This is a genomic window from Acidipropionibacterium jensenii (assembly GCF_005890135.1).
Taxonomy (GTDB): Bacteria; Actinomycetota; Actinomycetes; order Propionibacteriales; family Propionibacteriaceae; genus Acidipropionibacterium; species Acidipropionibacterium jensenii.
On record NZ_CP040635.1, the window covers coordinates 1266881 to 1323767 of the forward strand.

The 56887-nt window shown below is 68.8% G+C and carries 48 protein-coding genes and 2 pseudogenes (2 of these 50 cut by a window edge); 20 read left to right on the forward strand and 30 right to left on the reverse strand.

Annotated features, from left to right (window positions below; all coding sequences use genetic code 11):
* The 9 genes from FEZ32_RS05515 to FEZ32_RS05555 all read right to left on the reverse strand — a co-directional run.
* Positions 1-344: the 5' portion of a glutathione S-transferase family protein gene (locus FEZ32_RS05515; protein ID WP_138680149.1), read on the reverse strand. The gene continues 757 nt to the left of window position 1, outside the view; only the first 344 of its 1101 coding nucleotides appear in the window; the start codon lies at positions 342-344; the stop codon falls past the left edge of the window.
* Between the two features lie 68 nt (positions 345-412).
* Positions 413-1435 (reverse strand): glutathione S-transferase family protein, encoded by a 1023-nt coding sequence (locus FEZ32_RS05520; protein WP_138680150.1) that lies wholly within the window; start codon positions 1433-1435, stop codon positions 413-415.
* Positions 1432-2481 (reverse strand): PLP-dependent cysteine synthase family protein, encoded by a 1050-nt coding sequence (locus FEZ32_RS05525; RefSeq protein WP_175415734.1) that lies wholly within the window; start codon positions 2479-2481, stop codon positions 1432-1434. The genes FEZ32_RS05520 and FEZ32_RS05525 overlap by 4 nt, the downstream gene beginning before the upstream one ends.
* A 504-nt stretch (positions 2482-2985) precedes the next feature.
* Positions 2986-4242 carry a cobalamin-independent methionine synthase II family protein gene (locus tag FEZ32_RS05530; protein WP_138680152.1) on the reverse strand — a complete coding sequence of 419 codons (1257 nt, stop codon included), beginning with the start codon at positions 4240-4242 and terminating at the stop codon, positions 2986-2988.
* Positions 4239-5954, reverse strand: coding sequence for an ABC transporter substrate-binding protein (locus FEZ32_RS05535; protein ID WP_175415735.1), 1716 nt, complete (start codon positions 5952-5954; stop codon positions 4239-4241). Before FEZ32_RS05535 ends, FEZ32_RS05530 begins: the two co-directional genes overlap by 4 nt.
* Before the next feature lie 64 nt (positions 5955-6018).
* Positions 6019-7716 (reverse strand): dipeptide ABC transporter ATP-binding protein, encoded by a 1698-nt coding sequence (locus FEZ32_RS05540; protein WP_244937922.1) that lies wholly within the window; start codon positions 7714-7716, stop codon positions 6019-6021.
* A 122-nt stretch (positions 7717-7838) separates the two neighbouring features.
* Positions 7839-8699 (reverse strand): ABC transporter permease, encoded by an 861-nt coding sequence (locus tag FEZ32_RS05545; RefSeq protein WP_138680155.1) that lies wholly within the window; start codon positions 8697-8699, stop codon positions 7839-7841.
* 2 nt (positions 8700-8701) lie between these two features.
* Positions 8702-9709: an ABC transporter permease gene (locus tag FEZ32_RS05550; RefSeq protein ID WP_175415736.1), complete on the reverse strand. Its 1008-nt coding sequence runs from the start codon at positions 9707-9709 to the stop codon at positions 8702-8704.
* 564 nt (positions 9710-10273) lie between these two features.
* On the reverse strand, positions 10274-10951 hold the full coding sequence (locus tag FEZ32_RS05555; RefSeq protein WP_028702047.1) for an HAD family hydrolase: 678 nt from the start codon (positions 10949-10951) through the stop codon (positions 10274-10276).
* Between the two features lie 254 nt (positions 10952-11205).
* Between FEZ32_RS05555 and FEZ32_RS05560 the strand changes: the two genes are divergently transcribed.
* On the forward strand, positions 11206-11598 hold the full coding sequence (locus FEZ32_RS05560) for a thiol-disulfide oxidoreductase DCC family protein (RefSeq protein WP_028702048.1): 393 nt from the start codon (positions 11206-11208) through the stop codon (positions 11596-11598).
* Between the two features lies 1 nt (position 11599).
* Here FEZ32_RS05560 and FEZ32_RS05565 read toward each other — a convergent pair whose 3' ends face one another.
* Both FEZ32_RS05565 and FEZ32_RS05570 read right to left on the reverse strand, forming a co-directional pair.
* Positions 11600-11872, reverse strand: coding sequence for a YciI family protein (locus tag FEZ32_RS05565; RefSeq protein ID WP_028702049.1), 273 nt, complete (start codon positions 11870-11872; stop codon positions 11600-11602).
* 44 nt (positions 11873-11916) lie between these two features.
* Positions 11917-13122, reverse strand: a complete 1206-nt coding sequence (locus tag FEZ32_RS05570; RefSeq protein ID WP_138680157.1) for a MarP family serine protease — start codon at positions 13120-13122, stop codon at positions 11917-11919.
* 158 nt (positions 13123-13280) lie between these two features.
* Here FEZ32_RS05570 and idi point away from each other — a divergent pair, with 158 nt between their 5' ends.
* On the forward strand, positions 13281-13895 hold the full coding sequence (gene idi, locus FEZ32_RS05575; protein ID WP_028702051.1) for an isopentenyl-diphosphate Delta-isomerase: 615 nt from the start codon (positions 13281-13283) through the stop codon (positions 13893-13895).
* An 8-nt stretch (positions 13896-13903) separates the two neighbouring features.
* Here the strand turns inward: idi and FEZ32_RS05580 are convergent, their stop codons facing one another.
* Genes FEZ32_RS05580 through FEZ32_RS05600 form a run of 5 tightly spaced genes read right to left on the reverse strand, consistent with a single transcriptional unit; the run spans position 13904 to position 18782 of the window.
* Positions 13904-15262, reverse strand: a complete 1359-nt coding sequence (locus tag FEZ32_RS05580) for a YibE/F family protein (protein WP_138680158.1) — start codon at positions 15260-15262, stop codon at positions 13904-13906.
* Positions 15259-16641: a sensor histidine kinase gene (locus FEZ32_RS05585; RefSeq protein ID WP_028702052.1), complete on the reverse strand. Its 1383-nt coding sequence runs from the start codon at positions 16639-16641 to the stop codon at positions 15259-15261. Before FEZ32_RS05585 ends, FEZ32_RS05580 begins: the two co-directional genes overlap by 4 nt.
* 50 nt (positions 16642-16691) lie before the next feature.
* Positions 16692-17396 carry a response regulator transcription factor gene (locus FEZ32_RS05590; protein WP_197720470.1) on the reverse strand — a complete coding sequence of 235 codons (705 nt, stop codon included), beginning with the start codon at positions 17394-17396 and terminating at the stop codon, positions 16692-16694.
* A gap of 19 nt (positions 17397-17415) precedes the next feature.
* On the reverse strand, positions 17416-18300 hold the full coding sequence (locus tag FEZ32_RS05595) for a type 1 glutamine amidotransferase family protein (RefSeq protein WP_138680159.1): 885 nt from the start codon (positions 18298-18300) through the stop codon (positions 17416-17418).
* Positions 18297-18782, reverse strand: coding sequence for a low molecular weight protein-tyrosine-phosphatase (locus FEZ32_RS05600; protein WP_084149171.1), 486 nt, complete (start codon positions 18780-18782; stop codon positions 18297-18299). Before FEZ32_RS05600 ends, FEZ32_RS05595 begins: the two co-directional genes overlap by 4 nt.
* Before the next feature lie 138 nt (positions 18783-18920).
* On the opposite strand from FEZ32_RS05600, the gene FEZ32_RS05605 reads away from it, so the two are divergent.
* A complete protein-coding gene (locus FEZ32_RS05605; protein WP_138680160.1) occupies positions 18921-20828 on the forward strand; it encodes an ABC transporter ATP-binding protein in 1908 nt (635 codons plus the stop codon).
* Positions 20825-22720 (forward strand): ABC transporter ATP-binding protein, encoded by a 1896-nt coding sequence (locus tag FEZ32_RS05610; protein ID WP_217496628.1) that lies wholly within the window; start codon positions 20825-20827, stop codon positions 22718-22720. Before FEZ32_RS05605 ends, FEZ32_RS05610 begins: the two co-directional genes overlap by 4 nt.
* Positions 22721-22798: 78 nt before the next feature.
* On the opposite strand, the gene FEZ32_RS05615 is transcribed toward FEZ32_RS05610, so the two are convergent.
* Positions 22799-24073: an ROK family protein gene (locus FEZ32_RS05615; protein ID WP_175415737.1), complete on the reverse strand. Its 1275-nt coding sequence runs from the start codon at positions 24071-24073 to the stop codon at positions 22799-22801.
* Positions 24074-24311: 238 nt separating this feature from the next.
* Between FEZ32_RS05615 and FEZ32_RS05620 the strand changes: the two genes are divergently transcribed.
* From FEZ32_RS05620 to FEZ32_RS05635, 4 genes are all read left to right on the forward strand, one after another.
* Positions 24312-25547 (forward strand): ABC transporter substrate-binding protein, encoded by a 1236-nt coding sequence (locus FEZ32_RS05620; RefSeq protein WP_244937923.1) that lies wholly within the window; start codon positions 24312-24314, stop codon positions 25545-25547.
* 24 nt (positions 25548-25571) lie between these two features.
* Positions 25572-26498 carry a carbohydrate ABC transporter permease gene (locus FEZ32_RS05625; RefSeq protein WP_097798144.1) on the forward strand — a complete coding sequence of 309 codons (927 nt, stop codon included), beginning with the start codon at positions 25572-25574 and terminating at the stop codon, positions 26496-26498.
* Positions 26498-27379 carry a carbohydrate ABC transporter permease gene (locus FEZ32_RS05630; protein WP_175415738.1) on the forward strand — a complete coding sequence of 294 codons (882 nt, stop codon included), beginning with the start codon at positions 26498-26500 and terminating at the stop codon, positions 27377-27379. The genes FEZ32_RS05625 and FEZ32_RS05630 overlap by 1 nt, the downstream gene beginning before the upstream one ends.
* Before the next feature lie 135 nt (positions 27380-27514).
* Entirely contained in the window at positions 27515-29230 is a 1716-nt protein-coding gene (locus FEZ32_RS05635; protein ID WP_244937924.1) for a glycoside hydrolase family 13 protein, read from the forward strand.
* A 4-nt stretch (positions 29231-29234) separates the two neighbouring features.
* Here the strand turns inward: FEZ32_RS05635 and FEZ32_RS05640 are convergent, their stop codons facing one another.
* Entirely contained in the window at positions 29235-29537 is a 303-nt protein-coding gene (locus FEZ32_RS05640) for a DivIVA domain-containing protein (protein ID WP_138680163.1), read from the reverse strand.
* Between FEZ32_RS05640 and FEZ32_RS05645 the strand changes: the two genes are divergently transcribed.
* Positions 29536-30258 carry an MgtC/SapB family protein gene (locus tag FEZ32_RS05645; protein ID WP_138680164.1) on the forward strand — a complete coding sequence of 241 codons (723 nt, stop codon included), beginning with the start codon at positions 29536-29538 and terminating at the stop codon, positions 30256-30258. The two genes, FEZ32_RS05640 and FEZ32_RS05645, sit on opposite strands and share 2 nt — an antisense overlap.
* An 87-nt stretch (positions 30259-30345) precedes the next feature.
* On the forward strand, positions 30346-32799 hold the full coding sequence (locus FEZ32_RS05650; RefSeq protein WP_138680165.1) for a glycoside hydrolase family 31 protein: 2454 nt from the start codon (positions 30346-30348) through the stop codon (positions 32797-32799).
* 20 nt (positions 32800-32819) lie between these two features.
* Here the strand turns inward: FEZ32_RS05650 and FEZ32_RS05655 are convergent, their stop codons facing one another.
* Genes FEZ32_RS05655 through FEZ32_RS05665 form a run of 3 tightly spaced genes read right to left on the reverse strand, consistent with a single transcriptional unit; the run spans position 32820 to position 35264 of the window.
* Positions 32820-33671, reverse strand: a complete 852-nt coding sequence (locus FEZ32_RS05655) for a MurR/RpiR family transcriptional regulator (RefSeq protein ID WP_138680166.1) — start codon at positions 33669-33671, stop codon at positions 32820-32822.
* Entirely contained in the window at positions 33668-34534 is an 867-nt protein-coding gene (locus FEZ32_RS05660; protein ID WP_138680167.1) for a metallophosphoesterase, read from the reverse strand. The genes FEZ32_RS05655 and FEZ32_RS05660 overlap by 4 nt, the downstream gene beginning before the upstream one ends.
* A gap of 1 nt (position 34535) precedes the next feature.
* Positions 34536-35264 carry an HAD family hydrolase gene (locus FEZ32_RS05665; protein WP_051238022.1) on the reverse strand — a complete coding sequence of 243 codons (729 nt, stop codon included), beginning with the start codon at positions 35262-35264 and terminating at the stop codon, positions 34536-34538.
* A 334-nt stretch (positions 35265-35598) separates the two neighbouring features.
* Here FEZ32_RS05665 and FEZ32_RS14185 point away from each other — a divergent pair.
* Together FEZ32_RS14185 and FEZ32_RS05675 are read left to right on the forward strand one after the other, a co-directional pair.
* A pseudogene (locus FEZ32_RS14185) lies at positions 35599-36192 on the forward strand (MFS transporter); the annotation flags it as partial.
* A gap of 89 nt (positions 36193-36281) precedes the next feature.
* Complete coding sequence (locus FEZ32_RS05675; protein WP_138680168.1) at positions 36282-36500, forward strand: hypothetical protein; 219 nt, start codon at positions 36282-36284, stop codon at positions 36498-36500.
* 25 nt (positions 36501-36525) lie between these two features.
* On the opposite strand, the gene FEZ32_RS05680 is transcribed toward FEZ32_RS05675, so the two are convergent.
* Positions 36526-37077 (reverse strand): DinB family protein, encoded by a 552-nt coding sequence (locus FEZ32_RS05680; RefSeq protein WP_028702060.1) that lies wholly within the window; start codon positions 37075-37077, stop codon positions 36526-36528.
* A gap of 183 nt (positions 37078-37260) precedes the next feature.
* On the opposite strand from FEZ32_RS05680, the gene FEZ32_RS05685 reads away from it, so the two are divergent.
* Complete coding sequence (locus tag FEZ32_RS05685) at positions 37261-38757, forward strand: amino acid permease (RefSeq protein ID WP_051238023.1); 1497 nt, start codon at positions 37261-37263, stop codon at positions 38755-38757.
* Between the two features lie 25 nt (positions 38758-38782).
* On the opposite strand, the gene FEZ32_RS05690 is transcribed toward FEZ32_RS05685, so the two are convergent.
* From FEZ32_RS05690 to FEZ32_RS05700, 3 genes are all read right to left on the reverse strand, one after another.
* A complete protein-coding gene (locus FEZ32_RS05690; protein ID WP_138680169.1) occupies positions 38783-40318 on the reverse strand; it encodes a glycoside hydrolase family 32 protein in 1536 nt (511 codons plus the stop codon).
* Between the two features lie 123 nt (positions 40319-40441).
* Complete coding sequence (locus FEZ32_RS05695; protein WP_138680170.1) at positions 40442-41815, reverse strand: DUF222 domain-containing protein; 1374 nt, start codon at positions 41813-41815, stop codon at positions 40442-40444.
* Between the two features lie 151 nt (positions 41816-41966).
* Positions 41967-44597, reverse strand: coding sequence for a glycoside hydrolase family 65 protein (locus tag FEZ32_RS05700; RefSeq protein ID WP_138680171.1), 2631 nt, complete (start codon positions 44595-44597; stop codon positions 41967-41969).
* Between the two features lie 53 nt (positions 44598-44650).
* Between FEZ32_RS05700 and FEZ32_RS05705 the strand changes: the two genes are divergently transcribed.
* Positions 44651-45625 carry a calcium/sodium antiporter gene (locus FEZ32_RS05705; RefSeq protein WP_138680172.1) on the forward strand — a complete coding sequence of 325 codons (975 nt, stop codon included), beginning with the start codon at positions 44651-44653 and terminating at the stop codon, positions 45623-45625.
* Positions 45626-45681: 56 nt separating this feature from the next.
* The gene (locus FEZ32_RS05710) at positions 45682-47160 is read left to right on the forward strand and encodes a glutamate-cysteine ligase family protein (protein WP_138680173.1); all 1479 of its coding nucleotides are present in this window, start codon (positions 45682-45684) and stop codon (positions 47158-47160) included.
* Between the two features lie 37 nt (positions 47161-47197).
* On the opposite strand, the gene FEZ32_RS05715 is transcribed toward FEZ32_RS05710, so the two are convergent.
* Positions 47198-48448: a TIGR04053 family radical SAM/SPASM domain-containing protein gene (locus FEZ32_RS05715; protein ID WP_138680174.1), complete on the reverse strand. Its 1251-nt coding sequence runs from the start codon at positions 48446-48448 to the stop codon at positions 47198-47200.
* A gap of 321 nt (positions 48449-48769) precedes the next feature.
* On the opposite strand from FEZ32_RS05715, the gene FEZ32_RS05720 reads away from it, so the two are divergent.
* From FEZ32_RS05720 to FEZ32_RS05730, 3 genes are read left to right on the forward strand one after another with little or no spacing between them, the layout of a single operon-like run.
* Positions 48770-49894 carry a thiamine pyrophosphate-dependent enzyme gene (locus FEZ32_RS05720; protein ID WP_138680869.1) on the forward strand — a complete coding sequence of 375 codons (1125 nt, stop codon included), beginning with the start codon at positions 48770-48772 and terminating at the stop codon, positions 49892-49894.
* Entirely contained in the window at positions 49891-50862 is a 972-nt protein-coding gene (locus FEZ32_RS05725) for an alpha-ketoacid dehydrogenase subunit beta (protein ID WP_138680175.1), read from the forward strand. Before FEZ32_RS05720 ends, FEZ32_RS05725 begins: the two co-directional genes overlap by 4 nt.
* A 28-nt stretch (positions 50863-50890) precedes the next feature.
* The gene (locus tag FEZ32_RS05730; RefSeq protein WP_175415811.1) at positions 50891-52285 is read left to right on the forward strand and encodes a dihydrolipoamide acetyltransferase family protein; all 1395 of its coding nucleotides are present in this window, start codon (positions 50891-50893) and stop codon (positions 52283-52285) included.
* 28 nt (positions 52286-52313) lie between these two features.
* Here the strand turns inward: FEZ32_RS05730 and FEZ32_RS05735 are convergent, their stop codons facing one another.
* The 3 genes from FEZ32_RS05735 to FEZ32_RS05745 all read right to left on the reverse strand — a co-directional run bounded on the left by FEZ32_RS05735 (position 52314) and on the right by FEZ32_RS05745 (position 55130).
* Positions 52314-53192, reverse strand: coding sequence for a DUF4282 domain-containing protein (locus tag FEZ32_RS05735; RefSeq protein ID WP_138680177.1), 879 nt, complete (start codon positions 53190-53192; stop codon positions 52314-52316).
* Between the two features lie 70 nt (positions 53193-53262).
* Positions 53263-54405, reverse strand: coding sequence for an alanine racemase (gene alr, locus FEZ32_RS05740; RefSeq protein ID WP_138680178.1), 1143 nt, complete (start codon positions 54403-54405; stop codon positions 53263-53265).
* A gap of 44 nt (positions 54406-54449) precedes the next feature.
* Positions 54450-55130, reverse strand: coding sequence for an EcsC family protein (locus tag FEZ32_RS05745; protein WP_028702070.1), 681 nt, complete (start codon positions 55128-55130; stop codon positions 54450-54452).
* Positions 55131-55252: 122 nt separating this feature from the next.
* Here FEZ32_RS05745 and aat point away from each other — a divergent pair.
* Positions 55253-55966, forward strand: a pseudogene (gene aat, locus FEZ32_RS05750) (leucyl/phenylalanyl-tRNA--protein transferase); the annotation flags it as partial.
* Here the strand turns inward: aat and FEZ32_RS14190 are convergent.
* The gene (locus FEZ32_RS14190; protein ID WP_420809255.1) at positions 55876-56649 is read right to left on the reverse strand and encodes a hypothetical protein; all 774 of its coding nucleotides are present in this window, start codon (positions 56647-56649) and stop codon (positions 55876-55878) included. The pseudogene aat and the gene FEZ32_RS14190 sit on opposite strands and share 91 nt — an antisense overlap.
* 140 nt (positions 56650-56789) lie before the next feature.
* On the opposite strand from FEZ32_RS14190, the gene pheA reads away from it, so the two are divergent.
* On the forward strand, positions 56790-56887 hold the start of the coding sequence (gene pheA, locus FEZ32_RS05755) for a prephenate dehydratase (protein WP_028702071.1). The gene runs 856 nt beyond the window's last position; 98 of the gene's 954 nt are visible here — the first part of the coding sequence; its start codon is at positions 56790-56792; its stop codon lies beyond the right edge, outside the window.

The window sequence follows — 56887 nt, forward strand, 5'->3', positions numbered from 1 at the left end:
TCCACCACGTCGCCCTGGGAGGCGCTGATCCGCCAGCCCTGGCTGTCGCGGCCGTACAGCGGGACGAAGGGGAGTGCGTCCTGGAGACCGAGGAGCCTGATCGCGATGAGCTGGCGCCTGGCCCACCCGCAGCTCACCGCTCCCAGCAGTCGGTAGCGGCCGGGTTCGGCCTTCGGCTGGTCCGGGCCCTCACCGAAGCGCACCGGGAAGAGGTTGCGCTGACGTCGGAAGGCGCCGTCGGGGGTCTGCTCGGTGTTGGTCTCTGGGAAGGCCTTGACCGGCTCCTTGGGCTCGGGGTGCCTGGTGTTGAGCTCGGTCTCGAACTCGGTGACGACAGATGACATGTCTGCTCCTGACAGGGGAAGTGGGGGTGGATGTCGGGTCGGGCCGGTCAGATCGACCGGTCTGTGCTTCAGATCGACCAGTCGATGGCCGGTGCCGGCGGCACGATCCCGGTGGGATTGATGTGGCGCTGGGTGCCGTAGTAGTGCCGCCGGATCTGGTCCAGATCGAGGGTTCCGCCGAAGGCCGGGATAGCGTGGAGCCGTCTGGTGTAGGCCCACAGCCGGGTGAAATCGGTGAGCCGGTTGCGGTTGAGCTTGAAGTGTCCGTGGTAGACGCTGTCGAACCGGGCCAAGGTGGGCCACAGCCGCACATCGGCCTCGGTGATCTGGTCGCCGACCAGGTAGCTCCGGCCGTCGGCCAACCTGTCCTCCAGGAGATCGAGGGTCTCGAAGACCTCCCGGTACCCGGCGTGGTAGTCCTCCTGGCCGGTGGCGAAGCCGGCGTGGTAGACCCCCTCATTGAGATGCGGGCCGATCTGGGAGTTGAGGGAGTCGATCTCGTCGCGCCGGTGGACCGGATAGAGGTCCAGCTCGGGGTGAGTGGCCCACTGGTTGAACTGGCTGCCGAGGTCCAGGGTGATCTCCGGGTAGTAGTTGGAGACCACCTGGTGGCTGCGGGTGTCCCACAGCACCGGTACCGAGACCCGTCCGGTGTAGACGCCGCTCGGGCTCGACTTCGCATAGGCCTCGCAGAGCAGGGTGAAGCCGTCTCCGGCCCGGTCCAGGGTGTGCCCGGGCCCCGAACGGAAGGCCCAGCCCCGGCCGTCGCGGACAGGGTCGACGATCGAGACGCCGACCGCCTCCGCCAGACCCTTGAGGGCCCGCACGATGAGGGTGTGCTGGGCGAATGGGCAGGCCAGTGAGACGTAGAGGTGGTAGCGGTGGACCTCCGGGGGGAACTCCCCGTCGGGGTCGATCCGGTTGCGGAAGGGGTAGACCGTGCTGTCAGCACCGGGACCGAAGGGGGCCTTGAGGGCGTCTCCCCTCGGCTGGTAGATGGTGCCGTAGGAGTCATAGTCCACCGGGGAGGCCTCGTCGAGGGCTCCCGAGGGGGTCTGGAGTCCGGTGGACTCTTCAATGACCGTGCTCATGCCGTGGCCACCCTGGAGCTGGACTCGGCGGGCTGGTACTTGTCGGCGATCTCCGCCAAGCCGTTGGCGCGCAGCCAGTGGGCGTTGTACTCATGGCTGAGGTAGTCGCGGCCGTGGTCTGCGGCAAAGGAGACGATCACCTCACCGGGCTCGGCGGTGGCGGCCAGATCTCGGGCCACCAGCAGGCTGAGGGCCGAGGTGAATCCGACGACGACCCCCTCGGTGCGGGCCAGCCACCAGCCGAGATCGATGGCCTCGGCCTTGTTCCTGAAGATGAGCTGGTCGATGAGTTCGGTGTCGATGTTGTGGGGCCATTCCGGATCGGCCGGGGCGGCTGCACGCCCCTCGATGACGTCGACGATCGGCTTGCCGAAGTTGGGGCCCTGGACGAAGTCGGTGGCGATGACCCTGACCTCTGGATTCCGCGCTCGCAGGTAGCGGCCGGTTCCCGAGACCGTGCCGCCGGTGGCGATGGCAGCGATGAATGCGGAGACGCGGCCCTGGGTCTGGGCCCAGATCTCCGGGCCGGTGCCCAGGTAGTGGGCCCGTGGGTTCGCGGCCGAGGCCGACTGGTGGGACCACCACGTGGACGGGTCCTCATCGGCATGGCGGGCGGCGATCGCCTCCCAGTTCTCCGGATCGGAGAAGGGCCGGTCCGCCCGTCCCCAGATGATCTCGGCTCCGAGCAGCCTCAGCAGGTCGGCCTTGCCCTCGGCCAGCGAGGGGTTGGCGACCAGAGTGACCGGGTGGCCACCGGCGATCCCGGCCAGCACGAACCCGATCGCGGTGTTGCCGGCGCCATTGTCGATGATCCGGTCGCCGGGTTTGAGCTGCCCGGAGGCCTCGGCGTCGCGGATGATCTCGGCGGCGATCCGGTCCTTTGCCGAACCGCCGATATTGAAGTGGTCCAGCTTGACGTAGATCTCGCCGGGCAGCCCGGCGTCCAGTCGGGCCAGCCTCAGCAGGGGGGTGTTGCCGATGAGTTCGTCCAGGGTATGGGCGGCCAGTGGTGCGGCGGTGGAGGTGGGAAAGTCGAGAGTCGTCATGTCGGATGTCCTTCGCGCAGGTCGTGGCTCGGGGTGGCCGGCGCAGGGCGCGGCCGTGAAGCAGGGTGGAGGCACAGCGATGGTCCGACGCCGGTGCGGCGGAGTGGCTGGTGTGCTGTGAATCCGGGAGTTCGTGGCCCTGGCACACGGGGACATGGATGTCCCGGTGCGGGGCTCGGAGAGGCCGAGTTCTGGGGCTCAGTCAGAGGGTTGGGCGCGGGTCCGCTGAATCAGCGGCAACACATGCAAAGGCGCTGCATGCACATACACATCGGGCGGCGGGCGGAGATGGCCGGGCCTCCAACGATGTGCACGATCGCGTTCACGTTCACTCCTCGAGTGGGCTGCGGAAATGCAGCGTTGATTAGGCATGATGCCCAATCTGGACCGGCTTTGCCGGGGTTGGACAGGACATTAGGCGAGGTCCCGGTGTGTGGCAAGAACGTCTCTCATAGTGATACCGGGTCTCACGATGAAAGACACTTGGTCCGGCCTGGGCGGCGATCAGTTGGGACTCGCTTCGGAACTGTCGCTGCGGCCCCAGACTTCCTCGGCGACCCTCGCGATGAGATCGAGCTTGCGGAACTCGTCGTCGATGGTGATGAGGTTTCCGGGTGACGTCGAGGCGAACCCGCACTGCGGGCTGAGGGCCAGGGCCTCAATCGGGTGATGGGCTGCGGCCTCCTCGATGCGTTGCAGCAGCTGGTCGCGGGACTCCAGCTCCGCGAACTTGGAGGTGACCAGCCCGAGCACCACCACAGTGTCCTTCGGCACCTCGTCCAGGGGTTCGAATCCGCCGGCCCGCGAGGTGTCGTACTCAAGCAGCAGGCGGTCGGCGTGAAGCTCTGCCAACGCTCGGCGAGCGACCTCGTAGGTGCCCGCCTTCGCGTTCCACGCGCTGCGGCTGTTGCCGCGGCACATGTGCACCGAGGTGATCGCACCGTGGCTGCGGGCAGCATCCAGGATGGAGTTGTCGGCGGCCAGCAGCGCGGTGATCGCCTCCTCGCGGTCGGCACCGAGGATGGACAGGAACCGCTGGGTCTCCCCCTCATCGCCGAACCTCAGGATGTAGGAGAGCGAGTCGAGCTGGAGGTAGGGCACGCCGAGGTCCGCCAGGTGAGTCAGCTCATGGCGAAGGATCTGGGCTATGTCGGACAGCAGGTCGACGCCGCGCGGGTACTCCGGCGCGGCGCCGGGTACGAACCAGCTCTCGGTGTAGGCGGCCGGAGCCATTGTCGTCACCTTGAACAGCTCGTCGTCGGTGTGTGCCAGCAGGAAGTCGGCCTCGTGGCCGTTCACCGATCTCGATGCGCTCACCCGGCCGGTGGCCGTGAGGCTGCCGTTGCCCTCCCTGACGATGGTGTGCTGGACCTTCTCGGCCGTTTCGCTCACCGCATTCCCCGGTCCCACCCACTTCCGGCCGGTAGAACGGGCGGGCCTCGTCACGAGTCCCCTGACTGCCCGGAACAGGTTCTCACCGAACCAGCTGCGTCGGAACTCGCCATCGGTGAGCACACCGATGCCGAGGCTGCGCTGAGCGTCGAGCACATCGGCGATCGCCCGGTCCTCGGCCGCGTGGAGCCCTGCAGCGCTGAGCCTGCCCTCGTCATGGCGCCTCCGCGCAGCCAGCAGAGCGGGCGGCCGCAGCAGCGATCCGACGTGCTCGGAGTGCACGGCGTGGGAACGTTCCTCGGGGGTCCTCCTGCGGGCTGCATCGGCCGTGGTCGCGGGCCGATTCCCTGCTGAGATCTCGGTGGTCACCTCGCGCTCACCCACACGGTGTAGGCACCGAAGGCCTGGCCGCTGGCCGAGTCAATGGTGAGGTTGTGCACCTTGCTGGTGTTGTAGGCGAAGGTGTCCTGGGTGTTGGTGAGCGGGATGACGTAGTACTTGTCCCGGGTGACGTACCGCTGAAGGTCGGTGTACGCCTTCTTGCGGGCGGCGAGGTCGGTGGTGAACCGGCCGGTGTCGATCCAGCTCTCCAGCTTCTTGTCGTTGTAGCGGCCACGGGCGATGTATCCGCGTCTGGGGTCGGAGGAGTAGTAGAGCAGGTCCAGGGACACCACCGGGTCAGACATCCCGTAGGAGTTGTCGAAGACCTCATACTTGTTGGCTGCAGCCCGGGCGGTGTCAGTGCCCATATCCACCGGCTGGTACTTGTAGTCGATTCCGACGTTCTGCTTGAGAGCCGCTCCAAGGGCCACGTTCAGCTGATCGCGCGACTCGCGGACGAAGTCCTTGGCGGTGGCAGCCTCCACGGTCAGCGTCCTGCCGCCCTTGGTGCGGATGCCGGAGCTGTTGCGCCCCGTCCAACCGGCCTGGTCGAGGAGCTTGTTGGCTGCGTCCTTGTCGAACTTCAGCCAGTTCTTGAGTGAGGTGTCGGCGAACGGGCCGACCTGGGTGATGGGTGCCCAGGCTCGGTCGTAGGTGCCTTGGTAGATGCTCTGCACGATCGCCGTGATGTCCGCTCCCTGTCCGAAGGCCTGGCGCACCCTGAGATCGTCGAAGGGCGACTTGGAGACGTTGAGATACAGCGAGTAGGGGGTGCCCGAGACGAAGCTGCGCAGGTACTTGAACCGCGGGTTGGAGGTGAAGGTCTCGACGTCCAGCGGTTGGATGTCGGAGGCGATGTCGACCTGGCCGCGCTGGAGGGCTCCGGTTCGGGTTGCCCCCTCGGACAGCGTGCGATAGGTCACCTGGTCGAGATGGGCGGCCTTCTGGCCCTTGGCGATTGAGGCCGGGGCCCAGGCGTAGTCCTTGCGCTTGGTGAAGACGATCTCGGTGTTGAGGGTGTACTTACTGATGGTGAACGGCCCGATGCCTGCGATCTTGGTGCCGCCGGCCTGCAGTTCGTCCAACGAGAGCGCGAGGCTCTTCGGCGACAACGGTGCTGCATTGACGGTCGACAGCCAGGTGAGGAAGTAGTTGTCGGGCCTGGCGAGGGTGAACTGCACGGTGTCGGCGCCGGCGGCACTGTACTTGGTGACGAAGCGCAGCGGCGACTGTGCGGAGGTGACGTACTTGCTGTCGGTGAGCTTGTCGAAGTTCTTGACGACGGCCTTCGCATCGAACTTCTCGCCGTCGGAGAAGGTGATTCCCTCGCGCAGCTTCAAGGTCACGGTCTTGCCGTCATTGGAGAGCTTGAGGGTGGTGAGCCAGGGCTCGTAGGACCCGTCCTCGGCCCGGTAGATGTACGAGTCGAAGGCGTTCCGAAGAACTGGCCGGCTCTTGTCCTGGCCGTTGACATGCGGGTTGGCTGACGAGAGTGCAGTTTCGATCGCCCACACCAGACTGCCGCCGTCGACCGGCTTGGTAGTGGTGTCGGTGGTACCGGCGGTAGCGGTGTCCGAACCTCCGCAGGCGCTCATCACCGAGGCGAGGGCAGCCAGCGCGCCACCGGCCATCAGCAGGGAGCGGCGGGGGATCGGGCGGTTCAGCCCGGACTGGTTGAGCGGGCTGTGGGGGTTGGGCATGTCGTGTCCTTGGTTGCGTTGAGTGGATGGGACTTGGTTCTGAACGGATTCGGAGTCGAACGGATCAGCGTGCCGGTTCCGCCTCCAGGCGAGGCACCGAGGCCACCAGCTGTTGGGTGTAGGAGTGCAGGGGATCGGTGAAGGCGTCGTCGACATCGCCAGACTCGATCACCTGGCCGTAGCGCATCACGAGGACCTGGTCCACCAGGTGGTGAATTACGCCCAGGTCGTGGGAGATGAACAGCAGGGCGGTGCCGGTCTGTTCTGCCAGGTCGGAGAACAGGTCGAGGACCTGTGCCTGAATCGAGACGTCGAGGGCGGATACCGGCTCGTCGCAGACCAGGGCGCGGGGCTCCAGGGCGAGTGCCCGGGCGATCGCCACGCGCTGCCGCTGACCTCCCGACAGTCGCTTGGGCGAGGCGTTGACGAAGGACTCATCCAGGTCGACCAGGTCGAGCAGCGATGCGATCCTCTCGCGGGTCTGTGGACGGGACGGCCGGGAGTCGAGTGGCTCGGCGATGATCTCGCCGATGGTGTAGCGGGGGTCGAAGGAGCCGAGCGGGTCCTGGGAGATGAACTGCACCTGACGGCGCAGTGCGGGGCTCAGCGAGCGTGCGGAGCGGCGCCTTGCCCACGTGGTGGGTGGTCGTGAGTCCTGTCCGGATGGACCGCTGATCTGCACTCCGCCGATCTCGATCGAACCTTCGTCGGGGCGGGTGAGGTCCAGCAGAAGCCTGGCCAGGGTGCTCTTCCCCGATCCCGATTCGCCGACGATGCCGAGCTTCTGGCCGGCTTTCAGGGTCAGGCTGACATGATCGACGGCGGTGCGGGTGCCGCCGTCCGGCAGCGGGAAGGACTTCGAGAGGTTGTGGGCGGCAAGCACTGGAGTGCCGGTGTCGACCTGACCCTCGGTCTCCTGGCGGAGGCGTAGAGGGGCCTCAGCCCGGGCACGCAGCCGGATTCCGGGGGACGCCGACAGTCGGGTTCCGCGGGTTGAGGCCGACGGGACCGCCGCCAGCAGAGCCTTTGTGTACTCGTGCTCCGGGGCGGTGAGAACCTTCTCGGTGGGGCCCTGCTCGACGACCACTCCGTCATGCATCACCAGCACTCGGTCGGCGACCCGGGAAACCACTGCCAGGTCATGGGAGACCAGAAGCAGGGCGGTTCCCTCGGCTCGCCGGGACTCCAGCAGGTCGAGGATCTGGGCCTGCACGGTGACATCCAGGGCAGTGGTGGGCTCGTCGGCGATCAACAGGTCGGGGGCGCCGGCCAGTGCCGAGGCGATCAGGGCTCTCTGCCGCAGCCCGCCGGACAGTTGGTGGGGATACTGCCGGGAGCGGACCTGAGGATCGGGGATACCAACCTCGCGAAGCAGCTCTTCGACCCGTTCGTCGTACTGTCGGCGAGGCACGATGCGGTGGGCGCGCAGGGTCTCGGTGATCTCGCGGCCAATGGTGCGCAGTGGGTCGAGTGAGGTCAGGGCATCCTGCAGGACGAAGCCGATCCGGCGGCCCCGGATGGCTCGCCACTGGCCCTCGCGCAGTCTCAGTCCGTCCTGGCCGATCACCGAGAACTGGTCGGCTGTCAGTTCGGCGTTGTCGCCGGCAAGTCCCACGATGCTGCGCGAGGTGACCGATTTTCCGGATCCGGACTCCCCGACGATGGCCAGAGCCTCGCCAGGGTTGATGGTGAACGAGACTCCGCGCACGGCATGCACCCGACGGGCGCCGGTGAACCGGACATCCAGGTTGCGGACCTCCACCAGTGGGGTTGGGGAACCGGCTGTCCGGGGGCCGGATGCGGAGGATCCGGAAGGCACGGGTTCAGGCTTCGCTGTCACTGCGACTCCCCGGTGGGTTGCGGTGTGTGAAGTGGTAGTGAGGCTCATGCCGACCTTCTCTCGTAGCGGGCCTGCAGGGTGCGGCCCAGTGCGGTCGCGGCGATCACGACAGTGGTGACCGCAGCACCCGGGAAGACGCCGAGCCACCAGGCATGGCGCAGGTAGTCGCGCGACTCGGAGATCATCAGGCCCCATTCGGGGGCCGGCGGCTGGGGACCGAGCCCCAGGAAGCTCAGGCCTGCGGAGCTGACGATCGCCTCACCCAGAGCGATGGTGGCGACGATCGGCAGCGATCCCAGGGCGTTGGGCAGGATGTGGCGCAGCAGCGACCGGACACCGGTGACCCCGAAGGTGCGGGCCTGTTCGACGTACCCGGACTGGCGTGTCTGCAGTACCTGGGTGCGCACCAGGCGGGCGTACTTGGGGATCCCGGCGATCCCGATCGCGACAATCAGGTTGGGGACGCCGGGGCCGGTCAGAGCGATGAACAGCAGGGCCAGCAGAACCTCGGGAAATGCTGCCAGGATGTCGATCGCCCGGCCGACGGTGTAGTCCAGCCAGCGCGGCCCGGTGGATGCCAGGATCCCGAGGACCAGGCCGGCGAACAGGCCCAGCAAGGTGGCTCCCAACCCGATCGACAGGGAGTAGCGGGCGCCGTGAATGATCCGTGAGTAGACGTCTCGACCCTGCAGATCTGTTCCGGCCCAGTGAGCGGTGCTGGGAGCGTGCAGGGACACGGCCGGGTCGGCGTAGAGCGGATCGACGTGGCTGAGTAACCGGGGGAACAGTGCCGCGATGACGGCCAGTGCGAGGACCGTGCCACTGGCGGTGATCGCAAGACTGGATCGCAGACTGCCGGGGTGGCGGACGACTGCTGGTGCGGTGGACAGTGAGATGACGGCCATGATCAGCTCCTGGAGGCTCGTGCGGTGCGAAGCCGTGGATCGATCGCCAGGGCGACGATGTCGACGGCGGTGGAGGCCGCCACGAAGGCGGCCGTGGCGACCAGAGTGATGCCCAGGATCAGTGGGATGTCCTTGACAGTGACCGCTTGAACGGCAATCTGGCCCAGCCCGGATCGGCCGAAGACCTGTTCGACGACCACAGCCCCGCCTATCAGGCTGCCGATGACCAGACCCAGAACGGTGATCACCGGAACCGTTCCGTGCTTGAGGGCATGCCGGGTGTGGACCTGTGGTGCCGAGAGTCCGCGAGAGCGGGAGGTGAGTGAGAACGGCTGTTCCATCGCACGGTCGGCGCCGTCGCGCAGGATCTGGGTGAGATAGCAGCCGATCGGGAGGGCCAGTGACAGTGCTGGCAGCACCAAGGCACTGGGTGAGTCGGGGTCGACGATGGAGAACCAACCGAGCTTGAAGGAGAAGACCAGCAGCAGCACGATCCCGAGCCAGAATGCCGGGGCCGAGAGCAGGATCAGCTCGACGACCTGGGAGATCGGCCGCAGTCTGCGGAACCGTGTCGAGGTGAGCACGGTGAGCAGGTAGGCGATCAGGACGGCACCGATCGCCGCCGAGAAGGCCAGCTGGAGGGTCGGCCCGATGGACTCGGCGAGCAGCGAGGTGACTGGCCGGGAGAAGCTGTAACTGGTTCCGAGGTCACCGGTGGGGATGCGTGCTAGGTAGACGAGGTACTGGTACCACAGCGGGTGGTCCAACCCCCATCGCTCAATCGTGCGGGCACGCAGCACTGGATCATCACGGTTCTCGCCGAGCAGCAGGGAGACGGTGTCGCCGGGGGTTGCGTGGACGGCCAGGAAAGTCAGTGTGGTGGCCGCCCACAGCACGAACAGGGCTCCCAGGATGCGGTAGAGCACCAACTTGGCGAGGTGCGCTCGGCGTGGGGCGGCAGCCGTCTCGGCGGCGACCTGCCGGGTGTTGTGGAGGACGAAGTGGTCCATCTCTGATACTTCCAAACTTTCAGCACAGGAACTGCGGAGGCCGGTCAGTTGAGTGGACCGGGCATACATGGTGGGGCCCTGGCAGAGTGGTTCTGGGGAGCCGCAGGGCGCGAGAGGCCCACGGATCAGGCCCTCGGGGGCCGGAATCTGGGGTGGTGCTCAGCGCTAACGGATCTGGCAGCTGGGTGACAGAGGGGCGGTGCCCGAAGAGGTCACTGCTGCGAGGCTTCCGGGGACCGATGCCCCGGAAGGCCGAACAGCCGGATCAGCGGCAACACATGGGGTCGAGGGCGCTGGGACACGGCATGCACATACACATCGGGCGGCGGGCTGAGATTGCCAGGCCTCCGACGGTGTGCACGATCGCGTTCACGCAAACTCCTCAACCGGGTTGCGTGAGTCGACAGTGTGACTCACAACAACCATGACGATCGGACGGTACTGCCGATCGGATCCCGACCAACCGGGATTGCGAAGGACACTAGGGGCAGAGCCACCGTGGTTCCAACATTGTCTTGAAACGTGAGACCATATATCAATATCTGATATTCCTCAGGGTCTCAATCACGCTTCTGAGCGCAGCTGGAAACCGGGTGCGGTGATGCTCACACCGTCCCGGCCCACCGTGAAGGAGACCTCGGACAGATCGGTGACCACGGCCTCGGCGTCCAGATCGGCGCTGGGGGTGGAGGTGGTCAGCGCCAGGGCCGACATGCCGGCCCGGTGGGCCGCCTCGACCCCCGCCGGGGCGTCCTCGACGACCAGGCAGCGGGCCGGGTCGGCGTCCAGCCGCCGGGCGGCCAGCAGGAAGGCATCGGGCTCGGGCTTGCCGCGCTCGACGTCCTCACCGCTCACCATGACCCGAGGCGGTTCGAGTCCGGCCGCGGCCAGCCTGGCCAGGGCCACCGGACGCCGCGAGGAGGTGGCCACCGCGGCGACCTCGTGCAGCGCGGACAGTGCCTCGACGGCACCGGGGATCGCGGTGATGCCCTCGGTGGTGGTCAGCTCGAGCTCGTCGATCAGGGCCAGCGCCTCGGCGCGGCGGGGCTTCTCGATGGCGGCGTCGACGATGTCGCGGGTTCGCCAGCCGGCCCTTCCGGTGAGCTGATCGGGTGAGATGCGGTACTCCCGGGCCCAGCTGCCAAATGCGGCGACCAGGGCCTCCTGGGAGTCGACCAGGGTGTTGTCGAGGTCGAGGATCACGGCGTCGAACCGTTGGGTGGGAAGGGATCCGAGATTCATGACGGCTCCTGGGCTGCATCAGTGGTCGGTTCAGTGGTGGACACAGCGATTGTCCCAGCTCTGTGGGTATCTCGCGTCCACCGTGTGCACAGGTCTCTGACTAGGAGAAATACGATGACCGGCAGAGCTGTGCACACCTCATCCCGGAGTTGTCCACAGGCTTGTCCCCAGGCTGGGGACAAAACTCAGCGATGTAGTTCCACCGCTGTGAGGAGCGTCCGGGAGCCGCCTGCGGCCCGCGGCAGACTGGAGACATGACCCTCACCGCGCCGCCCCCGCAGGGGGTACTGCTCTACGACCCCGACTGCGGGTTCTGCACCCGGACGGCCAGGATTCTGCAGAGGCTGACCGCCCCGGCGCAGGCTGCGGCGACGGTCGCCCCGATGACCGACGCCGATCTGGACGCCCTGGCGGTCGACCCCGTGCGGGCTCGCCGGGAGATCCCCCTGGTGAGGGGCGACGGCACCGTCGTGTGGGGAGCCCGCGCGATCGCGGAGGCGCTGTCGGGCGGCCCGGCACCGCTGCGGTGGGTCGGTCGGGGCATCGGCGCCCCGCCCGTCATTCCCGTCGCCGAGCGGATCTACGCCTGGGTGGCCGACAACAGGTACCGACTCCCGGGCGGATCGGAGTCCTGCCGGACCCGATGACTCAGAATGCGAAGTTGGGCTTCCACTGGCGGACCGAGGAGACTTTCACCGCATCCTTGGGGTAGGGATCGGCCTCCAGCAGCCGGTCCAGGGTCTTGCGGTCGTCGACCTGGTAGATCAGGACGGCACCCGACCCGTCGCTCAGCGGCCCGCCATTGACCAGCTGCCCGCGCTCGCGCATGGCCTCCAGGTTCTTCAGGTGAGCCGGGCGCGCAGCCAGTCTCTTGTCATTGAGTTCGGGATCATAGGTCGTCTCGACGATGAACACAGCCATGGGGAGATCGTAGACCACGGCCCCGCGATGGTCGGACCAAGGCCTCAGTCGACCGCGCAGGTCTGGGTGGAGGCCGGGGTCGTGTCGGTGGCCCCGGCGGTGATCATCGCCCGGGTGGCGGAGTTGGTGAGGACGTATCCGGTGTCGGCCTCCCCGGTCGAGCGGGCGAAGACGGTTCCCGCCACCTCCCCGGAGGTGGTGAGCAGCGGCCCCCCGGAGTTGCCCGGCTGGACGGTGCCGCGGATCGCCATCACCTCACGGGTGACGGTGGCGGTGGAGTGGATGTTCTCGCCGCGGGCCAGGATCGTACCGCGCACCCGCGCCGCCGCCAGGGTGAAGGGTCCGTCGAGGGGGAATCCCGCGACCACCGCCTGCTGGCCGTCGGCGGGGGGAGACGACATCGTCAACGGCCTGGCGTCCAGCCCCGGCACCGACAGCACCGCGAGGTCCAGGTTCGGATCGTAGGAGACCACCGTGGCCGGCCGGGACAGACCGGTCCCCCCGATCTGGACGGTCACCCTGCTCGCCCCGGCGACGACGTGGGCATTGGTGACCACCCGGTCGTCGGCGCTCACCCAGCCGCTGCCCTCCGAGGCCCGCGAGCACAGCGTGGAGGTGGCCCTGATCTTGATGATGCTGCCGGCCGCCCGTTGCACCCCGGCGCTGCGGATGACCGCCTCGTCGGGGGTCCCGGTGGGCAGTTCGGGTTCGGTCTCCAGACCGGAGAAGACCCTCGGGAAGCCGTCGGCCAGCGATCCGGCGGCCCGCACCGCGGCGCGGTTGACGGCGTCGGGAACGACCTCGTCGGTGACCGCGAGCACCCGGGAACCCGCGATGGCCCGGGACCAGTCGGTGGGGACCAGCGGGCGCACCGCCCCGGCCAGCACGGTGAGCACGACGGCCGAGACGAGGATCGAGACGACCGCCCCCACCAGGGAGTCGGCCGCCCTCAGGGTGGGGATGCGGTTGGCACGGTTGAGGCGCATGCCGATCCCCGACAGCAGGGACTCGCCGATGGCGGCGACCGCCAGCAGCACCATGATCCGCAGCACGGCGCTGCCGACCGGACCGATTCCCTGGGTGGCCATCCAGGGGGCCAGCCGACCCGACAGCCACAGCCCGAGCCAGGCGCCGAGCACCAGTCCCGCCAGGCTGAGGACACCGACCACCGCGCCCCGACGTCGTCCCCTGACCGCCTGGCCGATCAACAGGAGGACCAGGACGATGTCCAGTGCGCCGGAACCGCTCATGTCTCCATCCTCCTCCGTCTCGGGATCGCACCGGGAGTATCGGCGCACCCTCCAGACTGACACGGTTGTCTGTGCATATCTGTGCGCAGTTCGTCATGAGCTGTGACTGGCACCAGTTCTCCTGATGAGTTCGTGCTACATGATGTAGTTTTGTCCCCATGACGAGTCAGAGCGAGTCCGGCGTCGGACCAGCCTCCGACGGTGAGGCGATTGACGACCAGGACGACCTCGTCGTGCTCCTGGACAGGGACGGACATCAGATCGGCACGGCGCCGAGACTGGCCGTCCACACCCGCTCGACCCCCCGTCACCTGGCCTTCTCCTGCCACATCCTCGATGTCGGCGGCCGGGTGCTCATCACCCGGCGGGCCCTGGGCAAGGTGAGCTGGCCCGGGGTCTGGACCAACTCCTGCTGCGGCCATCCCCGCCCGGGGGAGAAGATTCCCGAAGCCATCGAGCGCCGGGTCCGCGAGGAACTGGGCCTGGACGTCAACCCCTCGACGATGGTCTGCGCCATCCCTGACTTCTCCTACCGGGCCACCGACGCCTCGGGAATCGTCGAGGACGAGCTCTGCCCGGTCTACCTGGCCCTGCTGGACGATCCCGAGGAGATCGTCGAGCTGTACCCCGATCCCGAGGAGGTCGAGGAGGTGGCCTGGGTCGGCTGGAAGGATCTCTACCGCACGGTCCAGACGATGTCCCCGCTGCTCAGCCCGTGGTCGGTGCTCCAGGTCCGTCAGCTCGGCGAGGACATCAGCGCCCACCTGCCCTGAGTCGGGGATCAGTCCCGGGGGCGGCGGAAGGGCGCGTCGGGATCGGTGTCGAGTCCGTGGCGAGGCCGGGCGACGGGCTGCTCGGCGACCCGTTCTGCGGCCCGGTCAGGAGTCTTGTCGGTGCCCCGGCCGTGCACCGTCTGCCAGGCCAGCACCGCCCCCAGGGCGGTGGTCAGCGGCACCGACAGCACCAGGCCGATCGACCCGACGAGGGTGCGCACGATCTCCTCGGAGAAGGTCTCGGATCTCAGCATGTCGCCCAGCGGCATGTTGTAGATGCTCAGCAGCAGCAGGGTCGACAGGGCCGCCCCGGCGGTGGCGAAGGCGATCGTGTAGACGCTGGAGGCGATGTGGTCGCGCCCGATCCGCATCGCGCGGGTGTAGAGCTCCCGGCGGCTGGTGGAGGACTCCGCCAGCTCCCACACCGAGGAGGCCTGGGTGACGGTGACGTCGTTGAGGACGCCGAGGCCGGCGACGATCACCCCGCAGATGATGACCGATCCGAGAGTCAGATTCGGGGCGGTGGCGGTGATGATGAAGTCGTCCTCGCTGGTGACCCCGGTGAGGTGGGCCCAGCGGGCCGCCAGATAGCCCAGACCGGCCGACAGCAGCAGACCGAAGAGGGTGCCCAGCAGGGCCGTGGTGGTGCGGGTGGACAGGCCGTGGGTGAGGTAGATGACGATGAACATGATCGCCGAGCAGGCCACCAGACCCACCAGCACCGGCGGTGAACCGACCAGCAGGGCGGGCAGCATGAACTTCGAGAGGATGACGAAGGCCAGCACCAGGCTCACGATGGCGGCCAGTCCCCGGCGTCTGGCCACCGCCACGACGACCACCATGAAGACCACCGCGATGACGATGAGCGGCGTGGTCCGCTCGAACTCGTAGTACTGGTAGGTCCCCGAGGCGGTGCCCTGTGCACTGCCCGAGGTGTTCTGACCGGCCTGGGTTCCCGGGGAGCGGTACATCCGGACCACCTGGCCCGGCTCGATCCCCGAGGAGGTGACCGCCGAGGTGAACCGGATGGTGGTGGTGCGGCCGGCGTCGCTGCCCTGGTCCAGCCTCACCGTGGCCACCGCGCACTTCTCCCCGGTGCTGGTTCCGGTGGAGCCGGGGGTGCCCTGGCACGAGCCGTTGCGCACCGACTCGATGGTCCCGTTGACGATCGTCACCCCCGGCGCGTTCCAGGCCGCGGTGTCGGACTGCAGATGGGCCGAGACGTCGTGGGGCCACAGCGCGATGATCCCCACCACGGTGGCCAGGAACAGCGGGGCCAGCATCAGCAGCAGACGGCCCAGGGCCGAGCGCTCCCGGGCGGCCTGCTCCGGGGTGCTCGGCCGGTGGGAATGGCCGGGGTCGCTCATTCGGAGGCCGTCTCGTCGGCGGCGGGCTCCGGAAGGTCGGCGACCGGCAGGCTCATGGTGAACATGGCTCCCCCGCCGGGTGCCCGGGAGGCCTTGATCCAGCCGTTGTGGGAGGTGACGGTGTGCGCCACGATCGACAGTCCCAGGCCGGTTCCCGGGGTGTTGCGGGAGCGGTCGGAGCGGTAGAACCGCTCGAAGATGTGGGGCAGGTCTTCCTCGGCGATGCCGGGGCCCTGGTCGGAGACGATGACCTTGTCGTCCTCCATCCGCACGGTGACGGTGCCCTCGGGAGGGGAGAACTTCACGGCATTGTCGAGCAGATTGGTCACGGCCCGCTCGAGGGTGGCGGCATCGCCCATCATCGGGTGGGGTGCCAGCTCGACGTCGAAGGTGAGCCCCGGCCCGCGCCGGCGGGCCCGTTCGACCGCCTTGGAGACCACCGCCGACAGCTCGAGGGGTTCGGGGGACCGGGTCATCGCGTCGTCGCGGGAGAGCTGGACCAGGTCACCGATGAGGCTGGAGAACTCGCCCAGCTGGGCGGCAATGTCGGTGAGGATCTCCCCGCGCGCCGCCTCGGGCAGCATCCCGGTCTTCTGGTCGGCCAGCATCAGTTCGACATTGGTGCGCATCGAGGTGAGCGGGGTCCGCAGCTCGTGGGAGGCGTCGGCGATGAGCCGGCGCTGGCGCTCCCGGGAGCTGGCCAGCGACGACAGCATGGTGTTGAAGGAGGTGGCCAGTCGGCCGAGCTCGTCGGAGGAGCGCACCGGGATCGGGTCCAGCTTGTCGGTGCGGGTGACCCGCTGGACGGCCTGGGACAGGTCGAGGATCGGGCGGGTCGTCGAGCTGGCCGCGAAGTAGCCGGTGATGGCGGTGAACAGGATGCCGAGCAGACCGGTGGCCACCAGAACCAGCCACAGCGAGTGCAGGGTGGCCTCGGTGGGCTGCAGGGAGCGTCCGACCACCAGGGAGTACCGGACGCCGTTGACCGACAGCGGCACCGAGACGATCCGGGTGGGCACCCCCTCGGAGTCGGTGACGGTGCGGGTCGAGGTGCCCGACTGGATGCGGGCGACCGCCAGCTCCTCGGGGCCGGTGGGCACCGTGGTGACCGCCCCCGGGACGTTCTCGACGGTCCCGTCGGCGCGCACCAGGGTGATGGTGACGTCGGAGACCTGCAGGGCGTCGGTGCTGAACTCGCCGATGTCGCTGGTGCCGTTGCTGATCGGGGTGGACAGGTACCGGGCCAGGGCGGTGAGCCGGTTGTCGAGCTGGGAGTACAGCGACAGCCGGGTCATCGAGTAGCCGGCCAGACTGGTCGCCATCACGGCCACCGCGACGCTGAGGGCCACCAGGATGGTGACCCGCCGGCCCATCGTGATGCGCGGAATGCGGGGCTGCCAGTCCAGCAGCCGACGCCACCAGCGTGGAATCACGGAGTCGCTTCTCGCAGCACGTAGCCCACTCCGCGGACGGTGTGGATGAGGCGGGGCTCACCGTCCTGCTCGGTCTTGCGGCGCAGGTAGCCGATGTAGACCTCCAGGGAGTTGGCGGTGGTGGGGAAGTCGAACCCCCACACCTCGTGCAGCAGCCAGCTGCGCTCCAGCACCTTGCGGGGGTTCTGCAGGAAGACCTGCAGCAGGGCGAACTCGGTGCGGGTGAGGTTGATCCGGCGTCCCGCCCGGTTCACCTCGCGGGTCTGCGGGTCGAGGCTCAGATCGGCGAAGGAGAGCAGCTCCGACTCGTCCTCGCCGCCGGCCTCGGCCTCGGCCTCCGCGCGGGACCGGCGGGTGAGGGCGCGCAGCCGGGCGAGCAGCTCGTCCAGGGCGAAGGGCTTGACCATGTAGTCGTCGGCTCCGGCGTCCAGCCCGTCCACCCGGTCGCCCACCGCGTCGCGGGCGGTGAGGATGAGGATCGGGACGTCGTTGCCGTTGTCGCGCAGCATCCGGGTGGCCTCCAGGCCGTCCAGCCGGGGCATCATGACGTCCATCACGACCGCGTCGGGGTGGATCGAGCTGAGCTTGGCGAGGGCCTCGACGCCGTCACTGGCGGTGTCGACCTCGTAACCGCTGTAGTGAAGCGACCGTGCGAGGGACTCGCGGACGGCTCGGTCGTCGTCCACCACAAGGATGTGCATGGCCATAGCCTGCCACCTCTCACTGACCGGACTCGACCGGGACGGCGGTGTCCCCGGTCGGACCGGTCTTCTCGGTGTCATGGCGCTGGTGAGCGGCACGGGCGGCCGCGGCGATCCGGGCCATCCCGGCGAACCGCGGAGCGGCTGGTGGCGGTGGGACCTCCTTGTGGGGGCTCCGCTCAGAGCGGACGATGACCCCCTGCGGGTCTTTGGTGAACCAGCGGACCACCCCGGAGCCCATCACCTGGGTGCGTCCCGAGCTGTGGTGGATCACCAGGCAGGTGCCCTCGTCGACGGCCACCGCCGAGGACAGCAGTCCGGAGTCGATCGCCGAGATGAGCAGTCCGTCGCCGCCGCAGGTGTCGTTGTGGGCCAGGCAGGTGATGCTCACCAGGCCGAGCCCCTGCGCCAGGGCGAGTTCGTCGAACCCCTCGGATGCCGCCTCGGGGTAGATCTGTCGGCCCTGGAGGTGCCAGCCCCCCTCGATGGCGGTGACGGCGGTGGCCATCGCCCCGGCCGAGAATCCCAGCCAGGGGGAGCCGCCGCGGACCAGCCGGGAGAGCTGATCGGCCGAGGGCCCCAGCCCCGCCAGGTAGTCGGCCACCCGGCCGCCGCCGACGATGATCCCGGCGAGCTCGTCCAACCCCTCCAGAGGGGTGAGCGGGGGTTCATCGGTGAGACGGATGGTGCGGATCTGAGCCTGGGGCCACCGCGAGGTGACGATCCCGGCGAGCGGGGAGGAGTAGACCTCGGCGGACTCCGGGGATCCGCAGACCACGACGGCGAGTGTGGAACGGCCGGTCGAGCGCGCCTCCTCGATGAAGGCGTCGTAGACCTCGTCCAGGCCCGTACCGTCGGCGCCTTCCGGGGACTCGGACCCGCCGCCAACCAGGAAGAAGCTCATGGCGCCAGCCTATCGGGCAGCTTCGAGACGGCGTCGACGATTCCGGGCATCGCCGCCTCGATCGCCTGCAGGGTCGCGGTGAACTGCTGGTCGGGCCCGTACCAGGGGTCCGGCAGCGCGGTGCCGCGCTTCTTCGCGGGGTCGTAGTCGCAGATCAGGCGCAGATTGGTGGCGTGCGGCGCCATCCGGCGCAGCATCGTGAGGTGCATCGGCTCGGCGGCGATCACCAGGTCGGCCCCCCGGATCTCCTCGGCGTCGATCTGGTGGGCGCGGTGGCCGGCGGCGTCGTATCCGTGGGCCTCCAGAACCGTCCTGGCCCGCGAGTCCATCGGGGCGAAGCCCTCCTCGTCACTCACCCCGGCGCTGGTCACCCGAGCCGCCACGCCGGCATCGGCGAGCCACCTGCGGGCCACCCGTTCGGCCATCGGGGAGCGGCAGATGTTGCCCCAGCAGACGAAGATCACGGATGGCGGATATGACATGAGGGGCCTCTCGGTCGGCTGCGTTCTGGTGTCCTGGACCATTCGGGCATAGCGTATAGGCCATGTTGTTCCACTCCTGAGTGATGGCGCCAGGTCTGCGCGCCCACGATCCATCCCGAAGATCCACCAGGAGTCCCCATGCCCTCACGCACCCTGCCCACCGTCAGCACCGAGGTCGAGCAGCTCTACGGCGACGCCCTGGGACGGCCTGCGGCGGTGGCCCCGCCGCGCCCCGACGGACACCGGCACCGGCTCGGCAATCTGCTGAGGTTCACCCCCTACCTGCGTCCCTACGCCACCCGGTTCGCGCTGATGGTGGTCTTCGCGCTGGCCTCCACGCTGGCCGGGATCGTCACCCCGCTGCTGATCCGCCGGATCATCGACGGCCCGGTGGCCCACTCCGACCGGCCCGGCCTGTTCACACTCGGTGCCGCGGCGATCGGGATCGGCGTCGTCGAGGCGCTGTTCATGTTCTGGCGCCGCTGGGTGGTGGCCCGCGGGACGCTGGGCACCGAGACCGGCATCCGGCTGGACCTCTACGCGAAGCTGCAGCGCCTGCCGCTGGGGTTCCATGCCCAGTGGGAGTCCGGCCAGCTGCTCAGCCGGATCATGAACGACCTCTCGACAGTGCGCCGATTCCTCGGCTTCGGGATGCTCTTCCTGTTGATGAACTTCCTCCAGATCGTCATCGTCACGACCCTGCTGATGAGGATGTACTGGCCGCTGGGGCTGGTCGTCATCGTCGCGGCGCTGCCGATCTCGGCACTGTGCCTGGTCAACCAGCGTCGCTACACCAGACTGTCGCGGGCCATCCAGGACCAGAACGGCGACGTCGCCTCGGTGGTCGAGGAATCGGTCCATGGCCTGCGCGTCATCAAGGCCTTCGGTCGTTCCCAGCACGTCTACCGGGGGTTCGACAGAAAATCCACCACCCTCTACCGGACCAGCATGGACCGGGTCCGGCTCACCTCCCAGTTCTGGACATTCCTGGAGGCCATCCCGGGCCTGACCCTCATCGTGGTGCTCGGTCTGGGCGCCCTGGCAGCCTCCCAGCACCGGCTGTCGCTGGGCACTCTGGTGGCCTTCATCACGTTGATGATGAGCCTCATCTGGCCGGTCGCCTCGCTGGGCTTCCTGCTGTCGATGTCCCAGGACGCGATGACCGCTGCCGACCGGATCTGCGAGATCTTCGACTCCCCAGAGACCATCACTGACGGCCCCGAGCACCTCGACCGGGTGGCCGGTGGGCTGACCTTCGACGATGTCAGCTTCCGCTACCCCAATGGGGACGACGACGTGCTGCACCACCTGGATCTGGACATCCCGGCCGGTCAGACGGTCGCCCTGGTGGGTGGCACCGGATCGGGGAAGACGACGTTGACCGCTCTGGTGCCCCGGCTGGCCGATGTCACCGGTGGGGCGATCCGTATCGACGGGGTCGACATCCGCGACCTGGAGGTGGTCAACCTGCGCTCGATCGTGGCCACCGCCTTCGAGGACGCCACGCTGTTCTCGATGAGTGTCAGGGAGAATCTCACCCTCGGCCGTCCCGATGCCACCGACCAGGAGATCTGGTCGGCCATCGACACCACCCAGGCCGGTTTCGTGCGCGACCTGCCGTGGGGTCTGGAGACCCGGATCGGGGAGCAGGGGATGAGCCTGTCCGGCGGCCAGCGGCAGCGGCTGGCGCTGGCCCGGGCGGTGATCGTGCAACCCCGGATCCTGGTGCTCGACGACACCTTGTCGGCACTGGACATGGAGACCGAGGCACTGGTCGAGGCGGCGCTCAGGCGGGTGCTGGTGGGGGTGACCGCGATCGTGGTGGCCCACCGCGCCTCCACGGTGCTGCTGGCCGATCGGGTGGCGATGCTCCAGCAGGGCACCATCACCCATGTCGGCACGCACTCGGAACTGCTGGCCACCGTTCCCGAGTACCGGGAGCTGCTGAGCGCCGACTACGACGCCGAGGCCGCGATGGCCGATGCGACCCCCGGCCCTTCGAGGACGGCTGGATCGAGTACTGCTGGATGGGAGTCCCAGCGATGAGTGACAACTCCGGTTCGACCGCCCAGAAGGCTCCCGGCACGGCGTCCGCCAGTGCCACCGAGCTCGATCAGGAGATGGCCTGGCGCGGCGTCGCCAATGAGGAGGCCGCCGAGGTCTCCCAGAAGGCCTCCGGCTTCCTCAAGGCGCGCAGCCGTGCCCTGCTGTGGGACCTGCTGCGCCCCTACAAGTCGTTGGTCTGGCTGCTGATCGCGATGGTGCTGGTCGAGAACATGGCTCGACTGGCCTCCCCGTGGCTGGTCCGCCGCGGCATCGACTACGGCATCCCGCCGCTGATGGCAGGCGGTTCGTCGCGCTATCTCATCGAGACCGTGGTGGCGATGGCGGCGGCCCTGGTGATCCAGGTGATCACCAGGATCACCTTCCTGAGGATCTCCGGACGCATCGGTCAGGACCTCCTGCTGGAGCTGCGACGTCGGGTGTTCCGGCACTTCCAGAGCCTCGACGTGTCCTTCCACGACCGCTACACCTCCGGGCGGGTGGTCTCCCGGATGACCAATGACGTCGACGCCATCGCGGAGTTGATGGAGGAGGGCTTCGACGGGCTCATCTCGGCGGTCCTCACCCTGGTCGGCACCAGCATCATGCTGCTGGTGATGGACTGGCGGCTCGGCCTGATCTGCCTCACCTCGATCATCTTCGTGGCCCTGCTGGGCCGTTGGTTCGCCCGCGAGTCCAGCCGCACCTTCCGCAAGGTGCGCAACGCCTCGGCCCAGGTGATCATGCAGTTCGTGGAGACCATGACCGGCATCAAGGCTGTCCAGTCCTACCGCCGCGAGCCGCGTAATCAGGAGATCTTCACCGGTCTGTCGGACCGCTACCGGGGGATCAACGTGCGGTCCTTCCGGCTGTTCGCGATCTTCATGCCCGGTATCGCGGTGATCGGCAACATCACCATCGGGATGGTCCTGCTGGTCGGTGGGTTGTTCGTCATCAGGGGCTGGGCGACCGTCGGCGTGCTGGCCGCCTTCCTGCTCTACCTGCGTCAGTTCTTCGAACCGCTGGGACAGATCGGAGAGTTCTACAACACCTTCCAGTCGGCCTCCTCGGCCCTGGAGAAGCTGTCCGGGGTGCTCGACGAGCAGCCCGGCGTCCCCGAGCCCTCCGATCCGGTGGCCGTGGCAGGGGATGGTCGCGCCCAGGGGCGGGTCGACCTGGACCATGTGGTCTTCAGCTACGCCGCCGGCCGTCCGGTGCTCCCGGACCTGGACCTGCACATCCCGGCCGGCCAGACGGTGGCACTGGTGGGCACCACCGGTGCGGGCAAGACGACGATCGCCAAGCTGCTGTCCAGGTTCTACGACCCCACCTCGGGGTCGGTCGAACTGGACGGGACCTCGCTGGAGCGGCTCAGTGACGCCGATCTGCGCCGCAACATCACGATGGTCACCCAGGAGAACTTCATCTTCAACGGCACCGTCGCCGACAACATCGCCTTCGGACGCCCTGATGCCAGCCGCGCCGAGATCCGGGAGGCCGCCCGTACCGTCGGCGCCGAGGAGTTCATCAGGGCGCTGCCCGACGGCTACGACACCGACGTCTCCCAGCGGGGAGGCAGGCTGTCGGCCGGCCAGCGTCAGCTGGTGGCCTTCGCCCGCGCCTTCCTGGCCGACCCGGCGGTGCTCATTCTCGACGAGGCGACATCCTCCCTGGACATCCCCTCGGAACGGCTGGTGCAACGGGCGCTGCGCACCATCCTGGCCGATCGGACGGCGATCATCATCGCCCACCGGCTGTCGACGGTCGAGATCGCCGACCGGGTGCTGGTGCTGGAGCACGGTCGGATCATCGAGGACGGTGCCCCGGCCGAACTGCAACTGCGCGGGGGCCGGTATGCCGACCTGCACCGGGCATGGGAGGCGTCGCTGGCCTGAGGGGGCCGGGCCTCGGATCCGAGGCCGCCGAGGTCGGCAGCGGCGACTGCACGTCACCGATCCGGTGGGGCTCCGGCCTCACTCGCCGGAGGCCCGGGCCTGCTGATGCTGGCGGGCCAGCAGGGTGGGCACCACGATATGGCGTGCCGCGTCGCGGGCGGCCGACAGCCCGCCGATCACCACCACGTCGCCGCCCAGCTGGGAGACCAGGATGGCCGGCGCCGGAACCTGGGCCTCCTCGGCGGCGTACCAGCGGGCGATGCGCAGCACCTCGGTGAGGGCAGCGGTCACCGCCCCGCACAGCACGATCGCCTCCGGATCGTAGAAATGCGCCAGGACGCTGCAGATCCGGCCCAGAGTCAGCCCGAGCTCGGTCAACAGCGGACCGGTGACCGGGTCATCCAGCCTGGCGCTGGCGAGCAGGTTCTCAGCGGTGAACTCGTCGGCACCCAGCTCGGCCCACGGATGGTCGGCGGGTATCCGGCCCTCCGCCAGGGCAGTGGCGGCCCACTCCTCGGCCCGGGTGCCCAGTCCGGTGGTGTTGCCTATCCCCGAGATCAGTGAGAGCCCCCCGAGCTCGCCGACCGCCCCGTGAGCTCCGCGCACGATCTGGCCCTCCAGGAAGACCGCCGCGCCGAGCCGGCGCCCCACCAGCACGGCGACGAAGTGCTGGTAGCCGCGAGCTGCTCCGGCAGCACCCTCGGCGATGGTCGCCAGAGCGGCATCGTTCTCCACCCGCGCCGCCGGGAAGAGTTCGTCCAGGGTGGCCTGCAGGCCGGGGTTCATGTGCTCCCAGAAATGCAGCGGATGCGGCGGCGAGACGCCCTCACCGTTGACCGGGGCAGGCACCCCCAGTCCGACCGAGATGACCTCGTCCACCGCTCTCCCGGCGGCCGCCAGCACCCCGTCGATGGCGGTGAGGATGAGATCGCGGCGGCGATCGGGCGACTCCCGGTCGGCCTCGGTGACATCGACCTCCTCGCGGGCCAGCTGGTGGCCGGAGAGGTCGGCGGCGATGGTGGTGAGGTGAGCCCAGCCGGCGTCCACCCCGATGACGACCCCTGCCTCGGCGCGCAGCTGGAAGCGCCGGGCGGGCCTGCCCAGCCGGGAGCCGCCGTGCGCACCGGTCGACAGAGCCATCCCGACCCCGGCGCCGGGGGCCTGCCGGCCGCTCGGCAGTTCCTCCACCAGGCCGATGTCGATGAGCGAGTCGAGGGCGGCCAGCACCGTCGAACGGGTCAGGCCGGTGGCGGCTATCGCGTCATCGGCGCGGAACTTCCCGGCATCCCAGGCGAAGTCGAGCACCGCCCGGGTACTGGCGGGCGGCTTGGCCGGCGCCTCGGTGACACTCATCGATCTGCCCCTTGCGCTGTGTGATGACATCAGGCATGCTAATGCACATCAGTTTCTTCGATGACTGAATCTAGTCACTGAATCTACTCATCGCAGAAGTGTCGCCATCGATGTCGGCAGGAGTGGCCTCAACGTGCCTCAACCATCATCTGTTCGAATGCCATCACCCCACGCACCATCAGTTTCGCCAACGGGGCGCCGGGGTCGCGGTGCCGTCGCCTCTCGCATCAGGCGCCTGGTGGCTGTCGTCGCTGCCGCAGCGCTGGCCGGTACAGCCCTGGCGGGCTGCTCCGCCAGCGGTCAGCAGCGCATCGTCTTCGCCTTCAACAAGCGTGAGGGGATCCCCTACATGCAGAAGGTCGTCAACGACTACAACGCCTCCCAGAAGAAGGTCCATGTTGTCATGGACACCTCCGGGATCGGCACCACGGCGGCTGGCTTCGTCCGGGGCAACCCGCCGGACCTGTTGCTGGCCAACTTCAACAACCAGGCCGCCCGCTACGTCACCCACTGCGCGGTGACCGACCTGTCGGACACCGACGCCGCCAAGCGGATCCGCCCCGACGTCAAGACCCTGGTGAACCAGGTGGGCGTCTGCCCGGGACGCACCAGCGCCGTCCCCTACTCGATCATGGCCGCCGGCGTTCTCTACAACAAGGACATCTTCGTCAAGTACAACCTGCAGGTGCCCACCACCTGGGACGAGCTCATCGCCGTCTGCAAGAAGCTCCAGGCCGCCGGCGTCACCCCCTTCTACGGCACCCTCTTCGACTCCTGGACGGTCTCCCAGGGCTGGTTCGACTACGCGGCCGGCGGATCGGTGGACCTCAAGTCCTTCTTCGCCTCCATGGACAAGGAGGGCAAGGACGTCGGCCCCGACTCCGCGGTCTCCTTCCAGAAGGACTTCCTGCCCGGCATGCAGAAGATGATGCAGCTCGTCAAGACCTACACGAACAAGGACGCCAACTCGAAGATCTACGGCGACGGCAACACCGCGATGGCCAACGGCAAGGCGGCCATGTACCTCCAGGGACCGTGGGCCTTCAGCGAGATCTCCAAGACCAATGACAAGGCGCCGCTGGGGACCTTCCCGCTGCCCATGACCAATGACGCCTCCGACCTCAAGGTGGCGGTCAACGTCGACCTGGCTGCCATGATCCCCGAGCAGTCGACGCATCAGGCCGAGGCCAAGGACTTCATGGACTTCCTCTTCCAGAAGAAGAGGATCGACGCCTACAACGCCTCCCAGCTCGGATACGGGCCGACCACCGACGCCGCCAAGGTCACCGACCCCCGGATCGCCGGACTGCGCTCCTACTACGAGGGCGGCAAGTTCTACGCCGGCCCCTCCTACGTCATCCCCCAGGCGATCCCGATCACCAACCTGTCCCAGAGCATCGTGCTCGGCAGCGATTCCAAGACCGTCCTGGCCACCATCGACGCGGACTGGGCGCGGTTCGCCCGTCGCCAGTAGGCACGGAGCAGAAGGAGCTAACCCATGGCTACGACATCACTTCCCGCGTCCGCGAAGATCGACCAGAAGGTCGATCATGCGACGCTGCACCACACCCGGCACAAGGTGGCCCCGGTCTTCTGGTGGATGACCGTCCCCACCCTCATCCTCTTCACCCTGGCGATCCCGCTGCCCGCGGTGGTCGGCATCTTCTACAGCTTCACCAACTTCATCGGTGTGGGCGACTGGAAGTTCATCGGCCTCCAGAACTACATCGCGATGTTCACCGATCCCCAGATCCGGTCGAGCTACTTCTTCACCGTGGGCTTCGCCCTGGTGACCGTCGTGCTGGTGAACGTCGCCTCCTTCCTGCTGGCGATCGGGCTCATCTCCAAGATCCGCGCCAAGGTGGTCCTCAGGACGATCTTCGTGATCCCCATGGTGATCTCGGGCATCGTCATCGCCTACGTCTTCCAGTTCCTCTTCTCGAACTCCCTGCCCGCCCTCGGCAACGCCCTGGGCATCGGTTGGCTCAAGGAGAGCATCATCACCAACCCGAGCCTGGCCTGGCTGGCCGTCGTCTTCGTCACGGCGTGGCAGTCGATGCCCGGCACCCTGCTCATCTACATCGCAGGGCTGACGGCCGTCCCCGGTGACGTCTACGAGGCCGCCGACATCGACGGCGCGTCGAAGTTCCAGCAGACCATCAGGATCACCCTGCCGCTGGTCTTCAGCTACGTCGTGATCAACACCATCCTCGGCTTCAAGGGCTACCTCAACGCCTACGACATCATCGTCGGCCTGACCAACGGCGGCCCCGGCACCTCCACGATGAGCGTGGCGATGAACATCGTCGGCGGCCTCACCAACGGCGACTACGCCTACCAGATGGCCAATGCCACGGTCTTCTTCATCTTCACCCTCATCGTCTCGCTGCTCCAGCTCTCCCTCATGCGTGGAAGGAACAACTGATGACCGCGCTACCCATGGCTTCGGCTCCCGCGGAGAAGCCCCAGAAGATCCGGATGCGCCCCGAGAGGGTCAACTGGCCGGGCACGATCATCCTGGCCATCTGCTCGCTGACGGTGCTCGTCCCGCTCTACGTCACGATCTCGATGGCCTTCAAGACGACCAAGCAGGCCGTCGATGGCAAGGCCTTCAGCCTCCCCCACCCGTTCAGTGTCGACGGCTTCAAAGAGGCCTGGACGATGACCAACACGGCGGTCGGTGCCGGCGTGTCGACCGTCATCACCGCGGGAGTCGTGGTGGCGACGATCTTCCTCGCCGCCTTCGCCTCCTACGCGATGGTGCGCAACTGGGACCGGAAGTTCTTCCGCTACTCCTTCTTCTACGTGCTGGCCGCGATGTTCATCCCCTTCCCGGTGGTGGCCCTGCCCCAGATCAAGCTCACCGGCATCATCCACCTGGACAACCCGGCCGGGGTCATCGTGCTGGCGACGATGTTCCAGCTGGCCTTCAGCGTCCTGCTGTTCACCACCTTCCTGCGCTCGATCCCCTACGAGCTGGAGGAGAGCGCGCAGATCGACGGGGCGACCACCTGGCAGACCTTCTGGCAGCTGATCTTCCCGCTGCTGGCACCGATGAGCGCGACGGTCGGCATCTTCGCCTTCCTCTACGCCTGGAACGACTTCATGATGCCCTCGCTCATCATCTCCGACGCCGCCATGCAGTCCCTGCCGGTGCGCCAGAACATCTTCCAGACGCAGTTCTCCAACAACTACAACGTGTCCTTCGCCTCCTACCTGATGGCCATGGCCCCGGCGGTCATCGCCTACATCTTCACCCAGCGATGGGTGATGTCGGGAGTCACCCAGGGAGCCGTCAAGGGCTGAGGTGCTACGGCGCCCTCACCCCGGGGGCCGGTCAGAGCCCGTCGCGTTCCGGCGGCGGGCGAGGGCAGGACTCTCGCCAGATCCGACCCGAGATAGATTTGATTTGATCCTCGAATGAACCCCAGAAGGAGCACCGTGACCCTCACGCAGGCAGAACAGTCCCCGTTCCGCATTCCCGCCGACTCCCCGGACTGGTGGCGTCAGGCGGTGGTCTACCAGATCTACCCGCGCTCATTCGCAGACGCCAACGGGGACGGGATCGGCGACCTGGCCGGCATCATCTCCCGCATCGACTACCTCAAGGAGCTGGGGGTGGACGCCGTCTGGCTGAGCCCCTTCTACCCCTCCGAACTGGCCGACGGGGGCTACGACGTCGCCGACTACCGCAATGTCGATCCGCGGATCGGCACCCTCGACGAGTTCGACGAGATGAGCACCAAGCTGCATGAGGCCGGTATCCGGCTGATCGTCGACATCGTTCCGAACCACTCCTCGGACCAGCATCCCTGGTTCAAGGAGGCACTGGCCTCCGAGAAGGGATCACCGGCTCGCGACCGCTACATCTTCCGTGACGGACTGGGCGAGCACGGCGAGATCCCGCCGGCCGACTGGAAGGGATCCTTCGGCGGGGCGGCCTGGACCCGGGTGCCCGACGGTCAGTGGTACCTGCACAGCTTCGCCATCGAGCAGCCCGACTGGAACTGGAACAATCCCGAGATCCACGCCGACTTCCTCAAGACCCTGCGGTTCTGGGCCGACCGGGGGGTCGACGGTTTCCGGATCGACGTCGCCAACTCACTGGCCAAGGATCTGCCCGAGGTGCTCCCCTCGGCCGCCGAGCTGGCAGCGATGCCGATCGACGGGACGCATCCGACGATCGACCGCGACGAGGTTCAGGACATCTACGCCGAGTGGCGCGAGGTGTTCAACGAGTACGACCCCCCGCGCACCGCAGTGGCCGAGGCCTGGCTCGACGATCCGGCCCGCCGGGCTCGCTACGCCCGGCCCGAGTCGCTCGGCCAGGCCTTCAACTTCGACCTGCTGACAGCCGACTTCGACGCCGCCCAGTTCCGCCGGGTGGTGTCGACGAATCTGGAGCAGCAGGAGCTGTCAGGATCCTCGTCGACCTGGGTGCTGTCCAATCACGACGTCACCCGTCACGCCACCCGCTACGGACTGGCCCCGCTGAACGGCCGCAAGGTCAAGCAGGGCGCGGAGTGGATGCTGGCCGGGGCTCCCGCCGACCAGCTGGACCGGGATCTGGGGGTCCGTCGGGCCCGGGCGGCGACGCTCTTCGTGCTGGCCCTGCCCGGTAGCGCCTACCTCTACCAGGGTGAGGAGCTCGGTCTTCACGAGGTCACCGAGATCGGCGACCACCAGCGACAGGACCCGGCCTTCTTCCACGGCGGGCGCCGAGACTACGACGGGCTGGGCCGCGACGGCTGCCGGGTGCCGATCCCCTGGACCAGCGAGGGCCCCTCCTTCGGTTTCGGAGCTGCCGGGGCGCACCTTCCCCAGCCCGCCTGGTTCGCCGCCGACTCGGTGGCGGCCGAGGAGGCCGATCCGGACTCGACTCTGAGCATGTACCGCAGGGCGTTGGCGGTGCGCGCGGACCTGGTGACCGGTGAGGGCCAGGCGGCGGAGAGCCTGGAATGGGATGACGGCCTGTCCCAGGGTGATGTGCTGGCCTTCCGGCGTCCCGGCGGATGGCTGTGCCTCACCAACTTCGGCGCCGAGGCCGTCGCTCTTCCGGCCGGCGAACTGCTGGTGGCCAGCGAGCACCTGTCGGCCGACGAGGACGGCCAGCAGTTGCTGCCCGGGGCGACCACCGTCTGGCTTCGCCAGGGCTGAGCGCTCAGTTCTGCCGGGGGGCCACCGGACGCCCCTGGAGGCTGTCGATGAAGGCATCGACGTCGTCTGCGAGATAGGCGCCGTCGAACTTCGTCGACAGCTTGAACCTCGGCCGGTGGACCATCTGGTCGATCGGCTCGCCGGCCGCCACCGTGGCGACCAGCGCGTCCAGGAAGTCATCGACCTGCTCTGCCCGGTAGTCCGAGCGGCCCCCCTTGGCGAAGCGGACCGAGCGGATCTCCTCGACGGTGATCGGTCCGGGGAAAGCCTGGCGCGAGGGCCGGTTGGATCGCGAGAATGGGAACATGGTGACCCAGTATCCTCTAGAGATTCCACTGGGGCAGGGCTGGACCCAGCTGGCGGAGCTGCTGCTGGCCTTCGTGCTCACTGCGCTGGTCGGCCTGGAACGCAGCCTGCGCGGTAAGGGTGCCGGGCTTCGCACCCAGGCCATCGTCGGCGTCTCCTCGGCACTGTTCCTGCAGGTCGGCAAGTACGGGTTCTTCGACCTGGTGCCGCTGCTGGGCGGCGACATCCGGGTCGACCCCTCGCGGGTGGCGGCCCAGGTGGTCTCCGGGGTGGGCTTCCTGGGGGCCGGGCTCATCATCACCCAGCACTCCCGGGTGCGTGGGCTCACCACGGCTGCCTCGGTATGGGAGTCCTCGGCGATCGGGATGGCGGCCGGCGCCGGGTTGTGGCTGCTGGCGGTTGTCGTTACCGCCCTGCACTTCGTCATCACGCTGGGGCTGGGTGTCGTCGAGGACGGCCTGCTCAACCGGGAGCCGGTGAGGATCCACCTGGACGTCAGATATCTGGATGGCCACGGTCTGTTGAGGGAGCTGCTGTCGCGGATCACCGACGCCGGATGGTCGGTCTCGCGGGCGAGCCCCAGAGCGGTGCCCGGCACCGACAATGCCCGGTTGATGCTGGAGCTCAGTGGCCCGCGCGAGACCTCCGCGCTGGTCGCCGGGCTCACCGGCACCGAGGGCGTCCTGTCGGTGGATGTGGTGGCGGACCCGGAGACCGAGTGAACTGCCGTGCTGGCACCGCGTGACCCCATCGATAGGGTGGTGAGGTCACCTCGTGCCGGTCAGATCGAACTTCCAGGAGAACATCCCATGAGCGTCGAAGATGCCGTCTCGCCCACCGGGCCTGCAGTGACCCCGGACTCGGCAGCCGCATCCCTGTTGCAGGGTGAGCACTACCGGCTCACACCGCTGACCCCGCGTGTCATCCGGCTGGAGTGGTCTCCCTCCGGCCACTTCGAGGATCGGCCGACCACCTTCGCCCTGAACCGCGACCTGCCCGCCTTCGACTATCAGGTCCTGCCGACCGACACCGGCCTGCGGATCGTCACCGACTACTACGTGCTCGACTACGGCCGGGGCCCCTTCACCACCAACGGGCTGAGCGCCGCGGTCCGCGGCGGGATCTCCAACTACCACTCGGTGTGGCGCTACAAGCAGGACCTGTCGCTGCCCTCCCACCGGCGTCTCACCAAGACCGGGCACCCCTTCCCGGAACTGGACGGCAATATGGGCGGGGCGGCTCGCACCCTCGATGTCGCCGATGGGCCGGTGGACCTGGAGCCCGGGGTGGTCAGCCAGGCGGGATACGCCGTCATCGACGACTCGAAGGCGATGGTCTTCGACTCCGGCGGCCGACTGGCAGCCCGCCATGCCGAACCCGGATCCCAGGACCTGTACCTGTTCGCCGGGGGCCACGACCACGTCGAGACCGTCGGAGATCTGTTCGCGATCTCCGGCTCGCAGCCGCTGCTGCCGCGGTTCGCGTTGGGTAACTGGTGGTCGCGTTATCACCGTTACGACGAGGCCGAGTACCTGGAGCTGATGGATCGGTTCGAGGCCGAGAAGGTGCCGTTCTCGGTTGCTGTCATCGATATGGACTGGCATCTGACCGATATCGACCCGAAGTTCGGTTCGGGGTGGACCGGCTACACCTGGAACCGTGAACTGTTTCCCGATCCGCAGCGGTTCCAGGCCGAGCTTCACCGGCGCGGGCTCGCGGTGACCCTCAACGTCCACCCGGCCGACGGGATCCGGGCCTTCGAGGAGCCCTACCCGGCCATGTGCCAGGCTCTGGGCCGCCCTGCCGATGGCCATCCGGTGGACTTCGACGTCACCAACCGGGCCTTCATGGATGCCTACTTCACCGTGCTGCACCGCGGCCTGGAGAAGATGGGTACCGACTTCTGGTGGATCGACTGGCAGTCGGGGCCCTATTCGAGGATCGCCGGGATGGACCCCCTGTGGGTGCTCAACCACGGCCACTACGTCGACTCGGCGACCCAGATGGACCGCGGCCTGATCTTCTCCCGCTACGCCGGGCCCGGCTCGCACCGCTACCCGGTCGGCTTCTCCGGGGACTCCCTGATCACCTGGAAGTCGCTGGCCTTCCAGCCGCGATTCACCGCCGCCGGGGCCAATATCGGCTATGGCTGGTGGAGCCACGACATCGGCGGGCACATGGAGGGCTACAAGAATGACGAGCTGGCGACCCGCTGGGTGGAGTTCGGCGTCTTCTCCCCAATCATGAGACTGCACTCCAGCAGTTCCCGGTTCTCGGGCAAGGAGCCCTGGAAGTACTCCCAGCCCGGACGCCAGGCGATGATCGAGCATCTCCGGCTGCGCCACCGGATGCTGCCCTATCTCAATGCCATGAACCTGCGCGCCCACCGCGACGGTCGGTCCCTCGTCGAACCGGTCTACTACCAGGACCACAGCCCGCAGGCCTACCGGTATCTCGACGAGTACCTCTTCGGCTCCCAGTTGCTGGTCGCCCCGATCGTCGTCCCGAACGACCCGGTGGTGGCCAGGGGCCATGCCGATGTCTGGCTGCCCTCGGGAAGGTGGACCGACATCGTCACCGGCCGGTCCTACCGCGGCGGCCGGAGCCATCGGATGTGGCGCGACCTGATGTCGATCCCGGTGCTGCTGAGGGCCGGCGGATTCCTGCCGCTGGTCGCCGAAGGGGAGTCGCTGGACGCCCGGGAGCTGTTCCCCGAGCTGGAGGTGCTGGTCGCCGCCGGGGCCGACGGACGGTTCGAGCTGGACGAGGAGACCGCGGACGACCAGTGGCAGACCACGGTGCTGGAGCTGTCGGCCACCGAGGGCCGGCTGACCATCACCCGCCCCGACCGGGACCGGTCCGGGCGGGTGGAGTGGACTCTCACCCTGCTCGGCCTCGCCTCGCGCTCCGGGGCCAGGTTCGAGGTGGAGGGGGGCGAGCTGATGGGGGTCGAGGAGGCCGACGGGCGGACCCGCCTGAGGTTGCGCAGCACCGGCGGGACGATGGTGGTCCGGTCGGCGGTGCTGGCGACCACCGGCCAGCCCGAGACCCTGGCGGCCGTGGAGGAGCTGCTGGCCGCCGCCCAGACCGGATTCGTCCTCAAGGACACCATCTACCGGCTGGTCGCCGAGCAGGGGGCGGCGGCGCTCAACGCCGTCACCTCGGTGGGCCGCTACCCGCTGGGCCATCTGGCGGAGGTCCACGACTACGACCTGGCGACCCCCGAGCTCGTCTCCGCCCTCACCGAGATCCTGGAGGGTTGAGATTCCGGCGGGGACCGGCCTCAGGGCTGGACGGCGAAGGCGTTGACGGTCGCGGCGACCTTCTCGGCGACCCCGCGCTGCGGGGCCAGGTGGCCGACCGCGCCGGCCAGCGCCTGACCGAGCAGGTACAGCGGGAGCCGGGTGATCTCGGTGATCCCGGTCGGGTCGCTCATCCCGGGCAGGGCGACCAGCAGGACGAGGTCGGCGGACTCGGCGGTGGGGGAGGTCTGCGCGGTGGTGATGAGGACCACCGGGACCTCGCGCTCCCGCACGGCGCGCACCACGGCGAGGGTCGCGGAGTTGCGGCCACTGCCGCTGACGGCCACGCAGACCGACCCGGGAGGCAGCGAGAAGGCGGCGATCTGCTGCGCCAGCGGGTCGACGGTGCGGCTCACCGGGATGCCCAGGGCCGACAGCCTCATGGCGAGGTCGTCGGCGACCGGGCCGGACAGCCCGCAGCCGACCACGAAGACGGTGCCGGCGTGGGCGATGAGCTCGGTGGCACGGTCGACGGTGGCAGCGTCCAGCAGGCTGCCGGCCGACCTCAGGTCCTCCACCGAGCGCCCGATGGTGGACAGCAGGTCGCCGTAGGGGCCGGTGTGCTCGCCGGGGCCGAGAGGGGACCGGCCGACCTCCTGGGCGAGGCCGATCCGCAGCTGCTGGTAGCCGCTGAACCCGAACCTCTTGGCGGCCCTGATGACGGTCGCCCGGGACAGTCCCACCGCGGCGGCCAGCTCGTTGACGGTGAGGCCGACCACCTCCCGGGGATTCTCGAGGATGAACCGGGCCACCGTCAGCTCGCTGTTCCTCAACTGCGGTGAGCGGGCCCGGATCGTCGCGGTGACCGGGCTGGTCAGGGCGTCCTCACTCACCGGCGGTCCTTCTCGTCGGCCCTCGCCGGGATCCCGATCTCGGCGAGCAGGCCCTTGTCGATCGTGCCGTCGATGATGGCCTGGAAGTCCAGCACGGTGTCCATCTGCTGGCAGGGGATGGAGACGGCGACCGCCTCCCCGTCGATGAGGTCGATCCGGCTGAAGCTCCCGTAGTCGGCGGTGCGGGCGCGCCGTTTCGGGGGCACCACGTCGGTGTAGGCGGCGGTGGAGCCGCCCACCCAGACCGGGACGTCGCCGCAGACCCCGGCCCCCGCGTAGTGGGTGTGGCCGGTGACCACCATCGAGACCCCCGAACCCTCCAGCAGCTCGGCGAGATCGGCGCGGTTGCGCAGCATGTCGCGGTCCAGCCCGGGCAGCGGGCAGCGCAGCGGGGGGTGGTGCATCAGCAGCAGGGTGGGTTCGACCGGGCCGGCCAGCACCGTGCGCAGCCAGTCCAACTGGTCGGGGGTGAGGAGGCCGTGGCTGGCACCGGGGACGGTGCTGTCCAGGACGATCAGACGAACCCCGTCGACGTGCTCGACCCTGTCGATGACCCCGCCGTCGAGGATGTGGCTGCGGAAGGACCCGATCTCGTCGTGGTTGCCGTTCACCCAGATCACCGGGCAGCCGGTCCGGCCGGCATAGGACTCGATGAGGGTGCGGGCGGTCCGGTAGGCCTGAGCGTCGCCGTGGTCGCCGTGGTCGCCGACGTCGCCGGTGACCAGGACCGCCGAGGGGGCCAGCTCGGCGTCGGCCAGGCGGTCCAGGAGGTCCCGGAGCAGGGAGGTGGAGTCGACGGTTCCGTAGAGCTTCTTCCCGGGGGCCACCAGATGGACGTCGGACAGCTGGAGGAAGTAGGCCATCTCAGTGGCTCTCGCTGAGAACCGGGGTGGCAGCCCAGGAGGAGATGAACGCGTAGAGCTCCTCGAAGGTCTCCCCGCGGGCCGAGGGGGTGCCGACCCCGGTGCGGCGGCGGTCGATGAATGCGGTGCGGCAGCCGAGGGCCAGGGCCGGGGCGAGGTCGTTGGTCCAGACGTCGCCGACGCTCAGCAGCGACTCCGGGCGCTCGGCGAGGCCCGCCTCGGCCAGCAGTCCGGTGAGGATGGCGGGGCTGCCGGCCGGCTTGTGGGCGTCGGTGACGATGTGGTCGATCACGGGGGCCACCCCGAGCTTCTCCAGCTGGGAGGTGACGCCGTCCAGAGGGGCGTTGGTCACCAGGACCCGGTGGACGGTGGCCGGCAGGTCGGCCAGGAACTGGGGGAGGCCCTTCGGGGTGCTGGTCTCCAGCAGACCGTCGTCGAGCATCCTCCGACTCTGCTGGAACGCCCGGTGGATCTGCTCGGCGGTGAGACCGTGGCGCCTCCCGAGGGTCTGGGCGGCGGCGTATCCGTCGACGGCGTCGGCGAGGACGGCCGGCTCGGATCCCTTCGAGGAGGTGAGGAAGTCGCGCAGGGTGGCCTCGATGTCGACATCGGCGGTGCGGGGGTCGTCGTGCAGCTGCCGGGCGAGCTGGTGGCCGTAGGCGAGTACCGGCGAGTCGCCGACGCAGACCGTGCCGTCGAAGTCCAGTACCAGAATGTGTGAGATCGCCATGCCATCTGCCCCTTGTTCGGTGTTCACGAGAAGACCTCCGGATCGTCATCGGTCGGGATCGCGCGTGGGTTTGACGGGTCTGGGACATTGTGTCGCGCTGTTATGCGTTTGGTGAACTTGCTGTCCACACAGTTCGATTCCGGCTCATCTGCAGCCGAAGGAGTCTCTTGTGACCAACGCAACCCCCTCCGCCCCACCCTCAGCCTCCTCCACCGGCGCGGACACCGCGGCCTCGGTTCCCACCGCAGGCATCGGGGTGATCACCGGACGTCCGGCAGTCCGCCTGGTCGCCGCCCTCATCACCGCCGTGGTGGCCTATCAGCTCAATGCGACGATGGTCGCCCCGACCCTGCCGGACATCGCGCGGACCTTCTCCGCCTCCACCACCCAGATCGCCCAGGTCAGCTCCCTGTTCTCCCTGGCCGGGTCGGTGGCCGGGGTTGTGGCCACCCGCTGGTCCGACTTCCTCGGTCGCCGCCGGATGCTGATGATCGTCCTGACCATCGCGGCCATCGGCAGCGTGGTGGCTCTGTTCTCCCCGAATCTGCCGGTGCCGCTCGGCGCCCGGGTCCTGCAGGGGATCGCCTGCGGGTCCTTCCAGATCACCTTCGTGGTCCTGGGCGCGAGGCTGCAGCCGAAGACGTTCGCGATGGGGGTGACGATGCCCCGCCACGAGGTGGGGCTCATCGAGGGGAGGATGGACTGGTGGGGTGCGGCTCTGATGACCGTCGTGCTCATCGCGCTCACCAAGCTCGTCGCCCACGGCTCCGCGCAGGGGTGGGGTGCCGAGACGACGCTGATCTACATCGCGATCTTCGTCGTGAGTGCGGTCGCCTTCACTCTGGTCGAGAGACGTCGTCATGATCCGTTGATCAACCCGGCCCATCTGGTGTCGCGGCAGATCTGGCCGCTGCTGGCGACCACCATCCTGTTCACGGTGGCCTTCTCCGCGGTGATCTACTTCACTTTCGTGCTCTTCGCCCAGGACACCAAGGTGGGCTACGGCCTGCCGGCCTCGTGCTGCTGTCGCCCAGGAGCGCACCCGGTGCGCTGCCCGGGTTGCTGGGTGCGGCCTTCGGGATCGGCAACGGTCTGGGGGTCACCTCGGTGGCCGCGACGGTGGGTGCCGGCACCCTCGCCGGGTACACCGGCGGCCTGTGGATCTCCTTCTTCATCTCCCTGGCAGCCCTGGCCACCGCCTTCTTCGTGCCGCGGGTGCTCGCTCAGGAGGACTGAGACAGAGCGGGCCCGTCCGCCACGCTCAGCTCGGCTGCCAACCCTCCGGAGGGTCCTCCCCGACGAGCCCGTCGATGGCCTCGCGGATGAGGTCGGCATGGCCGGTGTGGCGTCCGTACTCCTCCACCAGATCGCACACGATCCGCCTCAACAGCACGGTCTGTCCCTGCCACTGTCTGGCGGTCGGCATGTCCAGGCCGCCCTCGTCGAGCAGCTCGGTGAGACGGCGTCTGGCAGTGCTCACCGCCCGGTCGTAGCGGGAGTACAGCTCGGCCGGGCTGTCGAGGGCCGCGGTGCGGAACTCCCAGTCGGGGTCGGCGTCCCAGTCGACCGACCGCCAGGGCTCGCCGGGCTCCTGTTCGAATGCCCAGCTGAGTTTGATGTCCTCCACGTAGGTGAGGTGCTTGAGCAGCCCGCCGAGGGTCAGTGCGGAGGTCGTCGTCCGCCGGGCCAGCTGCTCGGCGTCCAGGCCTCCGGCCTTCCACCGGAAGGTGGCTCGCAATCGGTCGAGCATGCCGACCAGGTGCTCCTGCTCGGTGCCGGCCACCGGCGGTTCCACCGGCCAGATCTCGGTCATCCGACAAGGGCAGTCACTCATCGACAATGCACCGGGTGTTACGGCTTGAACCGGTGCGGTAACGACCTCGTTAATGCGCCGCAGATTGGGGCGGTGGGCTCGTTCTCCGGGGTTATCGTCCTGCAATCGACGCCGACGCCCCGGCGTCGCGCGCCCTGAGTCCACACACTCCAAGGAGCGCAGATGAGCATCATCACCGACAAACCCGCCAAGGAGGACCCGGTCGCGGTCGCCGGCGTCACCTATCAACGGGCCGAGGACGGCTACTTCGACAAACGCCAGCTCCAACGGACAGCCGGGATCTGGGGGCTGTGGGGGATCGGTGTCGCCGCCGTCATCTCCGGTGACTTCTCCGGCTGGAACGGCGGCATCAGCGCTGCCGGTTTCGGCGGCTTCCTGGTCGCGGCGGCCATCGTCGTGTGCATGTACATCGCGATGATCGCCTCCATCTCCGAGATGTCGGCGGCGATGCCGCACACCGGCGGCGCCTACTCCTTCGCCCGGGCCGCGATGGGCCCGTGGGGAGGATTCGTGACGGGCCTGGCCGAGACCATCGAGTACGTCATGACCACCGGCGTCGTGATCTACTTCTCGGCCCAGTACGCCGACCAGATCATGAAGACGCTCACCGGGTTCAGCCTGGAGGCCCACAGCCTGATGCCGCTGTGGTGGGTGGTCCTCTACGCGGTCTTCGTCCTGCTCAACGCGGCCGGCGCCGAGGCCTCCTTCAAGTTCGCGGTGATCGTCGCGTTCATCTCGGTGGGGATCCTGCTGGCATTCATGCTCATCGCGCTGTTCTCCGGGAAGCTCGACTTCCACTCCCTGTGGGACGTCGCCGCCGGCCCCGGTCACAGCACCTTCCTGCCGTTCGGCGGATGGTCGATCGTCTACGCGATGCCCTTCGCGATGTGGCTCTTCCTGGGTATCGAGGAGCTCCCGCTGGCCGCCGAGGAGGCCCACAACCCGGAGCGCGACATCCCCCGGGCCAGCCGTTGGGCCATGCTCACCCTGATGGTCACCGGTGCGATCGTCGTCTTCCTCAACCCGGCCGTGCTGGGATCGACCAAGACGGCGGCGTCCTCCCAGCCCCTCCTCGACGGCTTCTCCGCCCTCATCCCGGGCAATCTCGCAGCCATCCTGTCGCTGTTCGCCCTGGTCGGGCTGCTGGCGTCGGTGCAGGGAATCATGTTCGCCTACGGTCGCAACATGTACTCGCTGTCCAGGGCCGGCTACTACCCGAAGTTCCTGTCCCTGACCGGTGAGCGCAAGACCCCCTACCTGGCCCTCATCGTCGGTGCGGTGATCGGCTTCCTGTCCCTGTTCATCGTCCAGTACGGCAGCTCCTCGGCCGGTTCCGTGGTGCTGAACATGGCGGTCTGGGGCGCGGTGCTGTCCTACCTGCTGCAGATGACCTCGTTCGTCATCCTGCGACGTCGCTTCCCGAACGCCTCCCGCCCGCACGTCAGCATGTTCGGCATCGGCGGCGCGGTGTTCGCCGGGATCGTCGCGGTGGTGATCTTCATCGGCGTCCTGCTCAACCCGGACTACATCGCGGCGATCTACACGGTGGTCGGCCTGTACGTCCTGGCGATCATCTACTTCGCCACCCTGGGCCGCAAGCGTCTGGTGCTCTCCCCCGAGGAGGAGTACGCGATGACCGAGAAGCAGACCGACAAGTAGGCGACCTCGATCGACAGGCAGTTCCTCAGCTCGCGGCGATCGGGTGGACCGTGGCGCTCACCAGCCGAGCGGTCCCACTGGTCGCCGCGAGTCGCAGCCCGGTCGCTCCCGGGCCCGGGAAGATCACCGAGGTGATGGCGACCAGACCGTCGGGGCTGAACACCTCGACACTCGAGGGGTTGACCACCACCCGCAGCCATGCCCGGCGCATCACGCCCAGGCAGGACTGCGGCCAGCGGGTGGTGACCGTCGCGGAGGTGGCGCGCAGCAGTCCCTCGGCGGGCACCCCGGGCTCGGTGCTCGGGGCGGTGAATGACGGGCTGAACTCGGTGGCGCCGCTCTCGCTGCGGTCGAGGGTCAGCGATCCCTCCGCGGGACGCCACACCAGGTCGGTGTGGACCTGTCCGTCGCAGCGGATCTGAAGGGTGACGGAGCCGGCGGAGTCGTAGGCCGAGGCCTCCAGTTCGATCTCGGCGTCCAGAGCCCGGCCGCCGAGCTGCGACAGGGGGTTGGACGCCGCCGTGACGGGCCGGTCGGCCACGGTGCGCGAGGTGGCGTCCGGACCGATTGGCGCGGTGACCGGTGCGGAGACAAGACGCGGACCGGCCGGGGTGTGGACCAGGCGGAGCTCGCGGGGTGTGGCCAGGGTGGGCGGCCGGTCATCGGGGGTCGCCGTGCTGCCGGGGGTCAGATCCGCGTAGTCCTCATTGCCCACCGCCGCAATCATGATGCGGCGTCCCGAGGCGTCCTGGACCGAGATCGGGGCGTAGAGGTCGCGACCGAGATCGGTGCGCAGCACCGGGTCCGACGCCGGGGTGCCGGTCTGTGACGAATCTCTCTGCGGGGTGAAGGTGCCGCCGTCCCAGTCGCCGACCAGGTACCGGGTGGTCGACCCATTGGTCCGGGGGGAGGCGGCGCTGGTCCACCACAGCACCCAGCGGGTCTGACCCTCCAGATCCAGCGGGAGGAGATCGGGATGGCAGAGGGCCCCGCCCTCGTGCCAGCGGGTGGCGTCGAGGACGCTGGTGGCGGTCCAGGAGGTCAGGTCGGTGGAGACCAGGAATGTGAACCCGGTGCCGTCGGCGACCATCATCACCCACTGGTCGTGGGCCTCATCGCGGATCACCCGGAGGTCCAACGGCCGGGCATCGGGCGACTGGGCGCCGGGCAGGCAGACCTCAACCGCCGGTCCGGGCTCAGGGGACCAGGTGCGGCCGGAGTCGGTGCTGCGGGCCATCGTGACTGAGGAGGTGGAGCCAGAAGTGTCGGAGGCGCCGTGGTGGAGCAGGAGAGCCACCAGATCGGCCCCGTCGGCCACGACGCAACCCGAGTCGGCAGGCAGATGGTGGTCGGTGGTGGGGATGTGGCGCCAGTGCAGGAGGTCGGAACTGACCGCCTGGCTCCAGCGATCCCCGGCCCGGCAGAACAGGTGACAGCCGTCGGGCAGTTGCAGAAGTGAGACCGGAGCGGGGAGTCCGGACCCGCCGGTCGACGGGTTCCTCTCAGCTGTGGCAGCCGTGGTGGCCTCACCGGGGCGCGACCCCTCAAGCGTCTCGATCATGCTCTCCCACTCTTTCGGTCCAGATCACTGCGAAGGAGAAGCTTATGCGCAGATGCTGTGAGAAGTGGTCCTGACTGGGCCGAACTCACGATTATGTGCAGTCTGCGCAGCACGGGCGAGTGATCAGCGCGCCGCGACCACGTCCGGTTCCCCGCGCTCCACCGATCCGACATCGGCGAGCCGATGGGTGTGTCCGTTGACCACCGCGAAGCGCATCCCGGTGGGCGAGATCCACAGATACACGCCCTGTGCGGGCTGCTCGAGCCGCCATCTTCCCGCCGTCTTCGCCCGGTGCTCCCGCCGCGAGACGGGCCCGAGATTGGAGATCCTGGTCTGACCGGGTGGGGCCGGGGAGTCGGGTCGGGAGAATCGGTAGGGGACGGTGTGGTCCAGATCGCAGGACCAGGATCGTCGCGACGAGTAGGGGAAGATCGAGGTCTGCTCGCGCAACTGGAGCTGCATCCTGGTCCCGGTGGGAATCCGGTAGCCGTCGGTCGCCGGATCGGCACCCTGGTCGATGACCGGGATGACGCGGACCCGGTGATGGCCCAGCAGACGGGCCACATCGGCCAGCAGTACCGGGCCGACATCGCCACCGCGGCAGTCCACCTGGGCCACCCCGGTCGACCATCGCGCGGGATCCAGATCGGCGGCGTCGAGATGGACGACGACATCGGCCAGCGGAAGCGGCGGCGACGGGTTGGCCGGTTCCGAGGAGGAGGGCAGGTAGGGGGTGGCCAGCAGTTCCAGGGCCTGGGCCCGCAGGAGGGGCAGCTCCTCGGTGGCGCCCTCGTCGATCATCTGGTCGGTGAGGCGCTGGATGCTGTTCTGGAGACACAGCGCGGCACCGGTGTCCATCCGTGCGGTGAGCCAGGAGGTGGAGTCGCCGTTGTGACGGATGTGGACGAACCGTTCCTGCCTGGCCCGGCGCGCCTTGCGGGCGGCCAGAGCGGTGTCGGCGGCCACCACCAGACGCGGCAGTCGCCTGGAGATGCTCGACCAGCCGACGGTCCCCCACAGCCGGGCCAGGGTGGCGTCGATTCTCCCGGCCGCCTCGGCGGACAGTTCGGTGCAGGCACGGACGACCTTGCGGGCCTGCCACACCTCGAGGGTGAGCTCCTGGACGGCGGCCCACATCATGGGGTGGCGGCCCCTCAGGTTGACGGCGTCGTGGACCATCATGCTGGCCATCGGATCGTAGATTCCCAGAGTGGCGGCCACCTCCAGGGCCACGAACTCCCCGACCACCCCGGCTCCCTCGGACCCGGCCGCAACCGTCCGCTCGGAGGCGGGGTCGGGGGTGGGGTGGTCGGAGGAGGAGGCGGCGATCTGGGTGGAGGAGGAGTCGCGGTCCACCGGCAGGGGCTCGGGACTCGGCCACAGATCGACGATCTGGAGCACCGCTCTGATCGTCTCCACCTCACCGCGACGGCGGGCGGCATCGGCATCGGCCAGTCGCACTCTGGCCTGCCTGATCAACCCTCCGGTGTCCTCCATGTACCAATTCAAGCAGGGAGGTCTGACAGTTTTCGCAAGCCCGATCCGGGCGGTGCTGGCCGAGTCTCCAAGCCCTGCCGAACCACCGGTCCTCCCGATCACACGACCCTCCCGACCCGGACCTCCCCCGAACCATCAGGACGCCGCCCACTCACCGACCGGGTTCCTCCCGCACCGAGAAGTGCACCTCCGGACGTCCCCTGGTCGCCGCCCTGGTCCCGAGCCGATGGGTCGAGTGACTGGGAAGGCTGGGCTCGATGATGGTCCCGTCGGCCCTCTCCAGCCCCGCGATGTCGCTCATCGTCGGCGCCTCGGAGAGTCGGGAGTAGGGCTCCAGATCGATCCTCACCGGCCCCGCCGGAGTCACCTCCACCTTCTTCCCGCGCACCTGCAGGACGGCTCCGGACCCTTCCTCGAGGGTGAGCTCGAGGGCATCGGGCGCCAGCTCCACCAGCACCCGCGAGCCGGCCAGGGTGAGCCGGAACCGCAATCCCTCCCACTCCTCGGGAAGCCGAGGGTCCAGATCGGGAATCCCGGCGTCGTCGCGCATCCCCCCGAAGCCGTACACCAGGGCGCTCCACACCCCGCCGGCCGAGGCGATGTGGATTCCGTCCTCGGTGTTGTCGTGCAGATCGGCCAGGTCGATGTACAGCAGATTCCGGAAATGGCTCACCGCCTTGGCGACATGCCCGACGTCGGCGGCCACGATCGCCTGGGCCACCGCCGACAGGCTCGAGTCCCCGGTGGTGAGCGGCTCGTAGTAGTTGAAGTCGCGCAGCCTCTCCTCGGCGGAGAACTCGTCGGAGTGCAGGAACTGCGCCATCACGACGTCGGTCTGCTTGATCACCTGGTAGCGGTAGATCACCAGCGGATGGAAGTGCAGCAGCAGAGGACGATCGGAGGCCGGGGTGTTCGGAAGGTCCCACACCTCCTTGGAGAGGAACTGGTCGTCCTGGGGATGGACCCGCAGAGTCTGGTCGTAGGCGATGTACATCCGCTCCGCGGCCTCCTCCCAGGCCTCCACCTCCCCGGGCCGCAGACCCACTCGGTCGACCATCCGGGAGTAGGCCTCGCGGTGGTCGCGCTGGATCCGGCGCACCGTGCGGGCGGCGTCCCAGAGGTTCCCGCGCGCCATGATGTTGGTGTACAGGTTGTCGTTGACGACGGTGGTGTACTCGTCGGGGCCGGTGACGCCGTGGATGTGGAAGCAGCGCTGCCCCTCCAGCCGGAAGAACCCCAGATCCAGCCACATCCGGGCGGTCTCCACCAGCAGGTCGATGCCGGTGCGGGTGAGGAAGTCCCAGTCCCCCGAGGTGCGGACGTAGAGCATCAGGGCGTAGGCGATGTCGGCGTCGATGTGGAACTGGGCGGTGCCCTGGGCGTAGTTCGCCGACGCCTCCAGCCCGCTGATGGTGCGCCAGGGGAACAGCGCCCCGGCCATGTTGATCTCCCGGGCCCGGTTCCGGGCCGCCGGCAGCATCGTCCAGCGGAACCGCAGCGCCGCCCTCGAGACCTCCGGGGTCGTGTAGGAGTAGAAGGGCAGGACGTAGACCTCGCCGTCCCAGAAGTAGTGGCCGGAGTAGCCGGTGCCGGTGAGCCCCTTCGCCGGGATGCCGTGGCCCTGGCAGCGGGCGGCGGCCTGGGCGAGATGGAAGAGGTTGAACCGGATCGCCTGCTGGAGGTCCGGACGCCCCAGCACCTCGACATCGCTGCGACGCCAGAACCCGTCCATCCACTCCCGCTGCTCGGAGAACAGGTCCGCGACGTCGCTCGTCCTCCCGCCGCCTGTCCTCCCGTCGGCAGCACCCCGGGGGCGGACGCCGACCGCGACGGCCTCGTCCAGGCTGCGCCGGCACCGCTGGATCAACTCGCCGGGCTCCGAGGAGCGCGAGGAGTGGTAGGCGACGTACTTCACCAGTCGCACCGTCTTCCCGATGGCCGCCAGCATCCGGAACTCGCGGGTGACGACGTCGGCCCCGTGCTCCTCGTGCTCGGTCACCTCGCCGTGCGCATCGATCTGGTGGTCGACGCCGATCCCGAGGGTCATCCCCGACGCCGCCACCCGGTAACCCAGGTAGTGGCGCGAACCGTCCCGACGGGACTCGGCGCACTGCAGGACGTGGCCGCCGACCCCGTCGGTCTTGCGCGGGTCGGCGATCACCGCCGCTGAGTCCTCCAGACCAGAGCTCTCCAGCCCGGACCTCTCCAGATCGGGTGCCTCCGGGTCGGCGTCCAACCGGTTGACCACCGAGCTCACCACGGTCAGCGGAACATCGCCGTCCAGCGGAGTGATCTCCAGTTCCATCACCGCCAGATGGCGGCGGGTGAAGGAGGCCATCCGGCGGGAGACGACGTGCACCCGCACCCCGGCCGGGGTGCGCCAGACCAGGTCGCGCTCCAGGGTCCCCGAGCGCAGGTCCAGCACCCGCTGGTAGCTCACCAGATCGGCCACCGGCAGGTGCAGGGGCTCGGCGTCGGCGTAGATCCGCATCACCGTCGGATCCGGTACCGGCAGCATCGTCTGTCCGACCCGCGCGTACCCGTAGGCCTCCTCGGCGTGATGGATCGGGAAGGTCTCGTGGAAGCCGTTGATGAAGGTACCGGGGGAGACGGCGTCATGGCCCTCCTCCGAGGTGCCCCGGATGCCGAGATACCCGTTGCCGACCGCGAAAAGGGTCTCGGCGGTCGCCGGTCGGGAGGGCAGCGCCGTCTCGCGCAGCGCCCACGGGTCCAGGGGGTGGCGGACGCGGTCCATCGGGGGATCGGGAACGGGATGACTCATCGGCACTCCTTCGTGCTTCGTCGATGGGAGGACGCGTCTGGATAAGATCCACTATGGCATCGGTGATCCAGCTCGTGGTCGGTCTGGCCGCGCTGGTCGGCGGTGCGGAGCTGGTGGTGCGCAATGGTGCGGCGCTGGCCGCCCGACTCGGCGTGCCGCCGATGGTCATCGGTCTGACCATCGTCTCGATCGGCACCAGCGCCCCGGAACTGGCCGTCGGGATCGACGCCATGAGGGCCAATGCCGGGTCTCTGGCGATCGGCAACATCGCCGGCACCAATGTCGTCAACCTGCTGCTCATCCTGGGCCTGTGCGCCCTGCTGCGGCCGGTCCACTTCGACCGGCGCACCCTGCTGTTGGATCTGCCCAGCGTGGTGATCGTCGCGGTCCTGGTGCTGGGCCTGACGGCGGGAGGCCAGTTGGCGACCTGGACCGGGATCCCGCTGGTGACGCTGGCCGTGGTCTACACGGTGGCCCTGGGGCTGTGGTCGAAGCGCAGCCGTGACCCGCGACCCGTCGAGGAGATCGAGGAGCTCATCGACGGGGTCGGGGGCCACGGCGCGGGGCGGCGGACCTGGCTGTACCTGGTCCTGCTGGTGGTGGGGATCGCCGTCATCGTGGTGGGGGCCGACTGGCTGGTGGGTGCCGCGGAGTCGCTGGCCCGGGCGATGGGGGTCTCCGACGCCTTCATCGGGCTCACCGTGATCGCCATCGGCACCTCGACCCCCGAGCTGTTCACCGCGATCATCTCCACCTTCCGCGGGGAGCGCGACATCGCGATCGGCAATCTCATCGGGTCGAGCACCTACAACCTCACCCTGATCCTGGGGGTGCCGGTCCTGGTGTCGGGCGGTTCGGGCCCGATCGACCCCAGCCTGCTGAGGATCGACCTTCCCCTGATGGTGGCGGTCTGCCTGCTGTGCATCCCGCTGTTCCTCACCGGGCGGCGGCTGTCCAAACTTGAGGGAGGGGTGATGGTGGCCTGCTACCTGGCCTACTTCACCGCCCTGGTTCTCACTCAGGGATGACCGGCGCTGAGCTGAACCTGTGGTGAACCGGCCCGACGCCGTGCCACTGTTGAGCAATGGGACGAGACACCAGCTCCGTGACCTACACGCACGCCGAGCGCACCCGCTACCGGATCACCATGCGCGAGAACCTCGAGACCTTCGCGCGATACCTCCCCAAGGCCGAGTTCGCCCCCGCGGGGTCGATCGGCATGGAGATGGAGATGAACCTCATCGACGCCGACGGGCGTCCGGTCCGCCGCGCCACCGACACCCTGGCGGCGATCGGCTCGCAGGACTTCACCACCGAGCTCGGCGCCCACAACCTCGAGCTCAACCTGCCGGCCTTCCCGGTCAAGGGCGACAACCTCGACCGGGTCGAGCAGGCACTGCGCGCCCGGCTCGCCCTGGCCCAGGAGAGGGCCGGGCAGATCGGCGTCCGGCTGCTGCCGATCGGGATCCTGCCGACCCTCACCGCCGAGGACCTGCGCCACCCCCACTGGCGCAACCCGGAGAACCGCTACCAGGCCCTCGATCACGCGATCCTGGAGGCTCGCGGGGAGGACATCACCATCCAGATCCAGGGGGACGACGAGACCGATCTGGTCTTCTCCTCGATCGCCCCGGAGTCGGCCTGCACCTCGGTGCAGCTCCATCTCCAGGTGACCCCCTCCAACTTCGCACCCACCTGGAATGCCGCCCAGGCGATCGCCGGACCGCAGGTGGCGCTGTCGGCCAACTCGCCGTTCTTCCTGGGCAACGCCGGCTGGGCGGAGTCGCGGATCCCGGTCTTCAGTCAGGCCGCCGACACCCGGCCCCCGGAGTTCATCACCCAGGGGGTGCGCCCCCGGGTGTGGTTCGGGGAGCGCTGGATCAACACCGTCTTCGACCTGTGGGAGGAGAACGTCCGCTACTTCCCGGCGATCCTGCCGGAGTCGCGGCAGGCCGCCGGAACCTCCCTGCTCACCGAGGGGGCCGCTCCCCGGCTCCACGAGCTCGTCCTGCACAACGGCACGGTGTGGCGCTGGAACCGTCCTATCTACGACGCCGGTGGCGGCGGCAGGCCGAACCTGCGGGTGGAGAACCGGGTGCTGGCCGCCGGTCCGACGATCGCCGACCAGATGGCCGACGCCGCCTTCTTCTACGGGCTGGTGAGCAGGCTGGCCCGTCAGGTCCGGCCGATCTGGTCGCGGATGCCCTTCGCCGACGCCGAGGCGAACTTCACTGCCTGCGCCCAGCACGGCCTGGACGCCGAGGTGAGGTGGCCCGGGCTCGGCCGGGTCCCGGTCGCTGAGCTGCTCGCCGACGTCCTCATCCCGCTGGCCGCCACCGGTCTGGAGATGCTCGAGGTCGACCCGGGGCTCATCAGCCACTACATGTCGGTGGTCCGGGAGAGGGCCATCAGCGGCCACAACGGCGCCGCCTGGCAGCGTCATGTAGTCTCCCAGCTGGAGAGCGGCGGACTGTCGCGGGCCGAGGCACTGGTCCGGATGACCTGCCTGTACCGGGACAAGCAGCACATCGGAGAGCCGGTCCACACCTGGTCGGTAAGCTGATCGTCGCCGCCACCTCGATCACTCGGGGGCGCCGAAATCAGGCCAGCAGGTCTGCTCCCTCGCGATGCACTCCCTCGGGCAGCGGGCCGGTGTAGCCGGCCGGGATGTGGGCGCAGGAGGGGTCGGAGGCCAAGTAGTCGCCGGTCATCGCGTAGGCGGTGGAGCGTGAACCCCCGCAGAAGTGGTTGAACTCGCAGACCCCGCACTTACCGCTGAACCCCGACGGGTTGCGCAGCGCCTTCATCACCGGGGAGTCGCGGTAGATCTCGGCGAACGGGCGCTCCTTGACCGATCCGCAGTGGACCGGAAGGAAACCGGAGGGGTAGACGTCGCCGACATGGTCGATGAAGACGAACCCGGACCCCGAGTTGATCGCCAGCGGGGTGCGCGGGGGACGCGGCCGGTCGATGTGGGCGCCGAGCAGGGAGGTGGTCTCGCGGGTCAGCCAGCGGTACAGCTCGCCGTGCTGGACGGGCTCGGCCTCGCCGCGCTCGACGGCGGCCCGCTGGAAGGCGATCCGGCGGTACTGCGGTGCCTCGGTGGTCTTGATTGCGATCCGGGTGGAGTTGTCGTGCAGCCAGTACAGGACGTCCTCGCGCTCGTAGGGGGAGAGCATGTCGAGGTGGGCGCCGCGGCCGGTCGGCACCAGCATGAATGTGTAGAACATGAAGGCGCCCAGGTCGATGGCGTTCTTCATCATCTGTGGGGCGTCAAGGATGTTCTTCTTGGTGAAGACGGTGTTGAGCTGGAACCTCATGCCCATCTCGTTGAGCATGTGGCAGGCCTCGACGGTGCGGTCGAAGGTGCCCGGGATGCCGCGGAAGGCGTCATGGCTGGCGGCGGTCCCGCCGTCCAGGGACATCGACAGCATCGAGACCCCGGCGTCCTGGAGCCCCTGGATCCGCTCCCGGGTGAACAGCGGGGTCACCGAGGGGGAGACCGAGACGTGCAGCCCCTTGGAGACGCCGTAGGCGGCCAGTTCGTTGAGGTCCTCGCGCTCGAAGCAGTCGCCTCCCGAGAGGACCAGCATCGGGTAGGGCTTCTGGTAGCCGGCCAGCTGGTCCATCAGATCCTTGCCCTGGGCGGTGGTGAGCTGGCCGGGGGCGGCGTGGTGCTGGGCGTCGGCCCGGCAGTGCTTGCACACCAGGGCGCAGGCCCGGGTCACCTCCCAGATGACGATGAAGGGCTTCTGACTGAGATCGTGCTTGATCTCGCGGACCAGCGGGTGACCGCCGGGATGTCCGGGGTGGTGAACTCCGGGATGTCCGGGATGCGTCGTGGTGGTCACGTGGTTCCTCCTCGTCCGGAAGGGCTGGCACCAGGATCGGCGGGAGGCCCCTCCCACAATCACCCCACGGTACGAGATGGCTCCCGACCAGCGGAGACCGGGGGTCCGATGGTGGGTCTCCACCGCCGGATCGGGCCCCTCTTGTCAACTTCCTACCGAACCGTAGGTTCGGCTTGTGCAGGTCCGTCGGGAGTGCTCAGAATGGTAGAGCTCACGTACTCATGCCCTCCGGAGGTGTCCATGACTGGGACCCAGGCCGAAATCGACCCCAACCCGGTGGCTCGGCTCGACCATGCGCCCGAGGCGCGACCTGATCCATCGATGGTTCAGATCCTCTCCCCGCAGGGAGTCTGGCACGACCACCCCGACTACCCGATCCAGCTGTCGGCCGATCAGCTGCGCCAGGCCCTCGAGAGACTGGTGATCGCCCGTCGGCTGGACCTGGAGGGGACCAATCTCCAGCGCCACGGCGAGCTGTCCCTGTGGCCGCCGCTGCGCGGCCAGGAGGCCACCCAGGCCGGCGCGATCCTGGCGGTCGGCCCGCACGACCAGGTCTTCCCCTCCTACCGCGAACAGGCCCTGGCCCACTGGATGGGGGTCACCCTGCCCGAGATCCTCGCCACCTGGCGGGGGTCGGCGATCTGCCCCTGGGACACCGTCGCCACCCGGTGCAGCGCCTACCCGGTGATGATCGGTTCCAACCCGCTGCACGCCGTCGGCTACGCGATGGGGATCCAGCGCGACGGGATGGTCGGTCGTTCTGTCTCCAGCGACGACCCGGCAACCTGCGATGACCCGGCGTCCTGCGAGGATGCCGCGGTGATGCTCTTCCACGGCGACGGGGCGATGAGCGAGGGGGACGCCAACGAGTCCTATGTCTTCGCCGCCGCCAATCACGCGCCGATCGTGTTCTGCTGCGTCAACAACCAGTACGCCATCTCCGAGCCCACCACCCTGATCGCCCGCGGGCCGCTGTTCCGCCGGGTGGCCGGATTCGGGATCCGCGCGGTCCAGGTCGACGGCAACGACGTCGTCGCGATGGCCGCCGTGCTGCGCGACGCGATGCGCCGGGCCCGGGCCGGGGAGGGACCGAGCTTCATCGAGGCCTGGACCTACCGGATGGGGGCGCACACCACCACCGACGACCCGACCCGCTACCGGAGCCGGGAGGAGGAGGCCCACTGGGCCACCCTGGACCCGATCTCCCGGTTGCAGACCCACCTGCTGGACGCCGGTCTCATCGACCAGGACTGGTTGACCGACCTGGACCGTCGGGCCGATGACTTCGGCGCCGAGGTGCGCGGGGCGATCGCCAAGATCCCCGAGCCCGATCTGGTCACCGAACTGGGCAGGGTCTACGTCGACCCCACCCCCGAGAATCTGAGACAGCAGAAGGAGCTCGCCGACTGGCTGGCCCTCGGCGAGGAGGAGGTGGTCGACCGATGAGCATCCTCACACTGGCCAAGGGACTCAACACCGGTCTTCACGACGCCCTGGAGGCCGACCCGAAGGTCGTCCTGATGGGGGAGGACATCGGCCGTCTGGGTGGCGTCTTCCGGATCACCGACGGCCTGCAGGCCGAGTTCGGCCCGCAACGGGTGGTCGACTCCCCGCTCGCCGAGTCGGGCATCGTCGGGACCGCGATAGGACTGGCGATGCGCGGCTACCGGCCCTGCGTCGAGATCCAGTTCGACGGCTTCCACGCCCCGGCCTTCGACCAGATCGTCTCCCAGCTGGCCCGCTACCACGCCCGGGTGTGCGGCGCCTGGTCCCTCCCGGTGACCATCCGGATCCCGTTCGGCGGCGGGGTCGGCTCCCCGGAGCACCACTCCGAGTCCCCCGAGGCTTTCTACGCGGGAGTTCCGGGGCTCAAGGTGGTCACCTGCTCCAGCCCCGACGACGCCTACTGGCTGGTGCGCCAGGCGATCGCCTCCCCCGATCCGGTGATCCTCTTCGAGCCCAAGCGGCGCTACTACGCGCGTGGCCCGGTCTCCGAGGTCGCCACTCTCGGGATGGGCCAGGCTCGGGTCACCCGGCCCGGCACCGATGTCACCGTGCTGGCCTACGGGCCGATGGTGCAGACCTGTGTGGAGGCCGCCGATGCCGCCGCCGAGGAGGGCACCTCCCTGGAGGTCATCGACCTGCGCTCCCTGTCGCCGATCGACATGGAGACCATCGAGGAGTCGGTGCGCAGGACCACCCGCTGCATCGTGGTCCACGAGGCTCCCCTGACCGGAGGTCTGGGCGGCCCGATCGCCGCCCGGCTCGCCGAGGACCTGTACTACGTGATGGAGGCCCCGGTGCTGCGGGTGACAGGGTGGGACACCCCCTACCCGCCCAGCCGCGTCGAGTCCGACCACATTCCCGATGTCGATCGCATTCTGGACGCCGTCGACCGCTCACTGGCGTTCTGACCGAGGAGTAGATGTGAAGAACTACCGCATGCCCGATCCCGGCGAGGGACTCACCGAGGCCGAACTCGTCTCCTGGCGGGTGGCCGAGGGGGACACCGTCGCCATCAACGACGTCCTGTGCGAGGTCGAGACCGCCAAGTCGATCGTCGAACTGCCCAGCCCGTTCGCCGGGGTGGTCGCCCGGATGCTGGTCTCCGAGGGGGACACCGTCGCCGTCGGCGCCCCGCTGGTCTCCATCGACCAGGGGGACGGGCCCGCCGAGGAGCCCGAACTGCTGGTCGGCCACATTCCCGACGAGGAGGGGGGACGACGTCGTCGCCGCCGCTCCGCGGAGAGCCGGTCGAACCCGGCCCCCGAGCCCGCTGCAGAACCTGCTGCGGCTGCCGCACCGGCTGCCCCTTCTCCTGAGCCCGCCGCTGCGCCGGTTGCCGAGCCTCCCCGGGTCGACCGCAGCGAGGGACCGGACCATGTCCTGGCCAAGCCCCCGGCCCGCAGACTCGCCAAGGATCTCGACATCGACCTGGCCGATGTCACCGGAACCGGACCGGACGGCGTCATCACCCGCACCGACGTCAAGCAGGCCGCCGATGCGCGCAGCACCGGCGGGTCGGCCGGCTCCGCCCGCACCGACGTCAAGCGCGCCCCGGCCGGCCAGCAGTCGCTGTCCCCGGCCCAGCGCCGACTGCTGGACGGCGACGCCACCAATGCCGAGGGGACCGAGCACCGGGTGCGGATCCAGGGGGTGCGCAAGGTCACCGCGGTGGCCATGAAGGACTCCATCGACACCAAGGCGCTGGTCACCAGCTTCATCACCGCCGACGTCTCGGCCACCATGGACCTGGTCGCCAAGCTGCGCGCCGACCGCGCCTTCAAGGGACTGCGGGTCTCCCCGTTGACCGTCTGGTGCAAGGCGGCCTGCCTGGCGATGACCCGCACCCCGGTGATCAACGCCCGGTGGGACGACGACTCCGGTGAGATCGTCTACAACCGCGACATCAACCTGGGTATCGCCGCCGCCACCCCGCGCGGGCTGATGGTCCCGGTGCTGCGGGGGGCCCAGGACATGAACCTCCTGGAGATCGCCTCCGAGCTCACCCGGATCGTCGCGATCGCCAAGCAGGACCGGTTGCAGCCCTCCGACTACTCCGGCGGCACCTTCTCGATCTCCAATGTCGGGGTCTTCGGTCTGGACGCCGGCACTCCGGTGGTCAACCGCACCGAGTCCGCGCTGCTGGTGCTCGGTGCGATCAGCCGTCGTCCGTGGGTGGTCGGCAGCGGCGCACAGGAGCAGATCGTGCCCCGCTGGGTGACCACCATGAGCCTGGGCTTCGACCACCGTCTGGTGGACGGCGAGCAGGGCTCGACCTTCCTGCACGACGTCGCGGAGATCCTGTCGGATCCCACCACGTCGCTGATGTACTGACCTGCTGATGTACTGATCGGCCGCTCGCTCACTCCTGAGGGGTGTCGTCCCCCTTGGCGAAGCGGTCGCGCAGGTCGCGGGTGTACTCGCTGGTGCGGATCAGCGCGATGATGTACTCCAGCTGGAGCCGGGACAGGGCGATGGCCAGCAGGGCCGGGATCCATCCCAGCACCAGGGCGGCCACCCCGACCGGGGTGGAGCCGGTGGAGAACGCGCCGATGATCATCCCCAGGTACCACACCACCGCGGCGGCGATGATGAGGATGTAGACCACCTTGACGATGGTCGGGGTGACGAACCGGGTGAAGGTGAGATCGAAGAGATTCGCCAGGAATCCGGGCATCTTCGGCCCCGCGGGCTGGTTCATCGGGGGCTGGTTCATCCCTGCCGGCGAGTAGCCGCCGGCAGGAGGCTCACCACCCCACCCGCCCTGGGGGTACTGGCCGGCGGGGGGATACTGCCCGGCCGCGGGCTGTCCCTGGTACTGCTGGCCGCCCGGGTAGGACTGGGAGGGCTGCGCCGGGTACTGCTGGCCCGGGTACTGGGGAGCCGAGGGCTGGCTGGCGCTGGCCGGATATCCCTGCGGCTGGGGGGCCGAGGGCTGATTCGAGGGTGACCACTGACCCGGTTGCGGCTGTGGGGCGCCGTAGCCCACGCCCAGGGCGGTGGTCTGGTCGGTCTGCCAGGAGGGCTGCTGGTCCGTGGAGGGACTGCTCTCGGGAGCAGGCTGGTCGCTCTGATGGGACTCGGTGGGCTCCCAGTCGGTCCGCGGGTGGATGGCGGTCTGGTCCACCGCGTTGTCGTCGTCGCCCTGTGACTGCCCGTCATCGGGGGCCGGACTGGAGTCCTGGCCCCCCGAGGTCGGGTCGCTGTCCCACGGATTGCGCTTCCACTGGTCGTCGGTCATGACCGCCATCTTGCCGTTCCCGAGGCCAGAGCCAAGACGATTCGCTCATCTCGGCGTGGTGGACCCGGCCTCAGGCGGTGCCGCCGACCCACACCCGGTCGACCCGCTTGGAGATGTCGCAGGTGATCTCGTAGCTGATCGTCCCGGTGAGCCCGGCCAGTTCGTCGGCGGTGACCACGGCGTCGCCCTGGCTGCCGATCATCACCACCTCGTCGCCGATCGCGGCGTCGGCATCGGGGCCGAGGTCGACCATGATCTGATCCATGCAGACCCGCCCGGCGACCAGGTGCCGCCGTCCCCCGATCAGGACCGGCCCGCGGCTGGACAGCAGCCTCGGGTAGCCGTCGGCGTATCCCACCGGGACGGTCGCGATGACGGTGCGCGAGGGTGCGGTCCAGGTGCGCCCGTAGCCGATTGTGGTGCCGGCCTCCACGGTCTTGAGGAAGGAGATGTGGCTGGTCCAGGACAGCGCCGGACGCAGCCCGATCCCCTGGGAGTTCGGGCCGCCCGGATCCGGGTCGTAGCCGTAGCCGACGATCCCGGCGCGGACCATGGTGGTGCCGGTGAGGTCGTGGCCGAGGATCGCACCGGAGTTGGCCATGTGCACCTGGGGGATCGACCCGCGATCCTTCTGGACGGTCTCCACGGCGCCCAGGAATCGACCGATCTGGGCGATGGTGAAGGCTCGCCCGGTCGGGACGTCGCTGATCGGCAGGTGGGTGAAGACCCCCTCCAGATCGAGGTGGTCGCTGTGGTCGACCGCTGCGACCACCTCGCCCAGACGCTCGGGGGGAAGACCGATACGACCCATCCCGCTGTCGACGCCGATGTGGACCCTGGTGTGCAGCCCGCACCGGGCGGAGGCCTCCTCGACCTGGCCGACGGTCTCGGCGTCCAGGACGGTGAGCCGCAGTCCGGCCCGGACCGCGGCATCCAGATCCCACGGGTCGGCGGGGGACAGCTTGAGGATCGGCAGTCCGATCCCCGCCTCAACCAGCTCCTGGCCCTCGGCGACGGTGGCGACGGCCAGCCAGTCGGCGGCTCCGGTGGCCTCGACCTCCCGAGCCACCGCCACGGCGCCGTGGCCGTAGGCGTCGGCCTTGACGGCGAAGAGCACATTGCGGTCACCGGCACGTTGCCGCACCAGTGCCAGATTGGCGACGATGGCGGACAGATCGACGGTTGCGCGGGAGGGCGATGGACAGCGCGACATGACGGCATCCTCCCACCGGCGGAGGGGTCAGCCGCACACGGTTCTCACCGCGGACGGCGACTCGGGAACTGGGTCCTGGCGTAGCGGGCGACGTTCCAGGTGGTGACGCTGTCGGTGGTGGCGCCGATCCCTCCGCCGATCACCGGGATGCGACGTCCGATGATCTGGGGGATCTGCTTGCCGGCGGACTGGCCGACCAGCACCGAGAGGATCCGCACGGCCACCGTCTTCTCCAGGTCGGGATCGACGACCGGGGCGGTGGCGATGCCCATCGGGGAGCTCGGCAGGTCGCCGTTCTTGACCAGCTGGTCCACCTCGGACCGGGCCAGCAGGCAGGCCATCACGGCACTGCGGACCCGCTGGTCGTCGAGGTCGTAGCCGCGCAGGTGGGCGATGCTGGCCACCATCCGGGCCTGGACGATGGCCACCCCGGAGATGTTGGCCGGGACGGCGACCGCCATCGTGATGAACCCGCCGAGATTGGAGACGAACCCCTGGGCCCCGGCCAGCGCGATGTGCTCGCCGACGAGGTACTTGATCGACGCCTCGACGTCGCCCTCCTTGCGGGAGAGGGTCTTGGAGGCCGCCCGCCGGGCGCCGGGAAGGTTCGGAGCGCCGTCGATGGCGAATCCGAGCACCGAGCGCAGCAGAGATACTGCGAATCCCGGGGCCATGCTGGGTACCTGAGTCATGAGGGCCTTACCGATGTCGCTGCCGATCCCCATGGGGCATCCTCCTCACCCGGACCGCCCGGGTCACACTCCCAAGGTTAAGGGGTCCCGGCAACACCGGGAACGCGGGAGGCGAAGCTCTGGATACCGCCACGGCCGGGTGACAAACTGTGCCGGTGACCACACCTGAGCTGTTCGGGGACCCGGACCAGTGGCCCGACCAGGATCTGGTGGCCATCTCGGAGGCCTTCGGACCCCACCTGGTGCTGGCGGCCCTGCGCGAGGGCGTCTTCCCGATGCCCATCGACGACGACGAGGTGCCGGCGGAGCTGCGCGACGCGATGGGGTGGTGGTCTCCCCTGATGAGGGCGAACCTCCCGCTGGACAGGGTGAGGGTGAGCTCCAGCCTGCGCAAGTCGGCCAGGCACTACACCACCACCGTCGACCGGGACTTCGAGGCGGTCATCGACAGGTGCGCCGACCCCAGCCGTCCACTGGGCTGGATCGACGACCGGATCGCCCGGGCCTACCTCTTCCTGCACGATCGCGGTCACGCCCACTCGGTGGAGACCTGGGACTCCGAGGGCCGCCTGGTCGGCGGGCTCTACGGGGTCTCGCTGGGCGGGCTGTTCTCCGGGGAGTCGATGTTCCACGACCCCGAGCACGGCCGCGACGCCTCCAAGACCGCACTCATCAGGCTGGCGGTGGAGCTGGCCTCCACCGATCCGCGGATCCTCGACGTCCAGTGGCTCACCGACCACCTGACGTCGCTGGGAGCCGTCGAGCAGTCGCGGGAGGACTACCTGGAGGGTCTCGACGAGGCGCTCGCGGCACCGCCGGTGTCATGGACCCCGCCCAGCGCCCCGCGCTGGGAAGGAAGGCAGGTGCTGGCGGCATTCGACTCCCGACCCTGCGCGGCGACTCCGGACCAGCCGGCGGGGCAGGGCCCCGAGCCCGGCTCCGGGGCCGTCACCGAGGTGGTGCGGTAGCCGGCCACCAACCGGTTCATCTCCTCCACCAGCAGGGTCATCTGGTGCAGGGCCGCCGTCCAGCCGCTGCGCACGTTCTGGAAGTGGTCCCACAGGGAGTCCGCCCCCGGCCACCAGCAGGCGGCCAGCCGGGGGGTCAGGGCGGTGAGCTCGGCGTCGATCCGGTCGCGGCACAGGGCCAGCTCATCGGCCCCCTGGACCATTGCGGCGGCCCTCGGGCCGGTTGCCGGGCAGCCGGCCCCCGAGCGGTCCGCCAGGTCGGCGGTCGGCGACTCCGGCAGGGGAGCCGGCCGGCTCCTGCCCGGGGTTGAGCGGGCCACCGCCACCAGGCACGCGTGGATCTCCTCCAGGCCCTGCTTGACCGAGTCGATCTGGAGGTCGAAGGCGGGATAGCTGCGGCAGAAGGCCTTCACCACGGTGTCCGACCAGCTCTGGTGGAGATCGTTGAGGGCATTTCCCAGGGCCAGCTGGCCGTCGCTGATCCGGGTGTGGGCGTCGTCGACGATCTGGGCGCAGGTCAGCGGTCCCTTCCGGGGCATCGGACCCGTGTCGGAGTCGCTGTCGATCGTGCTGTCGTCAGCCATCGCAGTGCTCCTCCTGTCGAACACCGAGGCCCTCGCCCGAGGAGCCCGGAACGCCTGACCGCTGGTACGGACCATGACCCTAGGCAACCGGGGGGTCAATGCGTCGGCGGGGGTCCCGCTGAGCCGGATAGGCTTGCCCGGTGCTCGGATATTTCGGTCCCGCCGGGACGTTCACCCACCAGGCCCTGAAGTCCCTCGGACAGTCGGACGCCCGCCCCTTCAGCTCGGTGACGACCGC

What these genes read in the sequence shown, in the direction of transcription:
- FEZ32_RS05565 (WP_028702049.1), bottom strand. Translation starts at nt 11,872, where the DNA reads ATGGCTGTGTTCATCGTCGAGACGACCTATGATCCCGAACTCAATGAC.
- FEZ32_RS05610 (WP_217496628.1), top strand. Translation starts at nt 20,825, where the DNA reads ATGAGTGACAACTCCGGTTCGACCGCCCAGAAGGCTCCCGGCACGGCG.
- FEZ32_RS05650 (WP_138680165.1), top strand. Translation starts at nt 30,346, where the DNA reads ATGAGCGTCGAAGATGCCGTCTCGCCCACCGGGCCTGCAGTGACCCCG.
- FEZ32_RS05535 (WP_175415735.1), bottom strand. Translation starts at nt 5,954, where the DNA reads ATGCCCAACCCCCACAGCCCGCTCAACCAGTCCGGGCTGAACCGCCCG.
- FEZ32_RS05745 (WP_028702070.1), bottom strand. Translation starts at nt 55,130, where the DNA reads ATGGGGATCGGCAGCGACATCGGTAAGGCCCTCATGACTCAGGTACCC.
- FEZ32_RS05550 (WP_175415736.1), bottom strand. Translation starts at nt 9,709, where the DNA reads ATGGACCACTTCGTCCTCCACAACACCCGGCAGGTCGCCGCCGAGACG.
- FEZ32_RS14190 (WP_420809255.1), bottom strand. Translation starts at nt 56,649, where the DNA reads ATGGCTGACGACAGCACGATCGACAGCGACTCCGACACGGGTCCGATG.
- FEZ32_RS05725 (WP_138680175.1), top strand. Translation starts at nt 49,891, where the DNA reads ATGAGCATCCTCACACTGGCCAAGGGACTCAACACCGGTCTTCACGAC.
- FEZ32_RS05730 (WP_175415811.1), top strand. Translation starts at nt 50,891, where the DNA reads ATGCCCGATCCCGGCGAGGGACTCACCGAGGCCGAACTCGTCTCCTGG.
- FEZ32_RS05710 (WP_138680173.1), top strand. Translation starts at nt 45,682, where the DNA reads ATGGGACGAGACACCAGCTCCGTGACCTACACGCACGCCGAGCGCACC.
- FEZ32_RS05555 (WP_028702047.1), bottom strand. Translation starts at nt 10,951, where the DNA reads ATGAATCTCGGATCCCTTCCCACCCAACGGTTCGACGCCGTGATCCTC.
- FEZ32_RS05600 (WP_084149171.1), bottom strand. Translation starts at nt 18,782, where the DNA reads ATGTCATATCCGCCATCCGTGATCTTCGTCTGCTGGGGCAACATCTGC.
- FEZ32_RS05700 (WP_138680171.1), bottom strand. Translation starts at nt 44,597, where the DNA reads ATGAGTCATCCCGTTCCCGATCCCCCGATGGACCGCGTCCGCCACCCC.
- FEZ32_RS05695 (WP_138680170.1), bottom strand. Translation starts at nt 41,815, where the DNA reads ATGGAGGACACCGGAGGGTTGATCAGGCAGGCCAGAGTGCGACTGGCC.
- FEZ32_RS05735 (WP_138680177.1), bottom strand. Translation starts at nt 53,192, where the DNA reads ATGACCGACGACCAGTGGAAGCGCAATCCGTGGGACAGCGACCCGACC.
- FEZ32_RS05685 (WP_051238023.1), top strand. Translation starts at nt 37,261, where the DNA reads ATGAGCATCATCACCGACAAACCCGCCAAGGAGGACCCGGTCGCGGTC.
- FEZ32_RS05705 (WP_138680172.1), top strand. Translation starts at nt 44,651, where the DNA reads ATGGCATCGGTGATCCAGCTCGTGGTCGGTCTGGCCGCGCTGGTCGGC.
- alr (WP_138680178.1), bottom strand. Translation starts at nt 54,405, where the DNA reads ATGTCGCGCTGTCCATCGCCCTCCCGCGCAACCGTCGATCTGTCCGCC.
- FEZ32_RS05615 (WP_175415737.1), bottom strand. Translation starts at nt 24,073, where the DNA reads ATGAGTGTCACCGAGGCGCCGGCCAAGCCGCCCGCCAGTACCCGGGCG.
- FEZ32_RS05520 (WP_138680150.1), bottom strand. Translation starts at nt 1,435, where the DNA reads ATGAGCACGGTCATTGAAGAGTCCACCGGACTCCAGACCCCCTCGGGA.
- FEZ32_RS05525 (WP_175415734.1), bottom strand. Translation starts at nt 2,481, where the DNA reads ATGACGACTCTCGACTTTCCCACCTCCACCGCCGCACCACTGGCCGCC.
- FEZ32_RS05625 (WP_097798144.1), top strand. Translation starts at nt 25,572, where the DNA reads ATGGCTACGACATCACTTCCCGCGTCCGCGAAGATCGACCAGAAGGTC.
- FEZ32_RS05630 (WP_175415738.1), top strand. Translation starts at nt 26,498, where the DNA reads ATGACCGCGCTACCCATGGCTTCGGCTCCCGCGGAGAAGCCCCAGAAG.
- FEZ32_RS05580 (WP_138680158.1), bottom strand. Translation starts at nt 15,262, where the DNA reads ATGAGCGACCCCGGCCATTCCCACCGGCCGAGCACCCCGGAGCAGGCC.
- FEZ32_RS05720 (WP_138680869.1), top strand. Translation starts at nt 48,770, where the DNA reads ATGGTTCAGATCCTCTCCCCGCAGGGAGTCTGGCACGACCACCCCGAC.
- idi (WP_028702051.1), top strand. Translation starts at nt 13,281, where the DNA reads ATGACGAGTCAGAGCGAGTCCGGCGTCGGACCAGCCTCCGACGGTGAG.
- FEZ32_RS05605 (WP_138680160.1), top strand. Translation starts at nt 18,921, where the DNA reads ATGCCCTCACGCACCCTGCCCACCGTCAGCACCGAGGTCGAGCAGCTC.
- FEZ32_RS05660 (WP_138680167.1), bottom strand. Translation starts at nt 34,534, where the DNA reads ATGGCCTACTTCCTCCAGCTGTCCGACGTCCATCTGGTGGCCCCCGGG.
- FEZ32_RS05570 (WP_138680157.1), bottom strand. Translation starts at nt 13,122, where the DNA reads ATGAGCGGTTCCGGCGCACTGGACATCGTCCTGGTCCTCCTGTTGATC.
- FEZ32_RS05680 (WP_028702060.1), bottom strand. Translation starts at nt 37,077, where the DNA reads ATGACCGAGATCTGGCCGGTGGAACCGCCGGTGGCCGGCACCGAGCAG.
- FEZ32_RS05665 (WP_051238022.1), bottom strand. Translation starts at nt 35,264, where the DNA reads ATGGCGATCTCACACATTCTGGTACTGGACTTCGACGGCACGGTCTGC.
- FEZ32_RS05590 (WP_197720470.1), bottom strand. Translation starts at nt 17,396, where the DNA reads ATGCACATCCTTGTGGTGGACGACGACCGAGCCGTCCGCGAGTCCCTC.
- FEZ32_RS05560 (WP_028702048.1), top strand. Translation starts at nt 11,206, where the DNA reads ATGACCCTCACCGCGCCGCCCCCGCAGGGGGTACTGCTCTACGACCCC.
- FEZ32_RS05545 (WP_138680155.1), bottom strand. Translation starts at nt 8,699, where the DNA reads ATGGCCGTCATCTCACTGTCCACCGCACCAGCAGTCGTCCGCCACCCC.
- FEZ32_RS05640 (WP_138680163.1), bottom strand. Translation starts at nt 29,537, where the DNA reads ATGTTCCCATTCTCGCGATCCAACCGGCCCTCGCGCCAGGCTTTCCCC.
- FEZ32_RS05645 (WP_138680164.1), top strand. Translation starts at nt 29,536, where the DNA reads ATGGTGACCCAGTATCCTCTAGAGATTCCACTGGGGCAGGGCTGGACC.
- FEZ32_RS05595 (WP_138680159.1), bottom strand. Translation starts at nt 18,300, where the DNA reads ATGAGCTTCTTCCTGGTTGGCGGCGGGTCCGAGTCCCCGGAAGGCGCC.
- FEZ32_RS05690 (WP_138680169.1), bottom strand. Translation starts at nt 40,318, where the DNA reads ATGATCGAGACGCTTGAGGGGTCGCGCCCCGGTGAGGCCACCACGGCT.